Below are 56054 nucleotides of genomic sequence, written 5' to 3'. Positions count from 1 at the left end.
GAGCACCGTGCGCCCGAGCGCGATGGCACCCGAGGAGACGACGAGCACGTCGGCGCCGCGCCCGTGCAGTTCGGCGATGTCCTCGGCAAGCGCGGCGAGCCAGGCGTGCTTCAGCCGCCCGCGCGCCCTGTCGACGAGGAGGGACGAACCCACCTTGACGACGACGCGGCGGAACCGGTCGATCGTCGGGACGCCGGCCGTCGCGGAGGTCTCGGCAGTGGCGCTCAGGGATGCCACGAGCTCTCTCCCTCGCCGGCCCCTTCCTTGTTGGCCACCGCGTTGTGCGCGTGATCCTTCTCTTCGCCACGGGCGGCGTCGATCTCGGCGAGCAGCGCCCGCAGCGCCGTCTCCACCCCTTCGCCCGAGGCGGCGGAAAGCACGAGCGGCGTGCGACCCGCCGCGCGCTTGAGGCGGGCGAACTGCTCCTTGCGCGTCTCGGGATCGAGCGCGTCCGCCTTCGACAGCGCCACGATCTCCGGCTTCTCCGCCAGTCCGTGGCCGTAGGCCTCGAGTTCGCGGCGCACGACCTTGTAGGCCCTGCCGGCATGCTGGCTCGTGCCTTCGACGAGGTGCAGCAGCACGCGGCACCGCTCCACATGGCCGAGGAAGCGGTCACCGAGGCCGTGCCCTTCATGGGCGCCCTCGATGAGGCCGGGAATGTCGGCGAGCACGAATTCGCGCGCGTCAACGCGCACCACGCCGAGCCCCGGGTGCAGGGTCGTGAAGGGGTAGTCCGCGATCTTCGGTTTCGCCGCGCTCACGGCGGCGAGGAAGGTCGACTTGCCGGCATTCGGCAGGCCGACGAGCCCCGCGTCGGCGATGAGCTTCAGCCTCAGCCAGATCCACATCTCGGTGCCTTCCTGGCCCGGATTGGCCCGGCGCGGCGCCTGATTGGTGGATGTCTTGAAATAGGCGTTGCCGAAGCCGCCGTTGCCGCCGCGCGCCAGTACCACCCGCTGGCCGATCTCGGTGAGGTCGGCGATCAGCGTCTCGTTGTCCTCAGCAAAGATCTGTGTGCCCTGTGGCACCTTCAGCACCACGTCGGTGCCCCTGGCGCCGGTGCGATTCTTGCCCATTCCGTGCATGCCAGGCCGGGCCTTGAAATGCTGCTGGTAGCGATAGTCGATGAGCGTGTTGAGCCCTTCGACGCATTCGACGACGACGTCGCCGCCGCGCCCGCCGTCACCCCCGTCCGGGCCGCCGAACTCGATGAATTTCTCGCGGCGGAAGGAGACGCACCCCGCGCCCCCGTCGCCCGAGCGGACGTAGATCTTGGCCTGGTCGAGAAATTTCATGGCACCACACGGCTCCCGCATCCACGGCGGGGAGCGGTTTTCCTACAGGAGACGGACGCCCGCGGCAACGCATGGGCGTCGCCGCGGGCAGGCATCGATGGGTGGAGCCGGCGCTTCCGCGCTCACGCCGCCATCTGCTGACCGGTCCAGCGGGCCCGGCCGAGGATGGTGTCGTAGTGCGGCAGCATCCGGCCGTGCGCCCTGGCGGGCATCAGCCCTTCACCGACGACGACGAAGCCGAGCTTCTGCTGCACCTTGAGCGAGGCCTCGTTGCCGGCGAACAGGCCGGAGGAGATGTGAACCGCCCGGCTGTCGGCGAAATAGGCATCCACCACGGCGCCTGCTGCCTCCGGCATAAGGCCCTGGCCCCAGTGCTCCTCCCCCAGCCAGTAGCCGAGGTTCATGGCGCCGTTGCGCGGGGCGATGCCGACGAGGCCGATCGGTTCGCCTGCCTTCGTTACCGTATAGAGCGCCGCGCGGCCGGCGGCCCGCTCCTCGGCACTCTTCTCGATGTGGGCGGCGATGTCGTCCGCAGACACCGGCCATGGCACCTGCGACAGCCAGCGCACGACTGGCCAGGTCATCTGCCGGTGCAGGGCCGGCACGTCCTCGCGGCGCGGGGCACGCAGGGACAGGCGTTCGGTGCTGAGCGTATCCGGCATCATGGCTCTCCTCCGGACAGGGCGGGGGAAGGTTCTGCAGATGACACGAGGCAGGCTGCGTCAGCTGTGCGCTCGCGCACAGCAAGGCCGACGAAGAGCGGGTTGGTCCAGCCCTTGAGGCTCTCCCAGATGCGCCGCTCGAGCCTGAGGTGGTCGACCGGGAAGACGCCGCCGCGCGCGGGGAACGGCAGCAGGCCCGCCCCGTCGGCGTGGAAGCCGCACTTCTCGAGGACCCGCCGCGAGGCCGGGTTGACGACGCGCACGCTCGCGACGATGGCGCGTGCCTCGCTGTGCGTGAAGGCCGTGTCGACGAGCGCCCTGACCGCCTCCGTGGCGAAGCCGCAGCCCCAGAAGGGCGTGCCCAGCCAGTAGCCGATTTCCGGCTCGCCGGCAGCCGACCGGCGCAGGCTGATGGCGCCCATGAGCTCGCATCTCCTGCCGCGCGGCGCGAGGGCGAGCGTCAGCGCCTTGCCGTCGGCATTGGCGCGACGGGCCTCGTAGATGAAGCCTTCGGCCGTGCCTGGCGGATAGGGATGGGGGATTTGCGCCGTCATCTCCGCGACGGCTTTGTCACCCGCGAGGCGCTCGACAGCTCGGGCGTCGGCGAGACGCGGCCAGCGCAGCTCGAGCCGGGCGGTCTCGATCACGAAGGCGTCGTCGATGATCTCGCGGGTAAACATAGTCTCGCTCCGATCCTTGTGGCCCGTGCCGCCTCCCGCGGCCGGTGCCAGAAACGACGAAGGGGAGATGGCATCCCATCTCCCCTGTCGCATGGATCAGAAGCATTCGTCTGGAGCTTCGATCCGCCGGTTCGTGGGATGCCGGCGGTAGCTCCTTCGTCTCAGCTGCCGCCGTTTACTCTGCCGCCTCGATGGCGGGTACAACCGACACGTAAGCTCGGCCGAGTTTCGTGCCGAAAGCCACGCGACCGTCCGTGAGCGCAAAGAGGGTATGGTCCTTGCCCATGCCGACGTTCACGCCCGGATGGACGCGCGTGCCGCGTTGACGCACGATGATGTTGCCGGCAACGACGGACTGACCGCCGAACTTCTTCACGCCGAGACGGCGGCCGTCGGAATCGCGGCCGTTACGCGAGGAGCCGCCTGCCTTTTTGTGTGCCATGTCCGTTACTCCCGAATACTGTCAGAGGGGGGCAGCGATAGCCGCGCCGCGCCTCAGAGATCCTCGCCCGACTTCAGCTCGGCCTGATCGACCTTGGCGCGCGGGGGCTTGCCGGCGAGGAGCTCCTTCGCCTGCTCGATCCACTCGTCGCGCGCGATGCGGCCGCGCAGGTTGAGCTCTTCGTCATACTTCGCGACGTCCGCCTCGCTCCAGGCGGCGATCTGCTCCCAGGACGTGACGCCGGCGGCGCGCAGCTTCTTCTCGATCGTCGGGCCGACGCCCGCGATGAGCGACAGGTTGCTGCTGTCGCGCGCCCCGGTGGCGGCCGGGACAGCGGCTTCCTTGGCGGCCTTCGCCGGCTTGACAGCGGCCTTCTTGCCCGACGGCTTGGCGCCGCCGGTCAGAATCTCGGTGATGCGCACGACCGACAGGTCGTGCCGGTAGCCGCGCTTGCGCTTCGAATTCTGGCGGCGACGCTTCTTGAAGGCGATGACCTTGGGGCCGCGCGCCTGCTCGATGAGCTCGCCGGCGACCAGGGCGCCGGCAATCGACGGCGCACCTACTTCCACCTTGTCACCGTCGACGAGCATCAGCACGCTGTCGAAGGTCACGACATCGCCCGCCTCGGCGGCGAGCCTGTCGATCCTGATCACGTCGTTGGCGGCAACCTTGTACTGCTTGCCGCCGGTCTTGATGACTGCGAACATCTTTGTCCTCGTGTTCGTCTCCCGGCTCTCGGCGGCTACCCGCCCGGCCGGCTTCTTGTCAGCCTGCTCCGGCTTGTGACACGCACTCGAAATCACCGCCGTGCTAAGGGCGGTATCGAAAGAGAAGCGCGCGACTCGAAAAAGCGCGGACCAGCCGCGCCAGAGCGTTTCGATACATGCCGCGGCCGCGCCTGTCAATGAAAACGGGCGCTCGGCGGCATATTTCGGCGCTCGTCGAGTCGGAAGGAGGGCGCCGGGGGACCGGGGCGGCCACGGCCGCCGGTGCGCTCTGCAATCTTGTCGTGGTGCTGCACAGCGGCCACTTTCGTCCCATGGGGCTGCCGGCAGACGCGCTGCACATCCGCGACTGATCCGGCAGATAACGACGCGGCTCAGGGGGCGATTTCGCCCGGAGCGCCTGTAGAAGGCGTGGTAGCCGGCCCGCAGCCGAAGGCTTTGGCCGCAATTGTCCGCCCGTCACGGGGCGGAGGCGGATGGAAACGGTCGCGGGAAGACAATCCCGTTGATCGGGCGCTCCCATGCCGCACGCTGCTGCCTGCCATCCGCTGCGGCGTCCCCCGCGAGACGGGCCGCGGGGATCTTTATTCACAGGGCGACTTGATCTTGGCCCGGTTGCGCGTATATGAACGGCCCGCCATCAAGGAGAGGTGGCAGAGTGGTTGAATGCACCGCACTCGAAATGCGGCATAGGCGCAAGTCTATCGGGGGTTCGAATCCCTCCCTCTCCGCCAGTTCCCGTAAGCCAGAATGCTTGTTGCGCCTCAAATTTCGGCGCTCGCGTTGATCTCGCCGCCCGCCGTGTGTAACAAACGTGTGTAACACGCGTGTAGCAGCGATCTGTTTCGGACGGCCGGGGGCGGCATGGCGGGGCGGTTCCTTACAAAACGCGGCGGCACGTGGATCTATGTGCGGCGCGTCCCTGAAATCTACGCGGAACTCGACAAACGGGTTCTCGTGCGCATTTCGACGAAGGTGGCTGTCGCGGACGATCCCGCCGGCCGGCGAGCGGCGCGGATTGCCAGCCGACTCAATGCCGAAACCGAGACCTACTGGGAAACCCTGCATGCCGGGCGGGCGGACGAGGCCCGCCAACGCTACGAAGAGGCGAGGCGCAGGGCGCGCGCGATGGGTTTCGATTACGTCGATATGCTCTCTCTCGTAGCGCAGAAGTCGGCTGACGATCTGATGCAGCGAATTGAGGCGCTGGCAAAGGGGAGCAGGGCTGACGATCCATCAGCCGTCGCCGGTGTTCTGGGCGCAGAGGAACGCCCCGCGCTGAGCCTCGCCACGTTGTTCACGGAGTACGAAAGCCTCGAGAAGGCTTCGCTCGCCGGCATGTCGGAGAACCAGGTCCGAAAGTGGGGCAACCCGAAGAAGCGGGCCGTGGCGAATCTCGTCGGCGTGGTCGGCGACAAGCGTCTCGATGAGGTGACACGAGGCGATGCGTTAAAGTTCCGCGAATGGTGGCAGGATCGGGTTCTCACCGAGGGTCTCGACGTCGACACCGCCAACAAGGACTTCGGCCACATCAACCGCATGGTCCGCACGATCGACCGGCGGTATCATTTCGGTCTTCCGCCACTTTTTGCCGACATGCGCCTGAACGGCGCAGAGGAGAACCAGCGGGCCGCGTTCGCGGCGCAATTCGTCCAGGACAAGATCTTCGCCGCCGGCGCGCTGGCCGGGCTCAACAGCGAGGCACGGGCGGTTATCTACATAGTAGCGGAAACGGGGCTTAGGCTTTCGGAAGCGACCAATCTCACCCGTTCCACGATCCGCCTCGACGCCGCCGTGCCACACGTCCAGGTTCGGCCCGACGGACGCCGCATGAAGACGCCGCATTCCGCACGGGATATACCCCTCGTCGGCGTAGCTCTTGTGGTTGCCAAAGCCTTCCCGGACGGGTTTCCGCGGTATCGCGACAAGGCGGCGAGCCTGTCCGCCCTCATCAATAAGTACTTCTCGACCCACAATCTGCGACCGACCGACGAGCATTCAGCCTATTCGCTGCGGCACACTTTCGAGGACCGCCTTACGGCCGTCGAGGCGCCGGAAAAGGTCGTCGCGAGCCTGATGGGGCATAAGTGGATCCGGCCGAAGTATGGCGCCGGCCCTTCGCTCGAGCAGAAGCAGCAATGGCTCAAGCGGATCGCGTTCAAGCCACCGGCAGTGATTTAGCCCTAGCCCTTACGGCGACCGGCTACGGCGCCGCTCGATCAGCGTCTCCATCGCCCTGTCGATGCGCTCACCCAGCCGTTCGATAGCGGCCGCCATGCGCTCCTCGCTCGCAACGAGGCGCTTTTCGACGCGCGCCACGGCCTCTGCCGAAACGAACGTCTTGGCCGCCTCGAGCTTGTCGGCCGCGACCTCCTCCTTGAGCTTGTCGACCCGGCTGTGCAGGTCCCGGATCGACGACCGGCCATCACGCCAGACCCACACAATCGGCGCGGCCGCCGCGGTGAGGACGCCGGCGAGAAGCGCGATCTCCTGCCATTCGACCGTTGGTCCAAGCGCCATCATCGTCCCCCCATGACGCTCTTGAGCGTGTGACCGCCGCCGTAGATCGTCAGCCAGATGCCGCTGAAGGCGAGCAGGTGCTCGTAAGGAACGAGCGGGATCGGCACGGGCGCGAAGACGCTCGCGAGCGGCCCAAGCATCGCATTCCACAGCCACATGCCGATGAGCAGCCAGCTCATGGCGGGGCGCCAGCCGGAGTGCCACATACCCTTGGCGCCTTCGTCCGTGGCGAGCGCAGCTTGCGCCTTGCTCGCCTGAAGCATGTATTCGGCCCAGCGGTCGCCCTGTTCGGCTTCGACCTGGCGCACAGCGCCGCTTGCGCCCGGCTGGGCGAGCGCATCGGCTACAGCTTCCGGCGTCGCCTCGACGCCGAGGGCTTCCGCCACGGCCGTGCCGATGATGCCGCCGATCGTAGCGCCGGCCGGGCCGCCAAGTGCGGTGCCGAGGACCGGGGCGCCTGCCTTGATGAGGGTGCCAGCAAGATCTGCCCACTGCATGTTCAGCCCTCCATCGCCGGGGCGGAAAGCGCGCGGGCCCGCTGCGCTTGGATGTGCGAGCGCCACGCCAGCATGGCGATCGTCGCCGCGATCGCCAGCCCGAGGGCGATGAGCACGGCGACGGCGCTGGCGTCGAGCGATGAGGGATCGACCTGCGTGCCGGCCGCCCCACCGCCTGCTCCCGTCGCTGCTGCGCCGCCCGCGTTGCTCTTGGCCGACGTGGAGGCCTTGTTGCTCTCCGAGGCTAGGACCGCCTCGGGCTTCTTGCCGGCCGCTGCCGCTGCCCACGCGATCGCCTTGGCCTCGACGGCCGTGACGCGCCGCAACCAGCCCTTGCCGAACGTTCTCCATGTCGAGAGCGCCTGCAGGAAGCCGAGGCGCTTGGCGCACAGCTTCTTGACGACTGTGATCTTGTCGGGCGTCTGGACGGCGGCGGAGACGGTCTGGGGTCCCACTACCCCGTCCTGCGTGACGCCCAGGGCAGCCTGCAGCCATTTTGCGGCACGGGCGGGCCCCGAATTCACCGCCGGGTCGAAGGTCGCCAGATCGACGCCGTCGGGCAGCTGATCACATCGGACCTTGTTCCAGTAGCGGGTTCGGTAGATCTCGCCGGCCTCGGCCTTGGTGAGGTTCTTGATGTCGAGATGGGGGAACGAGTTGGCGGCGATGCCGTACTTCGTGCCTTTGAGCTCCCCGACCCCTACCTTGCCGCCGGTCCAGTTGCCCGGGTCGCTTCGGAGCGTGCTGTAGCCGCCCTCGAACTCGAAGATGACTTCCAGTGACAGAGGGAAGTTCTCGCGCATGACAGCGTCCTGCCGGATGGCACGTCATGCGCTCGTGGGTTGGTCCGCGCCAGAGCGCGGTGCACCTATGTACCCGCAGCGCGCCGTTCCAAGCAAGGCCCGCAGGCTGCCGGAGGCTTACGCCTGCTGAGTGGGGGGCACGACCGCCGAAATGATCCAGATCAATTGGGCGGATGCTCCCCTGTGCATGATTTGCTATAAGGCAGGCGGGGTAGGGGGAGATTCCTTGAAATGACTAAGCGGGAGCTGTTGCGGCTCGCGTGGGGAACGCTTGCGGTTATTTGCCTCATTATTGCAGTCAGCATTGCCTGGGACCGAAGCGGCAAAACTTGCACCCATCGCGACCCTGTTACTGGTCGGACGGTATCGTTGCCGACATGCCAGTGATGGTCGGGCGCTGCCCGTTGGCGGCGCCCGATGAGGAGAATCGGTCGTTGCGAACTGCGTGGATGGTGCCCAAGAGCGGTCTCGAGCTGGGCGCCGCCCTAGTGCCGGCTCGTCTTGCGCTCATGGCGCCCGACGCTCACAAGCAGGATCGGATGCCGCTCTTCACCAGATCCTGCCACTCGGGGCCAAGGGTCTCCTTGGCATCCAGCGCCTGCTCGTAGCCCGGGTCGCCCTTGTTGAACATGATGACCGTCAGCATGCGGTCATGGCTGCCATAGGTCACCGTCGTCGGCGTGTAGGTGGTGGTGCCGGCGAAGGTATTGCCCGAGATGGTGCCGAACGTGTTGGCCTGCATGCCGACGACGGCGGTGCGCACGTTGTTTCGCGACGAAGCGCCGGTGATGATGTAGCGCTCATAGCCGGCGCGGAGCGTTTCCACCGCCGCCGATTTCGCCGCCACGCGCGACGCACCCATGGCGCCGCAGGCCGGCGCAGCAGACGCATCGATGATGGCGGTGTTCGCCGATGTCCTTGTCGCTTGCGCTCCGGCACAGGCCGACAACAGCAATGCCGCCAGAACGGCGGTCACTCGTCCCTTCATCATTCCCCCAACCCCGATAGATGGCCGCCGCTAGGGCGGCCATCAAATGTGGGCGGGAGTGGAGCATGCGGTCAAGCGTCACGCCGGATCAGTGCATCCGCGCAGGTTGCAGGTCACGCAGATAGCGACCGAGCGCCTTGTTCTGGATCAGGACGCCATCTTCGCGTCGGCTCGCGTTGCGCTTCCGCGTCTGGATTGAGCGCTGAAGCGTTTCCTGGGTGATGCGCACTCCCTTGGCGTAGGGCCGCGCGTTCCACCGCCGGATCGCCGCGAGCGCCTCGCGCCGGCCCTCGTCGTCCCCCATGAGGCGCGCTGCTGCCCAGCGGTTGACGAGCTCGCGGCGCTCGTCAAGCACATGCCGCTCCGCGTTTTTGAGGCGCGCGTTGCGCTCATAGGTCTCGGCGATGCGCGCCGACGTGAACCCGATGGCCTTGGCAATGACGTCCCAGGCGCCCATCTGCCCGGGCTCCATGATCGCGTCGCCACGGCGCGTGGTCAGTCCATCGTTGGCATAGCGGTACGCCTGCATGGCGTCCCGGATGGCCTTGGGGGCCATCAGCTCAAGCCCTCGCATCGTCTTCCCCTGGCCGATCAGGGACAGGCCGTCGCCCATTTTGACGATGGTTGCGGGCACGACGCCGAGCGCCCCAATGATCGCGGCCATGTACCAGTCCCTTCCCTCGGCATTGTCGTCTGGAGCCCGGATGAAGAAATCCGGCATGCCAATGCGCGAGGTGAGGTCGATGTTGAGAAGGTGGCCCGGCACCCCCTTGAGGATCATGCCGCCGATGTCCGGTCCGAAGAGCTTGACGACGTTGCCCTCCATCTCGGCCTTGAAGTCTCGCGGGTCGTCCGGGTCGTCGAGCAGGGCACCAGCAAGCGCCATCAGGACATTGTAGCCGAACAGGCCCGTCACACCTCCCATCAGCGTCATCATGCCCATCACGCCCGCGAGCTGATAGCGCGCCTCGCGCCGAGCCTGCGGCGTCTCGCCCTTGAAGGCCTGATGGAAATCGCGGAAGAGGCGATACCACATGTTGAGCTGATAATTCTGGAAGACGGTGATCAGCTTCATGGCGTCGCCCTGCATGAAGCGGGCCCGGTTGCTGTTCGAGTAGTCGAAATGCGCCTTCCAGGTCAGCTCATGCGCCGTGTTCACGGCCGCGATTTGGTCTTGGCCGCGGGCTCGCGCCATCCGGTAGGCGGCGAGCGCCGTCACCTCACGGTTGGCGACTTCGGCCCGGTGGAACACCCACGAGATCGCGCCCATCACCTTCGCGCGCAGCGGGGAATATTCGACGCCGACGTCCCCCACACCGGCGAGCTCGTGCGACTGCGTGCGGTCGATCAGACCGCTGTCGTAGAATGCATCGAGCGCGCTGCGCTCCTCGGGGGAGAGGTTGGCCCGGCGCACATCGCCGGCGCCGGCAGCGAAATCCTTCGCCGCGCGCAGGATCGCCGCCGAGGCTTTGCCGGCACCGCCGAGCCGGGCGCCGAGGATCGGGATGCCGAGCATTGGCGTCTGCGTGAGGTTGACGATGGCCGCGGCCGGCGTTGCAGCGAGGTACCACGTGAACATCGTCGAGGTAACGGCCTGCACCGCCTTCGAGCCGGTCGGGTTCATGACCCACTTGTGGCGCTGGCGCAGCTCGTTCACGAGGGTCGTGCCGCGGGTCGGGTCGTCACTCGCACGTGCCTGCTCCGCCGCCTGGTTCACCGCCTCCTGCAGGCCGAGGCCATATTTCAGCCGCGCCATCTGATGGGCGGCATGGAACATGTGCGAGGCGAACACGCGCAGCGCATCCCGCTCGAAGCCGGGTGTGCCCTTGCGGTGGATTTGCCGCTTGCGCATGGACAGATCCGGCATGGTCTGGAGATAGCGCTGCCAGATCGCGTCCATCACCGCGTCGTCGACACCGGCGTTGCCGAGCAGGGTTTCGATCTGCGCAATGACCCGGGGGTCCATCGCCTGGCGCAGTTCCGACGTGTTGTCCAGCACCCCCGCCTCAACGGCCGCCCCGGGGAAGTCCCGGCCGGCCCGCGCGCGCAGGTCTTCCGCGGCACGGTCGCGGTCGGCGGCACGCTCAAAGCGGGAGAAGGACAGCACGGAACCGTCGACGTCCTTCACTGCCACGAAATAGCGGCCGAACCGCCCGAGCGGGAAATAGGGCGAGGGCACGCGCGAGCTCTCGAAGGCCTGCCGCAAGCGCGTGAGCCGCGCCTTCTTCGCCCATTCGGACTTGGTCGTTTCTGCGGCGCGGCGCTTCTTGGCCTCGTTGATCGCGTCGGCTTTCTCGATGTTGGAGAGCTTGCCGTCGCGCTTGATGCGATCCAGCTCGGCCCGGTAGCGCTTTTCGGCCTCGCGCGCCGCGATCTCCATCGACTGGCGGACGTTGTCCATGATGATCCGGTCGAGTTCCTCGGCCTGGGCCTTGTAGGCGTCCCGAACGGTCTCGAACAACTCACGCCCTTTGGGCGGAAGCGCGAGGAAGCGCTTGCGCAGAGGGCCGTAGGCTTCCGGCGGAGCGACATCGCCAAAATCCTGGGGCGAGCGCGATGGATCGACCCCGGCCAGCGTGGCCTCGTGCATCAGGTCCGCCAGTTCGGCGGCCTTGGCCTTGCCGTCCTTATCCAGCCCGAGGCGCGCGTAGCGGTACCAGTCCTGTGCCACCTTGTCGGCCGCGTCGTGCTTTCTGCCGCGGTAGGTGTCCATGGCGCGCTTGAGACGCAGATAGTCGTCCACGGCCGCCATGTTCGGCCGCTTCAGCTCGGAGAAGTAGTTGAGCGGCACCGCGGCGAGCACGGCAGGCTGCAGGTCGGTGAAGCGCCCCCTGAGCTCGCCGGCAAAGCGCTTCTGCACTGCGTCCCGCGCGGCTCGCGAAACGCCCTCCGCGCCCTCGGAGGCGATCGAGAATTTGGGCCCCGACCCGTCCTTGAACACATCGGCGGGCTTGAGTATCTTGCGGTGGGGTCGACGTTGGCTGGTCCCGTATGCCGCCTGACCGCGGTATACCACCTTGGGCAATTGGAGCCCTCTGGTCGAAGTCCAGCCGTCGACCCCTCTTTCATCCACATAGCGGAGCAGGCCGGCGTCGATCCACTGGCGAATGAAGCCTGCTCCTTCCTTGCCGTGGATGCTCGCGATCACGTTGGTGGTGATCCGGCCCGACTTGCGCCCGATGTGCACCGCCGCAACGATGGGGCGCCCCTTCCGGTCCGTGACGTCGACGAGCGCAACGAGGCTCCCCGGCGTCGTCGCCGAGTCAAAGACCATGAGAGGCGCATCCAGCCGCCGAATGGCCGACTTGATCTCCGTCGGCGTGAGCCCGTGCTTGTCGATCGCCTTCCAGATCGTGTCTTCCGAGATGGTCAGCGTGAGCTTTGGAGCGCCGAGCGCCTGGAATACCGCCGGCGTTTCGCCGATCGCGATTCCGCGTGGCATCTCACCGCCGCGAACCACGTGATCGACGAGCCGCTCGAAGCTGGGATCGATGGAATTGCGCGGCGCGGGGTCGGGGATGTGGGACGCGGGCGTTGTAGGGCCTGCGGCCTCGCGCATCGCCGCCAGTGCGAGCGCTCGAAGCTGTTCCGGCGTCACGGCGCCGACCTGACGCCCGAAGCGGCGCAGGAGCCACGCCTTGACCTGGCCGACGAGCTTGTCCACCCACCGCTTCATCGCCGGCGGGGCGGTCTCATAGTGCTCGACCAGATAGGCGCCGAATTCTTCGGCGCGCAGATCACCGGGCATATCCTGCCCGCGCGCCTCGGCGAGGTCGACTCGCGCCCGCGCGGCGGCGTGCAGTTCGCGCAGGCGCGCGCCGCCGCGCCTGGCTTGCGTGCGCAGGGCCTCGAGCTCGCGCATCAGGCCATTCCATGCCGGATCGCCAATCAGAGGTCGCACGCCGGCATGGAAGGCCTCGTGCAGGAACACGGCCGTCTCGGTACCGGGGCGGATCACGTCGGCGTTCATGCCGATCGTGCCGTCGTTCAGGGTCCAGGCCTGCGCGCCCGGCGCGCCACTCTCCGGCGGGCGGGCTTGCCCCGGCTGGTCATTGGTGACGATCACCAATCGTCCGGCGCGCTCCAGCGCCTCGATCAAGGGGCCCGCCGGGCCGGCGCGCAGCGCGTCCTTGAGCGCCTCGATTGACTGCCCCACCTGCGGGCCATCATCGCGCTCCGGCATCGACGGCTTGGCCGGGGCAGGAGCTTCCGGCTTCTTGGGTTGCAGCTCGGCGAGCACCGCGGCATGCCTCGCGCGGGCGTCCGCCAGTTCCTTTGATCCGGGCCAGTCTGCGAGCTGTCGCTCAAGCGCCGGCATTTGACGCTCGATCTCGGTGCGGCGGGCCCTGATCTGGTCGGGCTCCACCTGCATCCGGCGGAGCGCGTTCAGCACCCGCATGCCGAGACCTGCGGCATCAGCCGTCTCGACGTCCTCGACGTGGACGTCATGCTGCCGCTTCCCCTCGAGCACCACGTTGACCGACTTCGTGTGGACGTGCTCGAGCCGCGCCGGAAACGAGCCGATCGTGCCCAGCGCTGCTTGCTCGGCGCCGTTCGCGAGCAGCTCCCGCCCGGCCTTTACTATGGCCGCTCCGATGTCCTTCGGCTTCGCGAGCTGTTCGCCGCCGATCGTCGCGTCCAGGCCGCTCTCGGCCGCTGCGGCGGCTTTGGCGGCGTCGCGCTCCACGTCCGACAGGCGCTCGGACAGCGAGGCTGCCTCCTGCCGCAGATTCTGAATGCGATCGCGAAGACGGAACTGTTCGCGGTCGTGCTCTATCCGCGCGCCCTCCATGCGCCTGATCTTCTGGCGCAGATCCATCTCTTCGAGGATGAGCGGATTGCCTGACGCAGCGGCCTTCATTTCGGCCGCGTTCGCCGCCTCGCCGCCGATGTCCTCGATGACGCGTGCGCCCACATCGCCCTTGCGAAGTTGCTGGATGAAGCGAGCTTTCGTCTCGATGGTTTGCCATTGGCGGGCGTCGAGCGTGTTCTTGGTCGCGTAGCGCAGGATCTCGATTTCGAAGCCGTCCGGGTCCTCGGCATAGAGCTCGTTACCCTGACGGATGCCGCGGCCATCCCGCTGCTCGAGATCGGACGGGCGCCATGGCGCATCGAGATGGTGCAGGCCGACGAGCCTGTTCTGCACGTTGGTGCCGGCACCCATCTTGGCAGTGGAGCCAAACAGGAAGCGGACGCGGCCGGAGCGCACCTTGCCGAACAGCTCCTCCTTCTGGGCCTCCGTGTTGGCGTCGTGAATGAAAGCGATCTCGTCCGCCGGCACGCCGCGATCAATCAGCTTCTGCCTGAGATCGTCGTAAACCGAAAACTCGCCGTCGAGCGACAGAAACTCGTCCGGGCTCATCGCGTCGAGAGCCTGCTGTGCGGCCTCGTCGCCGTCTTCCGCACGCCGCATCAGCTCGCGAATGCGTGCCGCCTCCTTGGCGCGCGCCTTCTTCGGCGTGCTGAGATCGATGAAGACGAGCTGCGTCCCCCGCTTTTCGTTCCAAGCATCATAGATGCGCTTCATCTGGTCCGCGGCCGAATGGACTTTCGAGCCGGGAACGTCGCCGTGACCGGGCGAGAGCAGGCGCATGTCGAGCGCCGCCTTCCGCGCGTCCGACATGATCTTGAGCATGTTGTCGGCGCCGCGCTCCACCTTCTTGGGCAGATTCTCGGCGCGCCAGACCAACGACCCCTTCGGGTATTCGCCGGCGTCGTTCGGCTCGCCGATGAACCGCGCCTGCGCCGGCGACCGCTCGACCACGACATTCGTCGGCTTTCCGCCCTTCACGCGTGGGAGGGGCAGCGTTTTGCCCTCGGCGGCGAGCATCGCCCGGATGTCGTCGTTCGTGATGACGTCGGCGAACGAACGGTACCGCTGCATCAACTCCGGGATGTTCACGAACTTGGCGAAGCGCGAGTTGAGCTTGTACTTGCCGGACGGCGATAGCTCCCAGTCCGTCACCACCTCGCCGAAAACCCGGGCCCAGGCGTCGAAATGCGCGAGACCTTGGGCATTCAGCGCCGTCCCGTCGAGGTAGCGCATCATGGTGTACATCTCGGCCATTGTGTTGGAGATCGGTGTCCCCGTGGCGAAGATGATGTTGCGACCGCCCGTGCGCTGCAGAACGGACCGGGTTTTCATGTAGAGGTCGGCGGCCTTCTGGCTGCCTCCCGTATCGCCGAGGCCGGCCACCCGCTGCATCGATGTCGTGAAGCCAAGATTCTTGAACTCGTGCGCCTCGTCGACGAGGAGCGCGTCGACCCCGAGCTCCTCGAACGTCATGCCGGCGTCCTTACCGCCGGTGTCATGCAAGCGCTGCAGCTTGGCCTTGAGGTTGTCGCGCCATTTGGTGAGCTGCGCGACGTTGCGGGAACGCTCCCCCGTGGCGCGGCGCAACTCGGTGATGGAGTCCTCGAGATGCGACAACTGCTCCTCGATGAACTGCCGCTCGAACTCCTGCGAGACGCCGATCTTGCCGAACGAGGAATGCGCCACGATTACGGCATCCCAGTCGCCCGTGGCGACCCGCGCGAACAGGCGCTTGCGGTTCTCCGCCTCGAAATCCCGCTTTGTGGCCGCGAGCACCTTGGCGCCGGGATAGAGCTTGATGAAATCGGCGGCCCACTGCCCGACCAGGTGGTTCGGAACCACGATCATGGGCTTGCGCGCGAGGCCCGTCCGGCGCAACTCCATCGTGGCGCCGATGACGGCGAAGGTCTTCCCGGCTCCGACGGTATGGTCGGCGAGGGCCGTCCCGGACTGGAGCACGCGCCAGATGAAGTTCTTCTGGTGTGGGCGCAGCGCAATGATGTCGTCGCCGACCTTGCCGGGCAGCGTAAGATGTGAGCCGTCGAACCGACGCTCCACATCGGTGTTGAAGGTGTCGTTGTAGAGCCGCGCCAGGCGCTCGCGCCGGGTGTCGTCGGCCCAAACCCAGCGGCGCCATTCCGCTTTGACGCGCTCCACCTTCTCGTTGGCAGCGTCGGTCGCCGGCTGGTTCACGACGAACGTGCCGTCGCGGAGTTTGTCCCGGACCGTGAGCGTATGGCCGTTCAGCGCAGCATCCAGCACGGCCGCGACGGATGCCCGATCGGTGCCCCACAGCGACTGAGCGGCATCGCTCGGTCGGGCGGGGTCGACGTCCCACTTGGCGTTCGCACGAGAGTAGAACGCCTTCGCACCCGTTGCGTCCGCGATGTGGTTGGCGAAGTCGACGACGGTCTCGACAGGCAGCCATGGTGCGCCTGGCTTCACGTCGATGTCGATCGCCTCGATATCGGGCGGGATCACCTCGCGCAGGGCGGCGACATTGCGCCGGAGGGTCGGATCATGCTCCGCAGCACGCTCGGCCTCGGCCAGCTTGGCCTTCACGTTGCCGGACACGTACTGGTCGGCCGTCTGGTAGTCGCCGGCGGGCGTCCGGTAGAGGAGCGGGCCGAGCTCCTCGACGATCGCCGCCTCGGGCTTGCCGTAGAGGCGTGCCATCTCGACGAGATCGACGCGGCCATACTCGGACAGGACCGCGGCGAGGGCATCCTTGGCCGACGACGCGCTCTCCGGCCGGCGATAGGGCGACTGCGTGCGCTTCGAGAAGATTGCCGCCTTGCCGGCCGATGGCGCGCGCGGCGCCTCGCCGGTGCGCTTCGCGAGCTCCCGGCTGAGGCCCTTGTCGAAGTTCTCCTCGAGCGCGGCAATCTGCGGCCACGTCGGGTCATCACGAAAGAGCCGCTTGTTCGCGTCGGCGTTGATCGGGCCATGCTTGGCCACGAAGGAATCGTAGACCTTGTTCAGCCGTTCACGCAGACGGGCAATGCGGTCGTCGCTCGCACGCTCGTCGAGCTGGGCCTCGCGCAGTCGGGTGAAGGCGTCGCGGATCCGCACCATTCCGGTGACCCGCTCGCGCGCCCGCTCGTTCGGGAACTCGACGACGGCCGATCGCGCGTCGCCGAGAACGTCAGTCTCGCGCAGATGCACCGTCCCATCCGGCGCCAGAAACATCGATCCCACCGGGACGTCGGCAACAGCCGACGGCGCGGCAACCTTCTCCGGCGAAGCGGCGACGCCGAGCGGCGCGGCGATATCCTGCGGCAGGCGTTCAATCGCGCCGGCGAGCAATCGGGGCAGATCGTCACCGGGCCGAGCGACGAGCGCCGCGTCGCCAGGGCCGTACATCGTGCCGTAGGCGCCGAACTGGCCCAGCATCATGTCGGGATTGGCCGCGAAGTAGCTGTTGAGCGGGACGGTGCGCCCTTCCGGGTCGCGGAAATCCGTCGTTTCGACCCACGAGGCATCACCGACCGGCTCACCGTCCGCCCGCTTGCGAAGGAAAACGATATCGGTCGTCACCTCCGTTCCCGCGCCCTTGAGGAACGCGTTGTTCGGCAGGCGGATCGCACCGAGAAGGTCGGCCTTGCCCGCGATATAGCTACGTGCCGCCTTGGCATTGCCGTCGAGGAACCGGTTGGTCACGACCATGGCGAGAATGCCGCCCGGGCGCAGCGCGTCGATCGACTTGGCAAAGAAGAAATTGTGGATCGAGAACCGGTTCAGATGCCGGCGCGCCTTGTCGTAGAGCTTCTCTGAGCCGAACGGGGGGTTGCCAATGGCCAGATCGAAATGGCCGTCCGGCACGGCGATGTCCTGAAAACCAAGCGGGGCATGGATGTCCGCGGCGGGGTAGAGGTTGCGTGCGATCCCGCCGGTGATGTGGTCGAGCTCGACACCAGTGATCTTGGCCGCCTCACGCAGTTCGGCCGGCATGAAGCCGAGGAAGTTGCCGGCGCCGACGCTCGGCTCCAGCACAACGCCGCCGCGAACGCCCATGCGGCGCACGGCATCCCACATTGCCCGCACGACCTCGGGGCTCGTGTAGTGCGCGTTTCTGGTTGAGGATTCAGCGGCGCGATATTCCTCGGGCGAGAGAAGCTCGCGCAGCTCGGCGGCCTCCTTCTCCCAGCCCTTGGCGACAGATCCATCCTCGCGGGCAAAGGCCTCGCGCAGGCCGCCCCAGCCCACCCATTTCGCGAGCACGGACTGCTCATCGCGGGTTGCCGGGCGGTGTTCGGCATCCAGCCGGCGGAGCAGGCGGATGGCGGCGACGTTGTTGCGGAACTTGGTCTTTGCGCCTCCCGAGCCGAGTTCGTCGGCATCCGAGAGCACGTAATCGATCGGCCGCGCTCCTGCGGGGAGCGCGCCGTTGGCCGGCTGCTCTACGCCTCGGGCGGGTTCGGAATCTCGTAATCCGGATCGTCCAGGGCGCGCATCGCGTGGCTCTGCGCTTGCTGAAGCTCCCTCATCAAACTCAATGCCGGTCGGTCGGTCGGCTCGAGATCGTTCGTTTCGGGCGGAAGAAGGAGATGGTTCTGCCTCGCTGCCTGCCACGCCTCGTCCGGGCTCAGACCCTGCTCCTCGAGTGCGTTCACCTCGAGATAGGTCTGCTCCGCTGCGTTCCGCAGCGCCTCGTCCAGCGTCCCCGCCGCCTTCAATTCCGCGTACCGGGTCGGCAGGTGCTCCTTCCAGTGCTGCCGGCCGAGCCTGATCCAGTTCTCGAGGTTCATCTCGTCTCTCCAGCGCCGGCCGGGCCATCTCCGAGGGCGGAAGTCCCGTGCGCGCCTCTCGCGCAATCATATCAGCAAGATCGCCGGCCGACAGATCCACCGGCGCCCAGCGGTTCGCCCCATGCGCGGCGAAGGTGTCGCCCGCGTGCTCCGACGCCCGAAACATCACCGACACGCCGCTTGGCGTGGACGGTACGATGCCGCGCAGGGAAATGCCGCCAACCTGGGCGAAGACATTCGCCCCGGTATCGGGATGGAAGAGCACAAGCGACACGTCGCCGCTCACCGCTGGCCCCGCATTGTTGCGGCGCACCGGCTTCATCGGCCGGCCGCGACGGTCCATGGCCGGGGTGAAGCCGTGTTCTTGCAGCGCGTCCGCCACGGCGTTGAGGTAGGAGGACGCGTCCCGCAGGAACTGCTCCTTCACCGCCTCCCCATCGTCAGTGAAGCCGTCGACATGCTCGACGCCGAAGTCCTGCGTGAGAGTCCGATCTTGCGGCCGGCCGGTCTTCTTCGAGCGCTTCTTGGGCTTTGCCACCTCGGCGCCGAGGGCTGGCGCCGCTTCCGCGGGCAAGGCGCTGTTGAGCTCGGCATGGAGCCGGGCCGATTCCTCGGGGCTCGTCATGCCGGTTGTGTCGAGGCCGGGATATGCGCGCGCGCCCTCCCAGAACGAGAGCAGGTAGGGGCGGATGCCAGCGCCGAAATCGTCGGTCATCTGGCGCGCATAGTCCGCGAACGAGCGCACGCCCGCCTCGATGTAGGCCCCAGCGATGGTCATGCCGTCAACGAGGAGTTCGGGGTCGATACCCGAATTGACCTGGCCGATCTTCGACCTGATGCGGGCCCGTGCGGCCTCGACCTTGTCGGCGGTGAACAGCTTATTCCCCGCGAACGGGGAGGGCGCCTTTTCCGGCGCGGCGGACGCCTCGGCCGACTTCCCGGTCTTCTTTCGTGAGCGCTCCTTCGCCGGCTCGCTGCTGCGCGCCCGCGCCTCGGCGACCCGCTGCTGCGATGGCTCGTCCGCGGGCAAAACGACGGCGTCGACGATGCGGTTGACGTCGTACCAGGCGCCATGTCCGGTCGTGGAGACGAGGCGCGCGCTCTGTGTCATGCCTTGCGTGTGGATCGAAGCCACCCAGGCGGGTTTGCCGCGGAGTTCGACCCGATCGCCGATGCGCAATCCGGCGGGGTTTCTCTCCTCCGCCACCACCCCGTAGCGCGCGGGATTGGCGATTTGCTCGGCAATGCTCTCGCGCCAGATGGGCGTGCGGGAGAGCTCGGTCGGGGCCCGTTCGGCCTCTGCGGCCACTCGCGCGTAGACCTCGGCGGAGCGCCGCTCGAGGCCGCTCAGATCCTCTGGCACCGCCGGGAACTGACCGCCGCCGCCGGCGTGACGCGCGCCTCGCGCAAACGGCGTCTTCGTGTCGCCCTCGGCAAACCAGTGCTTCAGGTCGCCGACGGTCGTTCGCGTGATCTCGCCGAGCCCCTTCCACCCCTTTTCGTAATTCGCCAGATAGGCGGCGCGAGCCTCGGCCTCGGTGGCGAAGCCGAGCATCACCTTGTGCTCGTCGAAACGGCCTGTCTCCGGCGAAACCTGGTCCACGACGAAAACGGGTGCGTCATCCGACAACGTCTCGGTGCCGGGGCGCACGAAGGTGTCGATATGGTCCTTGTCGCGGCCGACCGTTCCTTTGAAGTAGCCATAATGGCTCTTCATCTCGACAGTCCACGGCTTGCCGCTGCGATCCGTTCCCCTGCGCGTCGAACCCGCCGGGTTCTCGATGGAGATGTCGAGGCCGCCGAGGCTGACGTGGCCGAGCTTGTAGTTGCCCGCTTCCTTCTGTGCCTGTGTCGGCTCGGGACGGTCGTTGCGCGGCGAAGTCGCGGCCTCGTGCGCGGCGGCTTCGAGCGCCGCCCCGGCTGCCGGTTCCTCGCGGGCGGCTTTCAGCTTGGCGCGGATCGGGGCGGGAAAATTCTGCCACAGCGTCTTATCGGAGCGCTTGATCCCGGCGCGAGCCATGACCTCCCGGCGCCCGGCGGGCGTAAGGTCCTTGTCCCACCAGGCTGACGCATCGCTTTCCGTGGTGGTTGTGGCAGGCCCAGCCGTGGACGCCGGTGCCTCTGCGACCTGCGAAGCGACGTCGGTTTCCGTCTTGCTGGTGGCGCGGCGGCTGTCTGCGGCGAGGCGCTTGCGGAGCGTCTCGTTGACCGGGTGGACCTTCACGGGCAACTGCGACTTCGCCTGCTTGGCCGCGCGCTCGACACGATAGCGATAATCGTCGGCGAGCTGGCCGAGCTCTCGTTCGCCCATGCCGAACGCCTCGGCGAGCGCACGCTGTTCGCCAGCAGATACCTCATCCATGTCGAGCCGGCCCCGGCCGCCGAGACGCACGGATTGGGTACGCAGGCGCCCGAGATCGTAGAGGCGGGCGTGCAGATCGTCCGGCAGCGCGACCTGCTTGCCGAGCACGCGACGGGCCAACGGCTCCTTGCCGACGACGGTTTCGCGCTCCGCGGGCGGGTTTCGCTCCGCCTCCTGGCGCTCGACCTGCTCGGGTGTGAGCTTCGAGACGTACATGTCCTTGACGGGCACCTGCGCTTCGGTGCCGTCATCACGGCGCACGAGGGCCTCGGCCGCGCCCTCCTCATAGCTCTGCACCGTCGCAGCAAAGCGCTCGATACCATCCGCGTCGACGATGACGCGGCTGCCCGGCTGTACGATGCGCTCGGTCGCGGGCAACTGCTCGGAGCGCGGCGGCAGTTCGGTGCGTTGCTCGGATCCCGGGGGCTCGGTGGCAGTGCTCAGCCCCTCGGGTCCGGCGGATGCGGCGTCGCCGGTGACCTGTTCGGCGGGTGCCGTGGGCGGGGCGGCCGTCGTTTCGGACGTCGAGGACGGCCGCCGCAAGGCCTCCATTGGCACCTGCAGCAACTCGCCGGTCACCGCATCGGCGATGATAGCCTCGCCGTCCTGGTAGCCCTCGACGCGCGCGGGAAAAGGGTCGATGCCGGGCGCCGCCACCTCGACTGTCTCGCCGACCGCCGGGGCATCTTCGGGCAGAGCGGCGATCGGGGTCGATTCCGTCGCACCACTGGGAGCCGCCGGCTCGGCCGCGGCAGCCGGCACGAGGAGTTGTTCGCCGACCATGGCCGCGCGGCCGTCGGGCAGAATGACGCGGCGCATCCCAGACGGCGCCCCGGACTGGTCCGGCGCAAAGCTGACCTCGACACCATTGAGCTCGCCCGGCCCGAGATCATCGATAGCCGGGTCATTCACGATGAAGCGCGGCTCCGAGGCTGCGGCGTCGGCGGCTCGTCGCTGCTCCTGGTCCGCGCCGTGGTTGAGAGCGGAGGCAAGGGGCCCTTGCTTGGGCTCCGGAGCGGGGGCCGCTTCAGGCGCGGGCGCTGCCGGCGCTTCGCCCGCGGCGTCCAAGGCAGGCTCCATCGTGCTCGGCTGGCTGGCTCCGCGGCGGATTGCTCCACCCGCACCGCCGATGGCGCCGCCGGCGAGGATACCGCCGACGGCGTTGTCGATGATCGAGATGGCCTTGTCCTGCGCGGTCTTATTCGACCCGAGCAGGTCCTGCACGGAAAGGGAAATGACCTCCTGCAGGGCTTCCGTGGAGCCTTCGGTGAGGGCACCCTCGGCGATGCCCTTGGCGATGCGGCGGACAATGGCGCCCTTGAGCGGCGCCGCCGCGACACCCGTGACCTTGGCCAGCGCCACGGTATCGAGGGCCGCCATCGGCACGCCCGCAACCGCCGCCCAGGCGGCGAGCTGCTTTTCCGTCACCTCGCCTGCAGCGAGGCGGGCCTTGATGCCCTCGTCCTCGCGCAGGGCCTGATAGACGTCGCCGAGGTTCTGGACATACGAGGGACCTGCGGCGCCGGCGATGAGGCCGACGAGGGGGTTCGCCGTGACGGCGGCCGTGCCGACGCCAGCCGCGACGCCGGGCGCCATCGAGCCGAAACCCTGCCCCAGGGCAAACGCTGCATAGTCGGTGACGTCGGAGACAAAGGCACCAATGCCATGCTCTGCCATGCCGCGGATCCCGGCGACACTGCCGACGCGCGGTGAACGCTGCCACGAACCCTTCTTGCCGTAGCCTTCGAGCGCGCCGCCCCACTCGCGAAAGGTCTCGATCCCCGTGAGGACGCCGAGCGCATCGAGCGCCGAGCCGAGCAATGCCGGATTTTGGTCGATCAGGGCGCCCTTGAGCCCCTTCATGAATTCGCTGGGCTGCTCCTTCTGCCATTGCTCACGCCATTTCGGCAGGTCCGCCTCGTCGACAGCCTGGTATCGTCCGGACTCCTCCTGCTCGAGGCGGGCGAGCATCGCGTCCAAGCCGCCCTCGTCTGGCTGCCCCTGCGGCGGTTCCTGCTGCGTCGCAGTCTCCGCGACGGGGGGCTTCCAGTCCCGCCACAGCCCCATCGGGTCCGACGGTGCGAACGAGGCATCGGCCACGACTGGTGCAGGCGCGTCCGGGCTCGTGTAGTCGCCCATGGTGCCGGTGGTGCCCTGGAGTGACCCCGGCGCCGCGGCACCGCGAGCGCCGGTGCCCTTGCGGGTCGCCCAGCCGCGAAAGTCGCCGGCCGTCATCTTGGCGAGGAACGGATTGGCGCGGATCACCTGTTCGCTGACAATATTGACCATCGGGGTTGATGGGTCGGCCTGGAAAGCATCCACGGCGCCGCCGGCCCCGAGGAAATGTGCGGCGTAAAGCGATCCGCCCTCGATCGGGATCCCGGCCCGGTTCAACACGGCGGCATTCTGCTGCGTGAACGGACGGATGGCTCGTTCCTGCTGGTCGGCGTCGAGCCGCCCATCCGGGGTGAGCCCAAGCTCGGGGTGCCGCCGGCGCAGACCATCCCATGTGCCGGACGTGAACTGGTAGAGACCCGTGGCGGTCGACTTCGGATTGCGTGCATCCGCACGGCCGCCCGATTCCGCCGCCTTGATGCTCGCGTAGTAGCTGTCCGGGATGACGTAACCGCTGCCGGCCTGTCCACCGCTCGCCGACGCTTTTTCGGCCGGCCTCTCCGCCGGTGCTGGCGCGCCGAGCTTGAAGAGCCCTAGCGGGTCGTCAGGCGACCAGTTGGCAGGATCAACGACGATCGGCTTCGTCTTGGAGATGTCCACGGGCAGGCTCCGGCGGCAGGAAGTTGTGCAGGCCCCAAGGGGCGGCCTCGATGGCCGCCATCTGGGCCGCATGGATCAGGGCGGCGATCAGGGGGAAGAGCGGCATGTCAGCGGATCGGGGTGCCCCAGGCTCCACGGGGTTTCCCGTCATCCTGCCGGCGCGGCACACCCCACGCGCCCACGGCGGCCGCGCCGGTAATGCCCGCTGGCGCCGGCGCGCCGGCCGGTCGGCGGGGCGGCTCTGGACGACTGGCCGGCGGAGCACCGGCTGAGGGGGCCGAGGCCCGCGAGGGTGGAGACTGGACCGGCTCGCCAGTGGCCGTGTCGACGATCACGCGCCTGCCGAGACCTGGCGCGGAGGATGCGCCGCCTGTGCCGATGCCAGGCCCCTCTTGCAGACGCATTTCCTTCTGGATCTCGTCTTCCTTCTCCTTTTCGGAGAGTTCGTCGAAGGTCTTGCCTTCCGGCCCGAATTCACGGCCCTTGCGCAGCGCCTTGATCGCGCTCGCCCGGTTTTTCCCAGCGCCGCCGTAGCGCTGATCGATCTGCTTCTTCTTCTCGTAGGTGTTGAGCTCGGTTTGCTGCTTGCGCTCCTCGGCCGCGCGTGCCTGATCGAACTGGTACACAGCCTCCGGGGACGCGATGCGGGCGAGCACCTCGGCTTCTCGCCCGAGGGGGATGTCCTGCGCGATGTCCTGTCCGTCAGGGCCTTTGACCGTGATGCGGGTGCCGATCGTATTGCCCTGCTGATCCGTGATTGGCGACACCGATCCGATCTGAAATTGATCGCCATAGCCCTTGAGCTGGGCGAGCTTCCCCGCCGTCTCGAAGCCCCCAGCCACGTCGCCACGCTGGAATTGCGACAAGGCGTTCGCGAAGAGCTTGGCTCCCTGCTTCGTTTCCGCCTTTTCGGAGAATTCGAGGTACTTGCGCGCGCCCTCGATGTCGCCGCTCTCGGCGAGTTGGGCCGCGCGGCGTTTCATCATGTAGGCGTAGGCGTCGTCGTTCAGCACGTCGCCGAATTGGTCTTTCGCCTCCTTGGCCGCGGCCTGCATGTCTCGCTTCTGCTGGCCCTCGTCCCAGGCCTGCCGGAGCTGTCGACCGATCCCGATGCCGCGGCCGAAGCCGTCCATGAAGGCACCAAGTCCCGTTCCCATCGCCATTTATGCGGCCTCCTTCGTCTTGCGGGTGCGCGCGAGACCCGGCATCACGTCGGCAGACCGGCCACCGGTCTTATTGGCCGCGGGGGGCTTCTTGCTCGAGCGAATGCCGACGGCGGTGGCGATGCGATCGACCTTGCGGTCCAGGTCCTCGATCGCCTTGTGGTGCAGTCCGAGCATGTCCTGGACGGCAATGGTCTTGCCGTCGCCCTTGCCCGTCGCCGCCGCGACGTCCTGCGCATAGGGCCCGATGTGGCGGCCCTCGTCGGCGACCCCGGGCTTGTAGTCCCATGCTTCGGCGGGCGAGGCCCGCACGGCGTCGAGCGCTTCTCCCTCTGGGATCTCTTCCTTGTTCGTCTTGGCCTTCTCGTCGGACGCGAAGATGCCAGCGACGCCGCCGACCAGCGAGCCGATGCCGCTCCACAAGCCGCTCGACGCCTGCGCGTTGGCGGCTTGCTGCGCCTTCCAGGCATCGACCTGCGTGGCGTACTGGCGATTGAGGGTGTCGCCCATGCCGGCATAACCGGCCATGGCGCCCTTGTAGCCCTGGCCCATGATGCCGGTTGAGGCGAGATACTGCTGGTTGGCATTGCCATAGAGGCCGGCGGCGCTGCTCCCCGCGCTCAGTCCGAGCGATGCGGCCTGCGCCGATTGCGTCGGGAGCCCGCGACCGAGGTTGGCGACGTCGGCCTTAAGGGCCAGGCCTTTGTCGCGCACGGCCGTGCGGGCCGCGTTGGCTGCTCCCGCTGCGCCTAGCGCCGTGCCCAGTTCGCCTGCCCGCTCGATCCCGGCGTAGCGGCCGCTGGTCGGACTGATGCCGAGCGACATGGCCTCCCGCCGCGCCGCGTCACGCTCGGCGCCGGCCGCGGAGAGCACATCGGCACGGGCCTCGGCGGCAGCGGCCGCCTGGCGCTCGGGCGTCGCATAGTCCGACGCCTCCTTGATGAACTCGTCCTCGAGCGGCTTGAAAACCTGCTCGTAGCGCTCGCGGTCGGATTTCGCCCACGCGAATTGCTGCTCGCCCTGCGCGATCTGCTGATCCGCGATGCGCTTGGTGATCTCGTCGAGTTCCTTCTGCCGCTCCTGAGAAACGGCGAAGGCTTCCTTGGAGAAGTCGAGCCACTGCTGGCCGGTCTCGGCCTGCTTGAGCGCTGCGGCTCCGATGTTCGGATCAGGCGCCGGAGCGGAGGCGCCCCCCTTCTTGCCCATGACGTGCATCTCCCGTGAGGGTGAAGCGAGCACGTCATGCGCAGCGCTAGTGTCTATTTATCATCGGACCGTCCCGCGGGAAACAGGCGCCGGCCGTGCTCGGGGAGCCATCGGCACTCCTCCCGCAGCAGGCCGAACAGCAGCTCGTCCTCGCCGTGCTCGCCGGCCTTGCGCATGCGGCCCTCCTCAACGAACCCGAACTTGCGTGTGATCCGGAGAGATTCCGCGTTGTGCTCGGAGATGATGGCGGTGATGCGCGGCAGGCCGCACTGCAGGAAGGGATAGGCCATCGCTCGGATCGCGAGCTCACGGCTGAACCACCGGCCATTGCCGCTGCTTGCCACATGCAGGAGGCAGTCGGTCGCGGAGAACCGGTCAAAGACGACAACGGCTCGCAGATCGCCGCCGACGACGCGTGCAATGACCTTGGCATCGTCGCGGAAGGTGATGCCGATGCACTTTTCGGCCCAATCGAGTAGCGCGTGGTGCTCGGTGGTATCGGGCGCAGGGTAGAGGTACCCGTCCTTGCTCGCGCGCGCCGACGGGCATGTCGCCGCCTCGCTCACGGCTTCGAGCGGTCCTGCAAGGCCATCGATTGGGCAGCGAGGAAGGTCCAGATCTTGTGCACATCGTCCACGAGCGCGTCGAACTCAGCCTTGGTCGGGCTGGCGCCGCCGGCTTTGGCGGACTTGGGGTTGGCGGGGAACTGAAGGAGCGGCTGCACGTCCTCGATGCGCACGGCGCGCAGGCCGGCAGCTGTCTTGGACGAGGCGCCTGACAGCGCGTCGATGCGCTCTTTCATCAAGCTGAACTCGTATCCCATCATTCTCGCCACCTCGTCATCCGGGCGGAGCGCCCTTGAGCTCGTCGATCGTCGTTGCCAGCGTGATCTTCTCGATGCGCGCATTGCTGCTCACTGCCACTTCCCACGTGTTGGCGAGAAAGCCGGCCGGCAGCCGCATGGGCGTGTTGGTGACCGGCGTGCTCGCCACCTGCTTGCCGTCGGCATAGATGATGGTCGCTGTCGCGGATGGCAGCGGCGGCACGTGCTGCAGCGCGTCGCCTGTCAATGCGCGCCCGTTGAGCGGCCCCGCGTTCATATCGCCGAGGACGCGCCGGCTCGCGATGATGGCCGCGTTGCTCGCCCGAACCGCCTCCTGCCGGGCTCGACGGCGCGCCGCCTCGGCCGCGCTCACGGTCGCGTCTGCCTCGACGAGCAGAGCCCCGAAATTCTGTGGCATCGGCAGGATGAACGGCTTCGAGCGCCAGTAGAGCGTGTCGCGCGAGCCCTCGGGCGGATCAATGCGCATGATGCGCCGCGAGCCGGCGAGCTGCACATAGAGGCCGCCTGTGGTCACGTCGAAGAAGGCGGCACTGGCCACGGTCGCAAACCGCGTCATGTGCGTGGCGGCGATGTCGATCATCACGGCCCCGGCCATGACTTCGTCATCGGCGCTGGTGGACCGGTAGAATGCGACGTAGCGGCCGGCGAGCTGGGCCGCCACCATGTGCTCCGGATCGATCTCCAGCCACGATTCGCGTGTGAACAGCGTTCCCGATACGATCGCGGCCGACCCGTCGCCGCGCACGGCTACGAGGCCCTCGTGACTTGGGTAGGCGATGGCAAACCCCATGTCGACGATGGCACGGGCGTTGATGCACGGCAGGTTCGCCTCGAGCTTGAGCATCTGCATCGTCGAGGGATGCGTGCCCGTGGCGAGATAGGGCTGCGCCTCCGTGAGGATGACGAGCGTGGAGCCCAGGGCACCGAGGCCGACGATCTGGGAATCGACCGTCAGCACGTATTTCTCAGGCCATGCGTGCGGGCGATACGGCTCGCAGAAGTAGACCCGCTTGCCCACGAAGGCCGCCATCATGCCGTTCGGCATCGGAATGATGCCGGTGAGATCGTCGGGCGGGGCGTTCCAGTCGACCGAGGGAATCGGATCCTGAAATGCCGTCGGCGCAATTGTATCGGTGAAATCGGCGCTCGAGGCGTCGCGCTCGGCAATGAAATAGAGCCCGGTGCCGGAACTGCCCGTCTGGGATCGATAGAACCGCTGGCGTGTCACTCCGCGCCCTGCCGGCGGCGCTTCAATCCCCGAGAGGGTGACGTTATTGCCCGGCTGCCAGTCCACGGCATTGCTCGCTGGCGTCGGCTCCGTCTCCTCGCCGAATTGCGTGACCCACGTGTAGACGTAGACGCGGCTTGTCACGTCGCCGGATCCTGTCCCGATTAGGGTCGCCGTGGGCGCGGCCGCCGGACGCGGCACGGCAAGCGGATAAGCTGTCCCGTCCGCCGTGCGCATCTTGGGCACGCCGTCGCCCGTGTAATAGAGGCGGTCCTCGGCCACGGGTGCCGGTGCTACGTCGACGCGGCCGGGCCACGAGAGCCAGGCTCCCTTGTGCCGATAGATGGTGCCGCGATCGAGATCGCTGACCTCGCCGTCTTCCAGCGCCACGCGCATGGGCGTCAGGCCGCCGTCCTCGAGCCTCGTATTGATCGCGTCCTGCGCACCGGTTGCGGGCAGCAGGCGCGGCAGCAGGCGGGGCTGTTCACCTGTGAAGCCCGTGATGACGATGACGGCCATGCGCGATCTCCTACGGCTTGTCCCGTCAGCTCCAGGTGATCAGGACGCGGCCGTCGCCGCCGCGGCCGGACTGTTCCCAGCCATCCGTTACCGGCGCGCCACCGGCGCCAACGACCACGGTCAGGATCTCACCCGGGACAGGCGCGCCGGGCGTGCTCGGCGTTACCGACACATCCGAATAGCCCCCGCCTCCGCCGCCTCCACCCGCCGCTTGGCCGAAACCGACGACGCCGCCCGATCCTCCACCAGGATAGCCGCCCGGCTGGGACCAGACGCCTTGTCCGGAGGTCCCGGGCGTGCCGGCGCCTCCATGGGGGGCGTATCCGCCGTGCCCCCCCGTATATGCCCAACCGGCCGTGCCGGCGCCGCCGTTCTCTGTGGTGCCCACCCCACCGGCACCGCCAGCTCCATAGCCGCTGTCATAGCGGCGGCCACCTTGTCCCCCGCCTGCCGAAACGCTGCCGCAGGACGATGCGCCTCCATTGGCGCCATGGTAGCTGCTGCCGGACCAGGTCGCACTGCCCGAGCCGCCCGCACCCCAGACACGGCGGCGGAGCGAGTTATAGAGCGGAACCTGAAACTGATAGGTGCCCGGCGTGGTGTATTCGGCCTCGCCCGCCGTCACGCCGCCGAGCAGTCCATCCATGCCCGGCAGCATCACAGCGTCCTCCAGTTGTTGAGGATCACGGCGTAGTGGTTTCCGTCCCGGTCGATCTTGTAGTTGATCATGAAGGTTCCGGTGAGCGGCGGGACCACGCCGTTCATGAAGCGCCATGACGAGTGGAAGCCGAAATTGAACGAGCCTTTGACGATGCGGATCGTCCCTGTTCGCTGCTTGGCGTTGGCGATCAGGTTCAGGGTGGCATTGCCGGTGAGCGTGCCGGCCCAGTTGATGCCGGCGTTGTGGTCTAGGGTGATGGCGCCCACGGTCTGAGGAAGATCCACCTCATTGGCGGCCTCCTGCACCTCGGTTCCGAGGTATCGACCCTCGGCCTTCTTGAAGAAGTCGGCGACCGACGATCGAATGCCGCTGTGCATGACTGTTCGTTTTTCGGTGCCAATCACGTAACCGAGAAGCGTTTCCTCGAGCACCAATTCGCCGGCCAGCGCGGACCCGTCGGCAGCGTAGCGAGTCAGACGGATGGTGTTGTCGCTACGGCTCCAGCGCAGCCGTGCGCGCGTGCCGCCGGCTTCGTCATAGAGCCAGAGGTCGGGATCGTCGTTCGCGTCCTTGGCCTTGACGCCGCCCTTGTCCGTGACGACGAGCGAGCCGCCCATCGTGAATTCGCCCTCAGTCTGTACGACCTTGGCAGGATCGAGCACGCCCGAGTGCAGCACGTCACTCCAGGTCGGCGTCACGACGGCCCCGGCCGTCACGGGGCCTGTGAACTCGGCGTACTGAAGCTGCTTGCCGGCGTCACCTGAGGCGATGAGGCGGATCGCCCGATAACCCGATGTGGACGACTGCGCGACACGCAGTTGGCCGGAATCACGGTCGACATAGACGTTGCTGCCGAAGTAGGCGATGCCGCCCACTGCGCCGGAAACGTCCGCCCATTGCCCGGCCGCGAGCTGCCGGCCTGTCGGCGGGTTGGCGTGCACCATTCCCGCGAGGGTGCCGCCGGCGCTCTGCAGGAAGCTGTCCATCACCCCTTTCGTCAGCCGGAGATCTACGTTGGCACCGGGGGCGAACGACTGTGCCGGGGTTCCCTCTTGGGCGCGTGTGACCGTGATGATGGCGCCGCTGCGCGCCGTGGCGCGCATGATTTCCATATTCCCGGCCTCGTCGACGACGGTTAGCGGGAACCACTGATCCGCGCCCGGCACGGGGAACAGTTCGGCATCACCCGAAGCCACCGTGATCTGTGTCGACGACGGCGTGATGGAGGCCTGCAATGTGCTGGTGGCGTTGTTGGCGAAGAGGATCGTCATCGGTCAGAACCCCGCGAACGCGGCATCGATCTGCTCGGTGGTGGTGATGGTGCCCGCCGCGATGCCGGCGAGGATCTCGGCTTCGATGCCGAAGGAGGCTACGACGTGGTTTCGGGCCGCCTGCGCCATGTCGATCACGTCGGCGTTCGACAGCGGACGAAACTGCCCGTCCGCGAATTTCCACGGGGCTGGCTCCTCCCGCAGTCCGGCGAGCGCGGCAAAAGCCTCCGACGTGATCTTGCTCTGGCTGCCGCGGTCCGTGTGAATCGGCCAGCCAGACCAGGTCGTGCCGCCGATTTCGACCTGCCACCGGCGCCTGGCGGCATACTCGGCGAGCGTCGGCGGCTCCGGTTGCGGCGCGTCCTCGAGCTCAAAGCTCTCGCGCGGTATGCCGTCGTCGTCCACGAGGGACGGCTCGCCGACTGCCACTTTGCCTGGCGGGATGATCGCCGGCTGGATGACCGCCAGCCCCGCATCCGCCAACTCGGCGGAGGACCAGCAGTGCTCCACGGCCATGATGTTGTGCTGGACCTGGTCGAGCCAGCCGTCCCATCGCTTCCAGACGCCGTTCTTCAGAAGTGCAAGGGCCATCGGATCAACTCCAGTCGATCAGCACGCGGCCATGTCCGCCCCAGCCGGACTGCTCCCAGCCGTCTGACACCGGCGCACCGCCGGTCCCGACGACGACCGTCAAGGTCGTGCCCGGAGCGGGAGCACCGGCTGCTCCCGCGGCGATCGACACATCGGAGTAACCTCCGGCGCCGCCGCCTCCACCGGCCGCGGCGCCATAGCCGACGACGCCGCCGGATCCGCCGCCGGGGAAACCGCCGTTGGCTGACCATGCCCCCTGGCCCGATGTGCCCGGGGAACCGGCGCCGCCTTGGGGTGAGCTCCCGCCTGGACCACCCGTGTAGGCCGAGCCGCTGCCGCCGGCGCCGCCATTGGCCGTGGTGCCCGCCCCGCCGGCCCCACCGGCGCCGAAACCGCCCGCATAGCGACGTCCGCCTTGTCCCCCGCCGGCGGAGACAGTCCCGCACGAGGAGGGCCCGCCGTTGGCGCCGTCATAGCTCGTGCCCGCCCATGTGGCACTGCCCGAGCCGCCAGCACCCCAGACGCGGCGGCGCAGCGTGTTGTACGCCGGCACCGTGAAGGAGTAGGAGCCCGGCGAGTTGAAGGCGGCGGACCCGGGCGTCACGCCACCGCCGCCGAATAGCGCGTTGACGTTGCCGACGATCATGGCAGCCCCGCGAGGACGGACGCCATCACGTAGCCCTGTGCCAGCACTGCGTAAGCGATGACGTTGCTCCGGCTGGCCACCGTGCTCATCGGCGGCACCGTGTTGTTGGCGAACTTCCAGTCCGCGCCGAAGGCAACCGTGCGGCCGCCGGTGGCGTCCTGCCGCAGCACAATGACGCCGGACTGTCCGGGCTTGGCATTGACCGGATTGGCGAGTGTGATGTTGCCGCCGAGGAAGTTATAGAAGTTGATCCCCGCGGCGAAGTCCGGCGCATAGGTGCCAGCGGCCAGGGTCGAGCCGGCATCGCCGGACAAGCCGGCATAGCCCGCCGCCGCCCAGACGTTGTCAGCTGTCAGAAGGCGATTCTGAACGTTCCCGCGGTATTGCTCGGCCGTCGCCTTGTGGTTGAGGTTCCAGACCGTGAAGCCGTTGAACGTCAGCCCGCTCCCCGCGGTGATGACCAGCTCCCCCTCAACGCCGACGCCGTTCTCGGCGTATCGCCGCAAGTGAACCGTGTCCGTTGCACGGTTCCAGAAGAGCAGGCCCTGGGGGACATCCTGATCGTCTCGCAGCCAGAAATGAGCGTTCCCAGCGGCAGAGGCGGTGGCGTAGAAGGACGAGCCGCCCAACAGATAGCCATTGACCGTGAAGTTGTTGGTGACGCGCAGGTTCCCGTCGACGTTCCCGCCCGCAGTCTGCAGCAGCGCCAGCAGCATGGCCGCGGTAACCCGCAGGTCGACCCGCGCGCCCGCAGGGAACGCACGGGCGGTCGTGCCTTCCTGTCCGCGCGTAACCGTGATCACCGCTCCGCTGCGCGCCGTGGCTCGTACCAGTTCGACATTCCCGGCGGCGTCAACGAGGGCCAGCGGGAACCACTGGTTCGCGCCGGGAGCGGGGAAGCGGCTCGCATCCGCCGAGGCGACGGTGATGCTCGTCGCCGCGGCGGTGATGGCCGACTGCAGTGTCGTGGTGGCGAAATTCGCGAACAGGACGGTCACGGCGCCGTGCTCCTGATCCGCAGGCGAAACGAGACGTCCTTGACGCGGCCCTGCTCGGTCGTGGCGCGAACGGTCACGATCTGATCCGTCCCGCTGGTCCCCCCGCTCACCCACACCCGAACAGTCGTGTCGGTGGGCTCCGTCGCCGTGATGAACGCGGATCCGTCCGAGATTAGCGACACGGCGCTGACGATCACGTCGCCCTCGGGCAGCCAGCGCGCCAGATCGACGTCGTAGTCGAGCACATCGTCGGGATCCTTGAAGAAGGTCGCGATCGGCATCATGGCGCGACCTCCCTGGCGTCCCCGAGCACTGGCATGGCGGGGTCAGGCGGCACGACCATCGCCCGCTTCGTCGGCTCCACGCGGACCTGCCGCGGCTCGATCGGAACCGCGCAGCGACGGACGGCCGGCAGGAGGATACGCTCGCGCCACCACAGCGCCGCTGAGGCCAACAGGGCAGTGCGCCCAGTGCCGGATGCGACCGCGCGCCTCGTCGCCACGGCCTGCGGTGTCACACCCACGATCGCCGCGCCTGATGTTGGCGAGCGGCGTCGACCGATGGCGGCCGCGGTCAGCGCCATCGCGCTCGCGCCACCAACCGCGGTCCGGCGAACGGCGGAGGCTGTGGCCGAGAAGGAGGCGGCGACGGCTGCGGCAGCGAGCGACACAATGGTCGACAGCCTTGCCGACGGCGCGAGCACCATCCCGCCGCTGGCCGAGGCGCCGATGATGAAGCTCCCGCCGGCAAGTTCCGGTCCGGTGCCCATGGTGCTGCCGGCGATCGAGCCACGGCTCTCCAGCATCGATCAGTCCACCGACACGTCGAGTTCGGTCGCGCGGATCACGACCTCATCGCTCGGATTGATCGTCTTGGACTCGCTGAGGGCACCGGTCAGCAGGCACGTCCCGCCCGTGGCGGCAGTCCAGATCCCGAAATGCGTGACGGTGACGGGGTTCGCGCCGTTGTTGGCCGGAAACAGGATCAGTTGGCTGTTTTCGGTGGCCTTGTTCGCCGCGGCGGTGAAGCCGCTGCCCACGGCGCCGCCGCCTGCCGGATCCTGCCGCGCATAGGCCGGCCAAACCGTCGTCTGCACCTCGTTGGCGGTGCCGTTGGCGCCGGGATTGCCGGTGTGGAGCGAGACATAGACGCGCGACGGCGGCGTGATCGCGACGCCGCGCAGGTAGCAGTTGAGGATGGCGTTGCCGGTGGAGGTTGTCGCGGGCATGACGGATCGCTCTGAGGATCGAGCACGTCATGCGCTTCGGGCTGCTCGGAATGTACCGCACGCTCCGGTGCCCCGCAACGTCAGCGCTGGCCTGTAGTGTCCCAGCTCAATTTGCGGCGGCGTGCCTTGCGACCCGTGTGCGGATCGCAGTACCCATCACGTCGGCTGGGCCTGCGCCAGTCGCCATTCCGCCGCCTCTCGAACCTTCGAAGAGAACTCGGCGGGAAACTTCCGCGCGATCGTCGCTTCCATGGTGTAGTCGACCAGCCCAAGGTCGCAGAGTCGCTGAAAGCCGCTCTGAATGGTGCCGCTTTGCACGAGACGAGCCGCCGCCTCTATGGTTCCGTAGCGCTCCCGCATCGCAATGAAGGCGGTCGGATTGTAGCCGCGCTCACGCGAGCGCCTGACTGACTCGTCAACGTACTTTTCCAGCTCGGCGCTCGCCCTTTTCACACTGTCGCCTCCCGTGTGTTCCGGTCAGCATATGGGAGTGCGAGCTGGCAGGCGATAGCGTTGCACGTCGACGCGCAGCGTCAGACACTACCGCTCGCCGTTAGAAGAAACGGGCGCGGGTCCGCCGAGGTGCGTTCATCTGCGGTCGGGCGGCGCTCGCCGCGATGCGCGACACTTCAGCGTCGAATTGCGTGAGAAGCGCGCCCGCGAGATCGGGGTTGTAGACCTCCGGGTTCGGGACCGAGAGGACCAATCCGGCGGCGCCAGTGCCGATTACCTCGCCATAGTCCTCGACGAGGAAGTCCGGGAGCATGAGCGCGTTCCGCGACGGAACGAGGACCGTGCGCAGCTTGAGAGCGCCCGTCGCCTTCGGCACCACAGTGATCACGTTGGGCTGAAGCTGCGTGATGAACCTGGGCCGCTCCGAATCGGCGGTATAGTCGCGCCAGCGGGGATCGTTCATGTCGAGCCAGCCGACGTCGCGGAACGTGAGCGGGTAGCCGAGCATTTCGGCCCACTCGATGCGGTGGATACGGGCGTTCTGCGAGGCGTAGAGGGCTTCGCACTCGGGTGACACAACGACGAGCTCGTCCTCCTCCCGCCACAGCTTCGCCCGCCGGCACAACGTCTTGGCCGCTTCACGGATTTTCGCCAGCGCCTCGAGGTGGGGAGCCGACGGCGCCCGCGTGAGCACCTCGGGAAGCAACTCCTCGATGTCGACCATGTTTGTCATGGCTTACCCGTTCCGCCTGGTGCTCGGTGATGCGCGGCCTTCGGCGTCCGCGCCGATCCCAAGGGCGGTCGAAAACGCCTGGAAATGGGTGGCCGCTCGGCCGGGATTGGCGCCGGTGTCGTCCTTGCTCTGGGCCCGATACAGCACATAGTCGAGGATCGGCGTGGCGTAGACGTCCTTGAGGCCGACCGCTGCGTTCCACGATGAGAGCAGGTTGGTGTCGCCCGCCGCCATGAGTGGTGCCGGCAGCACTGACACGATCGCCTCAACGAGGCCGCCCCCGTCATTGCCGGGGTAGACCCAGAAGCGCAGCGGATCCTCGACGTCCACGAAGAACTGCTTCACCTCGCGCCGCCGCTGGACGACACGCTCGTCGTGCCAGTTCGGCTCGCGTGCATCGAGGGCCGCCCGACTGGTTGGGCCGATCGCGCGGCCGGCGAGCCGGGGAGATTCCGCGGAGCGCAAGTTGCGCGTGATCGATATGAGCTGCTGCGGGGCCGGCGTGCCGTCCGTTGGCACGTTCTGCAGGGTTCCAGCCTGAAGGTGGATGACGATGTCCCTCGTCGAGGCCGACGGCTTGGCGATCACAATGGCCCGCACGGCGTCGTTGATCCACTCGGCCAGCTCGAGGAGCGTCCAGCGCACGTGGTCCTCGTCCAGCAGGAGGATGCCGGCGCGCCGCATGATGTCGGAGCCGATGATCGCCATTCCGCGCTCCCGCCGCCGGCTTTACTTGAGTTCGCCTGCGTCGCCCGTGGCCGCGCCCGTCGGCTGCGGTGTCGGCCCGGCAGCATCGGCGCCGCCGCCCGGAGCAGCTCCATCGGCCCCGCTCGCCGCAGCCTTGGGCTTCCGCCCGCGACGCGACACGGGCTTGGGCGTATCGGTCTGGCTTGCCGTCCCCGTGGCAGCCGGTCCATCTGGTATGCCGGTCTGCGCCTCGGCGCCTGGGGCATCACGAGCATTCGGTTCCGACCCGCCGATGGTCACTGTGACGACGGAGACATTATCGCCGCTGCCGCCACCGCCTCTGCCCGCCATTGCTTCACCAGCGGGCGGCTGGGGTGCGCCGGTCTGGTGTGTCGCTGGGGCCGCCGGTTTTGGGGAGCTGGGCGCGGGCTCCGACTTCGCCCCGCGCGGCGGGGCAATTCGGTAGTGGACGACCGACAGCAGGCAGTGCAGATGCGCCGGGTTCTCGACGAGCGCCACGTAGCGGCCCTCGTCATCCCGGGAGAAGATGTACATGTGCCCGGCGATGGTCGTTTCGGCATAGCCGGCGGTGCATTCGATCAGCGGCATGGAGAGCTCCTGTCATAAAGCTGCGCCCGCGATCGGGGGAACGCCGATCGCGGGCGCGCACCGTGGCCGGGGCGACCGGCTCAGCCGACCACGGTGAGCGTGATTCCGATCACCCCCTCACCCGGCGTGGCGGGCGGATTCACGATCTTGATGCCGATTGAGCGCGCCGTCGGGGCGAAGCCCGTGCGATACGCCGTCGCGCTCGTGGGTCTGGCGACACCTCCCGTGCCGGCGATGGCGGATGCGGCGAAGAACTCGTTGCCACAGGTCCGCGTATCGTCCTGCTCCTGCCATTGGCCGGACATGAGCCCGATATCGATGGCGAGGGTGGGAGTGCCGTCGGTGTCGAGCTGGTCGGCATCAACGACCATGTCGACCGCCCGGGCGTCCGGCGGGATGACGGCTGCCTCGATGATGTCGCCGGCCTGCACGGTCGCGGGTACCCGGACGGCAAAGCGATGGACGATCGCGACGCCGCCGGTGTGCTGCATCGGCGAGTTGAGGATGCCCTTGGCGTAGTCGGACTGGATTAGGGCCACGGTGGCCTCCGTGATGACTGTGCTGCCTGGTGGGAGGGCGGCCGCCAGCGACGGCCGCCCGGCTGTCGTCACGCCGATCAGGCGGCGTTCGGATCCTTGCAGTAGGTGTCGATGCTGAAGAGGCCGAAGTCCTGCCCCTGGAAGCGCGTCTTCTTCACACCGCAGATGGTGCCCGATCCGATGCTGAGGATCCGCTTGTAGTCGGTCAGCTGCTCCTTCCAGTCGAAGCGCATGCCGGACGTGGAGCCATAGGCGACGACGCCAGCTTGCCGGCCGAGGAACAGGGCACGGCCCGCGGGCAAGTTGCTGCTCGCTCCATAGTCGCCGAAGCGGATCGCCGACTTGTGGCTGTGCAGCACGACATTGTTGATCATGCCGAGGGAGCCCTTGAAGATCGGGTTGTTGCGACCTTCGGAGGCCGCCGCGGCCTTCTGGATGTCGAGCCAGCCGCCGGAACCCGTGTCCGTTCGCAGATCGTGCTCCTGAAACGGGTTCATGAGGCAGACGTAATGCGCCTCGCCGTTGATCTCGAGCGGCACGATCTCGGAGACCGTCGGGTTGACCTCCCGCATCATCTCCGCCTTGGTCTTGGCCCGCTCGATGAGGTTGCGGGACATCGTGTCGTTGGCGGTGATGGCGGCCTTGGACGCGGCCGTGCCAGCGAACATGAGGTGCCCGTCGTCCGGTGCGGTGATCGGATTGCCGGCGATGCCGGCCCAGGTCACGGGGGTGTTGAAGCCCTCGTTGATGCCGCGCGAGCCCGAGAGGTAGATGAAATACATCTCGTCGACGAAGCGGGCCCAGTAGTCCGACATGCGATTGCGCGCGATCGGCCGCAGCTTGTGCACGGTGCGCTTGCGCGTCATCACGCCACCGGCGTTGACCGGATAGAACATCTGGTCAATCGAGATGGTGTCGGTCGCGAACTTGAGGTTGCGCTCCTTGCCCTCGGCGCGGGCGTCGCCGTAGACGGGCTCGCCGGTCAGGAGGAGGGCAAGGTCGAACGAGATGGTATCGCCCGCCTCGTTCTCGAGCTCGGTGAGGCGCTGGATGCAGTGGTTGTCGGACTCGCCGACGAACTTGCGATCCCAGTAGCTCTTTTTGGAGCTCTCGACGAAGAGGGAGGCGGACCAGCGCTTTACGGCTTTGGGATCGCCAACGGCGATCGTGGTAGCACCCGGCATGATGTGCCCCTGTCACGAGTGGTGAGAGACGAGCACGTCATGCGCTTCTGGTAGCCCTGCTTATACGGCAGGACGGCGGGTTTCTCAACTGTCGCCGGCGGGCGGCAGGGCCTCTGCGCCCGTCGGCAACGTCTGCGCCGCTGGGCTTGGCTCAAGGGCATCGGCGCGTCCGCGGAGCGGGGCGACGCCTTTGATCTTGTCGCCGTCCAGCACCAGCATGACGCGCCGGCTGTCCTTCGACTTCTTGACCTTGAGCCATCCGAGGTCGCCGATGGCGACGACCTCGTCGAACTTCACCGTGAGCACCAGCGGCATCGGCCTCTCCGGTCACTGCATCAGGTAGCGTTCGCGCTGTGCCTCGGGCATGCGCGCCAACGCTTCCTCGAGGGCCGTGCCGTCGAGGCGGTCCAGATGGGCGAATTCTCCCTCGCCGGCATCCTCGACATCGGCCGCGGGCAGATGCGCCAGCGTCGGGGGCAACTCGCGCTTCTGGCGTTCTCCCTTCGCCTGTTTGGCCGGCGGCTGCGCCTGGGCAGACCCGATCACCTTGGCAAGGTTCTCGTGAGCCTGCTTGAGGATCCGCGGATCGAACTGGTTATCCGCACTGGCCTGCAGATGCCGCACCTCGGCGTCGAGCAGGCGGAAGAGCTGGCTACCGGGCTCGTACTGCTTGTGCTCGGAGAGGAACGCCTCGACACCCGTCTCCCAGGCCACCCGCGTTGCTTCGGCGCTCAGGGAGGCCTTAAGCACGGCCTCTCGCAGCTCCCGCTCCTCGGACTGGATGGTGCGGCTCTGCTCGCGATACTCTCGCGCGGTCAGTTCGCCAGCGTCGAACTTGTCGGCGAGCTCGTCGAGGCGCGTCTCGAATTCCTTGAGCTTCGACTCGGCATCGGCCGGCGCCTCGAACTGCGGAAACTGCGACGGCGCGGGCTGCTTGGCCTCCGGCACAGCATCGCCGCCTGCAGCGGCCTTATCGACCCCGGAGGCGTCGGCCTCGGCGCTGCTATTTGCCTGGTCGTCGGCGTCTTCACCAGGTGCGTCCTCTTCGGCCTCGCCGGCCTCGGCTCCGGCCTCGCCACCATCATCCTCCTCGTCGCCTTCGCCCTCGTCGCCTTCGTCGTCGGCGTCCTCCTCATCGAGGAGCGCGGCACGCTCCTCGTCGGTAAGCATGGCGAGGTCTTCTTCGGTGGGTTTGTCCGTCACGGCAGTCCTCCTGCTTGCTGCGGTTCAACGCCGCCCGGTGCTGGTGGGGGCGGCTGCTCGGTTTGCTGCGCGGCCGCGGCCTCTGCTGCGGCCGCCATGGCGTCCTTGTCGGACTGCGCCTTGAAGCCGGACTCGGCGAGGATGTGATCGGCGACGTCGGCAGAGGCCGGCACTGCGATCGCTTCCCGGGCGGCGGCCAAGGCTTTCTGCTGGGAGCCGACATTGGCGCCGACCAGGTCGGCCCGGAGCTTCTCGGCCTGCGCCAGCGTGCGCTCTGCCTCGGCCTTGACCTTCTGGAGGCTGGCAATGGCAGTCTCCATCTGGAGCTGCTGGGCCATGGCCTCGGCCTGTTGCTTCTGCTGCATTTCCGGCGACGGCTCGTCGGCGTCCGGATCCGACTGCCCAGTGATGGCGCGGATGCGCTTCACGAGCTCCTCGCGGCTGGGCACGTCCATGTTCTCGACGACGAGGTCGAGCATGGCCATGACGAGCGCCGGTGCCGTCGGCGCCAGCTTCGACATGAGGTCGAGGAGCTCGTCGACGGCAGCCTGACGGATCGTGGCCCGCCAGTCGGACTCGGAGATGACGAAATCGGCCTTGGTGCGAACGATGTCGTTCTCGGGCAGTCCGTCGTTGACCGTGATGTATTCCGGCGTACCCCGCATGTTTGTGATGCGGAACGCCTTTTCCTCGGTCATGAACTGCTCGACGTTGACGAGGATCTTCTCGCCGCGCACCTGCTGCGCAAAGCGCAGGTTGTCGAACAGGCCGGCGGTCGCCATGGCGCCTTGGTCCTGCCGGCTGATGATCGCCTTGCCGGAGGAGGCATTGGTGCGGCGGCCGAGGAGCTCGTCCGTCACGCCGGACGCCTGCTGGATCATGGCGATCGAGCGCGACATGAGCTCGAGGTGGTACTGCGGCAGCTCGCGTTCGACGTCGATCCGGACCGCACCCAGCTTGCCGGCCTTGACCACCATGACGCCATCGGGCCGCTGTGCCTCCTCGACGAGCTCGTCGAGATCGTCGGCGGCGCCTTCCTCGACCAGCATCTTGTTGGTGCTCAGGATGTAGAGCGCCTTGCTGGCGCGCTTGTTGATGTCCTCCTGGATGTCGCGAAGGCGCCGGATCATCCCGTAGGGCAGGTTGTCGCGCCCGCGGCGGTAGGCCCAGATCGGCGTCAGCGGGAAGCGATTGTGCCGGTACGGGCTCGGCCCGAGATAGAGAAGGCCAGATGTCGTCATGATAGCGACGTGGACGCGCATCGTGACCTTCTCGGCGATCTCCGCGACGCCCGATTCAGTCTCCTCGATGTGGCCCGGAGACTGCGGGTCAAAAACCTCGCCCGCGAACGAGCCACCGGCGATCTTCTGCGTCTTCACCGGCATTCGAAACCAGATCTCGATGAGGCGCACACGCTCGCGATAGGCTGCATCGAGGTCTTCCGGCCCGAAGCGGCCGACGTTGTCCAGCGAGAACTCGGGATCGTCCATGGCTTCGTCGCCATAGAGCGAGAGGCCGCGGAACTCGTCGGCGCGCTCGGCGGCCTTGCGGATCACCGCGCGCCGCTTCGGGAACATCGCCGACGCAACATCGAGGTCCGCCCATTTCGTGCGGATCACATACCGTCCATCGTACAGGTCGGGCTCGGTGGCGGCAGAATCGTGCAGCACGTTGCGCCACGACTCGTAGCGCGAGTAGAGCGGCTCCTCCTCGTCATCGCCCTGTACGCCGTCTTCCATCCAGCCGACGCCAACCTTGATCGCATCCTCGAAGGCGCGGGAGACATGGAACGGAGTTCGATTGCAGTCCGAGAGGTACTTGAGGATCTGCGTCTTGCGCTCGGCGGGCTTGGCGTCGTCCTTGCGTCGGGGAAGCACCTTGAAGTCCGTCCTCGCGCGCTTCTCGGTGCCTATGACCCAGTCCACGGTCGTGGCGATGACGTTGTAGACGAGGGGCTTCTGGCCGCGCCCCTCGAGCTCGGCCGCATCCGCTTCAGACCACTGCAGGCCGTCGTAGAAGTCCTGATCGAGCGCCATCTGCGCCCGGTTCAGTCCCTGCCGGTCGAGCTCGCGCAGGTAATAGCCCATGAGCCGTCGGTGCAGGGCCTGCATTGCGCCCGTATCCAGCGCGTTGCCGGTCTTCGGCCGCATCTCGGCCAATGCCCGGCCGTTCTGGTCGAGCGAGGCGCTCTTGCGCTTGGTCGTGCCCTCGGTGGACAGGTCGAACACCGGCGCCTCCCTATCGGCCGACCCGCGCGGCCGGCACGACCGGCGTCGCTGGGCGTCGATCGAGCATGCCGTTCGGCCTGGCCGCCGGCGCGGTCCCAGCAACTTCCGGCCGCCGGAAGACGGGTGGCACGGTGACGAGAAGACAGTGGCGCGGGCCGCCGTGCAGGGAAGGCGCGACCAGGTGGGGGGCCGGCTCCTTGAGCCCCTTCACGTGCTTCAGCCCCTTCTGCATGGGGACGCGCAGGATGTAGCGCTCGCCGCGCTGGGTCTTGAAAGCCTCGAAGGGGCCCGTCTCGGCCCCGACGATGCGCATCTGGAAAGTCTTCGGGTTCCACGCCACCCGGAAGCGCGGCCAGCCTTCCAACTGGGCCAGGAGCTCCTGCGTGAAGGAGAGCGTGATCCGCTCCGCCCCGCCGCGCAGCTCGGTGGTGGAGATCGTCAGCGCGCACTGCTTGGGCGCCACCTTGCCCTCTGGCAGGATCTCGACGAAATCGTCGTAGCCGTTGTCGTCTTCGCCGATCATGCCACGCCTCCCACGGGTCTGCCGGTGTTGGGGATCACCTGCACGCAGCGGTCGTCCCAAAGCTCGACCATGCCGAGGTCCTTGACGCAGGTGATGTCGAGGCGGGGGAGGCCGTGCTGCACGAGCCAATCGTGGATGACGCGCACCACCTCGGAGCGCTCCGGCTCGGCGCAGGCGACTCGGGCGGTGAAGATCCGCACGGTCTTGCCGCCGGCGATCCATGCGCGCACACGCTCGAGCATCGCGGGCACGGGCGCGCCAATGTGCTCGATGCCCTTCCATCCGTCGTAGTGGGCAAGGGTCCCGTCGAGGTCGACACCGATCCAGCCGGCCATAGTCAGTTTCCCCTGATCCCGCCCGCCCGAGCGGCAGCGAGGTTGCGCAATCGGCGGCGTTGGCGCTTGGTCTCGGCCGCCGTCAGGGCTTCGGTCACGCGCGGGCAGGGATCCCGATGCCGTGGGAGCGGCCAGGACGGCGCTGGGGCTTCCGACTCTCGCAGCTCGGCCCGGCTCATGACGCGGGGCGCCGGCAGGCCGGCGGCGGCGAGCGGAGCCATGACGGCGAGCGCAAGCGTTCCAACCATCCCAAGGCGCGTCATTCGTGCACCTCGATGGCGTGCTGCTCGCCTGTCTCGCGATTGGTGATGACCATCTCGCCGATGGCGGGGCCGGTCTCCTCCGCGCCCGGCGGCAGCGGCGCCATCTTCACCAGGTCGTCGAGATGGTCGTGGATGAGGCTGGCAATGCGGATGAGGACCCGCATGTCGTGCTCGTTCAGCCGCAGGGCTTTCGCGAACTGGTGTGCTGTGCGCGCTGCGACGACCGGATTGCCGATGTCCTCGTACCAGACCCATGCCGAATCCATCGGCACGATGCAGGGCAGGGTGGTGTCGGCGTACTCCTCACCGGCCCGGACCAGAACGAGGGCCGGGCGCCACTGGCCTTCCGGATTGCGGAGCCATGTGCCGACGAGGGTGATGCCGTGGAGCGTGCGCGACCAGGCGCGCTTTGTCAGGTCGAGGGCGAGCGTCATGCCGGCGCGATTCGATGCGTCGGGCCAGCGCTTCCGCGCGGCCGTCCGCCCCCATTACTTCCTCCCTAGCACGCGTTCGTGCGCAAATCCATCGATCCATGCACAGACCGTGCGCAATAGCGGATCAACACGCGCGAAGAATGCATATGCACGCCCCATGCCCGGCACGGCACGAAGCGATCACAGAATGGAAGGGAGGTATTGCGCGATTCGCCGTTCAGCACTAGCGTCAGTAATCGGCGGCCGAAAGTGGTCTGCGCATCAGAAATGCGAGTATTATAATGAGGATTTGTATATCATTAAAAAGAAACACGTTTCAACTATATGTCGAGATGCATGCGCGTGCACCCGATATAACGCTACATCCCATCGATGTGATAGCGGCGCTGCTCTTTATGCAGATTGCCGAGCGTATGGTAGGCTAGACGCCTTACGCTGTATCGCGACCCTGCAGCCCGACGGTGCACCCGCCGGCCTGCCTCCCTCGCCGGCGCCCCGCGGCGCCTCGTTGGCCCAACCTTGCTGTGGTGTCACCGTGGAGCGACGTGACCTGGACGCCATCGCCGCCCGCCTCTCGGCCGAAGCGCCGGGCGTCGTCATCCACCGGCCCGATTTCGGCTGGTCTCTGCATTGTCGGCACCCCGTCCGCGACGAGGCGATGATCGTCTACCAAGCGCCGCGCGATGATATCGACCAGCCTGAGCTGCGAGCCGATCTGGCGGCCGTCGAGCGCTGGCTGTCGTCGTAGCCCTCTGGCACATTCCACGTGAACAATTGTGAATTAGAGGCGTCGCCTACACGCCCATCGCGCCGGTCTTCCTCTTTCGCTTCCACCCGCTGCTGGCGCGCAGGATGTGCGCGATCTGCGCCTTCTGGCGCAAAGCGTCGGCTGCGTGCTGGTGGCCGTTCTTGGCGATCTGCGGCGACCAGGCTTCAAGCCGGCCATTCCAGACCTTCGAGAAGCCGTCGAGATGCGCGATACCGGCCTTGCACGCTTCCTCGTCGAGCCAATAGTTCGTGAAGTCCTCGCGGAGTTGGTCGATTGCCTGCGTCACGTCCGGCGTGCGGGCCACGATCTCGATGTTGCGCAGGCCGAGGTCGTTCAGCTGGTCCGCATAGGTCTTCAGGTGCTCGCCGCCCGGCAAACGCCTGTCAGCGTCGTGGGGCAGGTAGTGAGTGCCAAAGGACGCACCGCGGTTGCCTGCCCACTCATTGAGCTGGCGCACATAGTACGACGGCGGCTCGCTTGCTCCCTCAATGAAGCCGACCCAGTGGTCTCGTGGCCCGACCTGCTGGTGCAGCCAGATCGCCGTGTCGTCGTCCGTGCCGATGTCCCAGAAGGTGTTGACGGGCAGGCCGGCATTGATGGGCACCCGCGTAATGCGGCCCTCACGCCGGGCGCGTGCCAGTTGCTCGGCGAGCCACAAGCCATCGGTGGCGACCTGGAATGCCTCTTCGAGCGTTGTCGGGTACTGGCGCCACATTTTTTCGTTGGCGCCGCCGTATTCGGAATCGCGTTTGGCGACATACCAAGCCCGCTTGCGCGGGCCAATCTCGCGCCCGATCGTCGTTTCCATGCGGGAGAAGTAAGCGTGATCCTGCGGAGAAATGGCCACGAGCTCCGGGTCGATCTCGTATTCGGCTGCATCCCACCACGACGCGAAGTGCAGGCGGAAGTCGAGCCTCGACAGCTTGCGCCCGCTCAGCTCCTGCGCCTGCGCTTGGCGGACCATGTCGGCGAAGATGCCGTAGTTGGATTCGACCGTGCTCTCGACGACGATGATCCCCTTCTCGGCCGCCGGAAATGACCCCTCCTGGATCTCGCGTGCGCCTTCGGGGTCGCGCAGGCATTTGATGCCGTACTCGGACACGTGCAGGAAATCGAGCGTTCCGCCACGAGCCGACGCCGACACCGTCATCACCGAGCCGTTGTCCCATCGAAGCTCGGTGACGTTGTCGACGACAAGAGGCACCATCTCGTGCCGGATCACGGGTGGAAGTCGGTCGTAAGCGAATTTGATCTTGCTGTTGCGGATCTTTTTGGCGGTGTCCTTGTCCTGGGCGATGACGGCGGTGTCGCTCAACGGGACGAACAAGCAGCGGTCCAGCATGATGATCTGGACGGCCGTCGAGAATCCGCGCTGCCGCGCTTTCGGGACGAGGTTGCGATACCAGAGCCGATCGATGAACCTGTCCTGCACCTCGTTCGGCTTGAAAGTGACGGTGTCGCCATCCTTGTCCTTAATCTTGTAGAGGTTGCGAAGGCGCCAGTGGGGGTCCTTCAGGGCCTCCTCAAGCTGGACCTCGGTCATCTCATGCAGCGGCGGATACCGTCCTTCCTGCACCACGCGGCTCAGCCCTCCTCGCGCGGGCCGATGGCCCGCGGCCGGTCGACGGCAGGCGTGTCGCTGTCCTGTGGCCCGATCGAGCGCCCTGCGATCTGCTCGAACAGCTTGCGCATCGGCGGCGTCGTGTCGTGCTCCACGCGCTCCTTGAATGCCTGCACGTCGACGTGCCGACCGATGAGCTCGAGGCGCTTTGCCCGGTCGGCGATTTTCACCTTGCGCAGCACTCCGATCTGCTGGCGCTCTTCGCCGCGGCCCTCCCAGAGCTCCTCAACCTCGATGCCGGCCACGAGTCCCTTGCGCCAGGCGACCGGCCATTCGTGCACCGGCTTCAGGTTGCCATCCTCGCCGTACAGGTCCTTCAGGTCGGCGTCGGCTTCGTCGGCGAGGCGCTGGAGCAGCCAGTCGGCGTTGATCTTGGTGCGCTCGCTGCGCGCCTCCTTGCCCTGGGCGATCAACTCCGCGACCCGGGGGCGTCGAAGAAGATCATAGCCCATCTTCTCGGCGCCGCTCTTGGCGTAGCCCGCTCGGATCGCCGCCTGGGTGGCGTTGAGGTCGATGAGGTATTCCTCCGCGAACCGCTTCTCACGATCGCTGAGCTTGCTCTTCCGGCCCGGGCGGCCGGGTTCCTTTTTCTGCTCTGCCATCTGCCTATTCCATGCCGAGCGCCTGCATGTACAGATCGAGGATCGCTCGTTCCTCCTCGCGCTCCTCCGGCGGCTTCTTCCGCAGACGCAGGATCGTGCGCACGGCGCCGGGATCGAAGCCCCGCGCCTTCAACTCGCCGAACACCTCCTTCACGTCGCCGGCTACGGCCGCCTTCTCCTCCTCGAGCCGCTCGATCCGCTCGATGAACTGCTTGAGCTCCGCAGCGGCCACGCCATCGGCCGCCGCCTCACCGGTCTCCTCCTTGCTGAACATCTCCGCGGTGGTGCGGCAGCGCTCCGTCTCGTTTCGCCTGCGCAGCACCTTCAGCGCGGCGCCAACCATGTCCATGGGCACGTCGCCCGTGTCGATCTCGCCCGTCTTGATGCGGATCGTGGAGCCATCCATCCGCTTCTCCCTTCTCGTCATTGCCGCGCCGCCGTGGGCGCGCCGTGGTGGATAGCTGCGAGGCCGGCCAACAGGGCTTGGCTTTCGCCCTCTGCCTCGCAAAGCCTCAGCAGTTCCCCCAGCAGCCACGGCCACCCGCTTCCACGTCTCGAAGCCTCCCGCTCCGTTGCCCCGTCGCAGAGATCGGGCCGCTCGCCGAGAAGGGACACGCAGGCGTCGGCATGCTCGATATGCGCCGATAAAGCCGTCCACATGTCCCGCTCCCAGCGAGTGCGGCTGTCTGAGCGAAGGGGGGTAAGGGGGGATTTAATTCTGGATTCTGGAATATGGGCGATAGGCACCCTACTAGGTGGCCTATTGAATGACCTATTAGGTCGCGAGGAAAATTCTTTGCTGTCAGGTACTTGTGCAGGGGGCTCCGTGCCTGTTCCCCGCTTCTCTGCGGCCCACCGCTTCTCGATGACTGCCTTGCGGCACTTCGCGGATTTCTCCTGATCACGGACCATGCGGCGTGAGAAGACGACGCCCTCGCGCGTCATGTCGAAAACCCCCGCCTCACGAAGCTCAGCCATGAGCGACCGAACCTCATCGGCGGAAATGCCGACCATGCGCGCTAATGCGTCGTCTCCTACGCGGCGCCCATTGACCAACAGATGGCCGTAGGGGCGTGCCTCGTGCATGATGCAGAGGCACTCCATCCACAGGCCGCGCGCCGCGAGGCTGACGACCCGTAGAGCTTGATCCCCCCGCCAGTCGCGGGGGAAGAACTTCATCCAGGGCTTTGCGGCGCTGCTCATAGCCCGCACCCCGCGTCGATCGGCTCGGAGCGGTCACTCACGTGGCGCCTCCCGCCCTTGCTGGGCGTCGACACGCTGCACCGCGTGTATCACCGTGGTGTGGTCGCGCAGGAAGAGGCGTCCAATCTGGGGCAGAGACAGGTGCGTCTCGTATCGCGCCCGCCACATCGCGTACTGCCGCGCCTCGGCAACCCGCTTCTGGCGGCGCTCCGACAGGATATCGTCGCGGGGTACGCCGTAGGCTTCGGCGACCTCGCGCTGGATCCGGCGGACGTGGGCGACGTCTCTCGCGTGCTGCGATAGCCTCGCCGCCTCGATGTCGCGTGCAGTCGGCGTCATATCGGCGACGAGCCGATACTTCTGGCCCGCGGCGACAGCCGCAATCTTCATGCGGCCGAGCACTTCCCGTCGGACTTCCTCGGGCGGCGGCGCTGATGGCGCAGGGGGCGGCAATGCCCTCCCGACGCGTTGGGCAGGGACCACCGGGTGCGGAGGCCGAAGGCGCCGGCGTATCGCGTCATAGCGCTGCATCATTTCTGCTGGGTTATCAGGCTCCTGCGTGCTCATTCGCGCTACCTCGTCCCAGGCATCGGCCGTGCCACGGCCTCTTCGATCGTTCGGCGGATGCTATGGCGTGCCTGGCGGGCAGCTTCGTCGTAGTTCCTCGGCGTGCAGGGCAGGGTGATCGCCAGCCGGCCGGGCCCCCACGGCCAGAAGACACGCAAATGGGTGGTCTTGTAGATCTGCACATCCTTGATCCCGAGACTCGCGAGCAGGTCGAGCGCCGCCACGACATGGGAGCCCAGGCGGCGCGGGTTCTTGATCGGCTCGCGAGTCCTCATCGCCGGGCATCCCGATTGGCTGTGGCTTCCCCCGTGTGGGCCCCGGCGCGCGCGAATGGGGGCTGGGAGCGCGCGCCGGGGCTTTCACGTCTCCCGCAGGCGCTCGGGCGACGTGACTGGTTCCGGCAGCGGCTGCAGGCCATCGCCGGTGTTGACGCGAAGGATGTGGTTCATCGGCAGCGGCGTCCGGCTGCCGGCCGAAAGTGCGGTCATGTCGGACGTCGACCACTGATGGCCGTCGCAAAACGCGTCCTCGGGACGAGGAGGCGGGGCGATGTGGGTAGGGTCGGCGCCCACATCGAGGCGCCGCGCGGCGGCGGCGCGAATGGCCTCGGCGTTGTTCGCCAGCCAGCGGAGGGTGGTGAGGGCGGCGGCGAGATGCTCGCGGAAGAGTTCCGCTTGCGAGCGGCCAAGGCCGGCCTCGCCCCCGATTGCGCGGGCATGGCTCACCGCCTTCTCGAGGGCGCTGACCTGCGACATGAGCGATATCCGGCGTCCGGTCATGGGCGCCTCGGCACGATTCGGGTGCTCATAGGCCCCTCCGCGTCTCGGCTCCGGCGGGTCGTTCGCCCCGCTCGACTGCCTGCTGGATTTCGAGATCGAGCCCGCTCGTCATCGCGCATCCCCGCCGGTCGCAGCGTGCCGCGGCATGGCTCGCTCCGGGTCATCGAGACCCCATAGCGCTGCGGGCGCCGATGCATGCTGCTTTTCGAGCGCGCGGCTGAGCACGAGGAACGTCTTGGCCGGGAATCGCCCCTGGGCCCGCCAGTTCGTGACAGCCTGCATGGAGCGCCCGAGGAGACTGGCCGTTGCCTTGGTCCCCCCGAGAGCGTCGATGACGTCGGATACGGTGCGCAGTTGCGTGTCCATGCGCCACATTTAATACAAGATTTGTGTATCTAGCAATGCTTTATCGACTACACAAAACATGTACCCGAGAATGATGGCGACCCATGCAACTCGCAGCGATCGAAATTCGGATGGCCCGAACGACAACCGTCAGTCCCGTGGATGTAGGGGAGCGCGTGCGCCTCCTCATCGATGCGATGGGCATGTCGGCGACGGATTTTGCCCGGCTCTGCGGCCTCACGCCGCAGCACATCAACAACTACACCTCGGGCCGGGCCATGCTCAGCGTGACGGCCGCGGCGGCAATCGCCGCCGCAACCGGGGTGACCTTCGACTACCTCTATCGAGGGGACAGGTCGTCCCTGCCTCTGAGGCTGGTCACATTGCTTTCGGACGAAGAGCGCCGCCGCAGCGCCAGTTGATCCTCGGCGTCGAGAACCCAGTCCAGCTGCTCGCGCGCGAGCCTCAGCACCGTCAGGGCGTCATCACGCTTGTCGGGTAGCTGCATAAGGATTTGGATCGCCAATCTCTTGAGATTAATCACCTGTTGCCTCCAGCCTCGGTAATAACGAGCGGGGGCATCGGAAGGCGGCGCCTGTCTCCGCCGCCTGACAACGGGGGGTTCGTTGCAAATGTGCGCGAGTCGCGACCTGGACGTGCATTCAGCGCGACAATGACGTCGGCCTAGTTCCGGTTGAGGTTAATGCCGGGTTGCCGCCCGCGCGCGTCGATCGCGTGGGCGATCGATATCCTTTGTTCCTGTTTCCTCTGCGGGCTGCTGGCCATGCGCCGTTCACGTCCGTGATACAAGATTTGTGTATTTTATCTCTTGCATTACAAGATTTGTGTATTAGCATCCTCTCCCAGGGCGTGGGGGCTGTGCCGCGCTCGTTTTTCCCTGGAGGGTGCCATGCATTTCTACCAGTGCGCGGCCTGCGAGACCTTCGAGCGCCTGCGCTATGTGCCGGATGCCTGTTCCGTCTGCGGCGGGGCAATGTACCGGGCGGATGAGCCCGACACCGTCGAACAAGACGAGGGCTACGCTGCCGAGGCGGCTGAGGTCGGCTTCGCCGACGACCCGCCGCCGGCCGCTCCCGTCGGGGAACGCGCGGCCATCTGGTGGCTCGCGCTCGGGGCAGGGGCCGCCCTCATCATCTCGTCCGGCGTCGACGACGGGCTTGAGCGCTGCCTGGAGCGCTACAGCACCGCCACCTGCGTTCACTCCCTCTATCGGTGATGCCATGGACCGCGTCGCCCGTGCCGAGCGCTGTCTGATGGTCGCCGCTTACATCGTATTGCGGCACGGCCAGCGCTACGCGCCGGTGATGGAGCGGCTTGAGCAGGAGCTGGCCGAGGCCCGGCTGGCCGAGAGCGCGCTGGATCGCGCGAGACGAATTCTGGCTTCCGGTGCCGTCGAAGCGCGGTCCGGCGCCAACCTCCCACACCAACTTCCAGCAAGCGGAGCCGGACATGGCCCCCATCATGCCGAATGTCTACCAGCGCTCGCACCGTCGTCTCGTGGCCGCGCCGACCGGCGACACGGAGCAAGCGCCTGACCCTCGCCACGCCCGGATCGTGGGGTCTGCCCACCTCGTCGACGCTCGCCGAGCCCTGAATGAGGCGATCGCCGTTCTGGAGCGCGGCTCCACGGTCGGCGTGGCCCACCTGGTCGAGGCGGCGCGCGGCAGCGTCGGCCGCGCGGCGCAACTCTTCTCAGCACTTCCCAAGCCGCGACGCTGAGCGACGCATCAACCCGGAAAGGACCGACCCAATGTCCCTGCGTGACGTCATGCAGCGCGTCTCCGCCTCGGAAAACGAGGACGACGCCAAGATGCTCGCCACCATCATCAATGCCGACGTGTCGGTGCGCACCACTTTGACCGGTCGTGGCCACTTCGAGCCGACGGATGTCTTACGCCTCGGTACCGTCGTCGCCCTCTACAAAGGCTTGAACCCGCTCGGCACCGAGTTCGACCGCTACGCGCGGGCGGGGTCGACCCCGAAAGGCGAGGGGCGTCCGACCATCCAGGCACATGTCCCGGCGCCGCAGGGGGGCACCCTCTGATGAGCCGGAGCGACATTCTCATACGCGTGGCCGCTTCGGGCGAACCCTGCCCGTGGGTCTTCATTGACCCCGTCTCGTCGGCCGCCCGCCAATGGTGCATCGACTGCCTTCCAGATGAGGCCGTCTCGTCGCCGGCCGGCGTCTACGTCCTGCCCGAGAGGGCAGTGACGGCGTGCATCGCCGCAGCGCGCGCGGAGGGCTTGCGCGTTTCGGCCCATGCCCCGCAGCCGCAGGGGAGCGCCGCATGAGGCACGTCCACATCGATCTTGCGGCGCTTGAGCAGGCGCCACGCAAGTCCTTCGCGGGCATCCTTGAGGACGGGAAGGCGGCGGCCAGGCACGACAATGACCGCTTCGTCATGGACATGCAGCATGAATGCGTCGACGTCGTCGTAGCTCTGGCGCTGACGGTGGCGCGTTGGCGCAACGATGGCCGCGCACTTCCTCTCATCTCCCAGGCTGTCGCCTCGGCGATCGCGAACATCATCTCGGCTACCACCTCGACCATTGGCCATCCGAGTGCCGTGCCAGTCGTGCTGAACCTGCTGTTCGAGAACCTCGGGAAACTGCTGACGGAGGCGCCCGGTGTGCATGGGGAGATGCGCACCACCCAGGTGCACGTCCCGGTCCAGCGGGGAGGGACGGCCTGATGACCACCTTTCATGCCCCGACGCTGCATGTCGTGTTCTGGTGTCCTTATCGGGACGACAAGTACGAGATTTACGAGACCGTCGCGGCCCCGGGGTCAGCGCTCAAGACCGCCGCGGGCTTGAGCGACTGCGGCTATCCCGCCGAGGCCGTCGAGTATCGCCCCCTCCTTGCCGGCGCCCGCGTGGCCAGCGTCGGGACGATCGCCGCGATGTTCTTCGCGAGCGTCGGCTTCCTTCTGGGCCTTCTGGTCTGAGGGATGCCCATGCCGCGTGGCGCCCGCTTCGTCGACCGATTTGATGACTTCCACAACCGCTTGCGGGTGCTGCTCAACATTGAACGCGCCGACCTCGTCGATGCCGGCGTGATCCGCCCCACTGATCACAACGCATGGGGCACGTTCCACCGAGATCCCTTCCGTTTCTTCATTCGCGCCGACGATGCCACCGCCCTGAAGCTGTGGGCCATCGTCGAGCGCCGCGCCACCGGGAGCATCACATGACCGTCGACGAGATCACTTCCGCGCCACCGTCCGCCCCCGCGGCGGCGGACGGCGACGGATGGGAATGGGCCGTTGTCGAGCTGTTCGGGCACCGGCGGCTCTCCGGGCGCGTCCGTGAGGAGGAGCGGTTCGGCGCCAAGATGCTGCGCATCGACATTCCCGTGAAAGGCGAACCCGCCGTCAACGGCTGGACGACGCAGTTCTACGGCGGCGCGGCCATCTTCTCCGTCACCTTCACGGACGAGGCCGCCGTGATGCGGATCAATCGCCCTTACGAGCCGTACCGGGCGCAACTGGCGGTACGCGATGACTTCGCCGATCCGGACGACGAAATGAGCGTCGCCGGCGACGACGAACTCTGAGGTCCGCTATGCCGCTTCCCCGCCGTCACCAGCGCAGCCGCGCCAAGGGCGCCCGACTTCCCGAGGGCGTCGTCTATGTCGGAAGGCCCTCGAAATGGGGCAGCCCGTTCGACATCCGCTCGCCCGCGGTCACCGCCATGCTCCATCACGCCATCGAGCGGACGAAGGAGCAGTACCGAAGCGCGCCGCGCCAGTGGCGCCGGTGGATGCCGCGGACGGCCAAGAACCGCCAGTGGGCGGCCAAGGAGCTCTATCGCAGTTGGCTGCTCGGCACGCTCGACGAACTGCCGGAGCCGGTCCGCACCGCCCTGCCGGCGCAACTGCCGGTGCCGCCCTCGATCGAGGAGATCGCGGCCGAGCTCGGAGGGCGGGAAATCGCCTGCTGGTGCTCCGTTGACGCACCGTGCCACGGCGACGTGCTGCGGCTCGGGGCGAAGGCCGGCCGTCTCGCGATCACCATCAACTCGCCGCCGCCAGACATCTACGGCACGACGCCGGCCGACCTGAAGCCGCGGCGCACGCCGATGTTCATCGGGATGTAGGCATGGCCGAGCTCCTCCCGCCCGGTCACGTCTTCGCCGGCCTGCGTGCCGCAGGATACCGGACGATTTACATCGATCCGCCGTGGAAATTTTCGTCGGGCCCCAGCCGAAACCCGCGCCGCCACTACCCGACGATGAGCGTCGAGGACATCAAGGCGTTGCCCGTGTCCGACCTGGCGCATCCAGACGGCTGCCGCCTGCTCATGTGGATCACGGTGCCGCTGTTGCACCGCATGCGTGAGGTGCTGGACGCCTACGGCTTCCGCTACTCGTCGGCGCGCGTCTGGGCGAAGCTCTGGCCGTCGGAAGACGAGATGTTCATCTACCCGAATTCGCTGGCCCGGGGCACGGGCTACGAGGTCATCGGCAATTGCGAGCTCCTCGTCATCGGAAAGCGCCGTCGCCCGAAGCGGCTCGGCAACATAAAGCCCGCTTCGCTCTTCTTCGCCCGCCGGCGCGAGCACAGCCGCAAGCCCGACGTTGTCCGCGACGAGATCGCGCGCCTCTACGAAGGCCCGCGGGTCGAGATCTTCGCGCGCACGCAGCACCCGGGCTTCGACGTGTGGGGCAACGAGACGTCGAAGTTCGCACCGCAAATGGTCGGAGCGGACCAGTGACATCGCCTGCTCGCCCCGCGTTGCGCTGGTACGGCGGTAAGTGGCGTCTTGCGCCGTGGATTATCCGCCATTTTCCGCCGCATCGGATCTATGTCGAGCCGTTCGGTGGGGCCGCCAGCGTCCTGCTCCGGAAGCCTCGTGCATATGCGGAGGTCTACAACGATCTCGACGAAGAAGTCGTGGGCTTGTTCCGCGTCCTGCGGTCCCCGGACTCTGCCGCCCGGCTGCGCGCGCAACTTGCCCTGACGCCTTTTGCCCGCGCTGAGTTCGAGCGGTCCTACGAGCCTGCCCAAGATGAGGTCGAGGCTGCTCGCCGCCTCGTCGTGCGCTCGTTCATGGGGTTCGGCGCGAACGCTCATGCAACCGACAGCTCGGGCCATCGCCAGACAGGCTTTCGCGGCAACTCTTCCCGGTCTGGGACGACCCCAGCGACGGATTGGCGAAATTACCCGGATGTTCTGCCTACGATTGTCGACCGTTTGCGCGGCGTGACCATCGAAAGACGCGACGCGCGGCTCGTCATGGAGCAGCATGACGGGCCGGAGACGCTGCACTACGTCGATCCCCCGTACCTGCAAGAGCTGCGCTCGCCAGGCAATCCCTACGACCTGAAGCGCCGACTGTATCGGCATGAGCTCGATGACGTCGGACATGTCGAGCTGCTGACCTCCCTGCGTCAGCTGAAGGGGATGGTCGTTCTCTCCGGCTATCCGAGCCCCCTGTATGACGACGCTCTGAGCGACTGGGAGCGTGTCACCACCGTCGCTTTCGCGGATGGCGCTCGGAAGCGGACGGAAGTGCTCTGGCTAAACCCAGCTTGCGCGCGCCGAAGCCGGACGATCAGCCTTTTCGACGTTGCCGAGGAGCGATCATGCGCAAGCGGAGCATCGCCGGCAGCAGCCACTCCTAATCCCGAGACGATTACACCATGACGGCGTTGACTATCGAGCGCGAATATCGCGTCGCCCATATGTGCTGCAGCATCGGCGGCGGCGCCAAGGGCTTCCGCAAGGGCAGTGCCCGCGTCGGCAGCATGCGGGCGAAGTTCCGCAACATCGGCGGCATCGACGTCGTGCCGTCGGCGCTCGCCGATTTCGAGCACATGGCTGGGTGCAAAGGGACGCTGCTCGACCTGTTCTCGCTCGACCAGTATCGCGCGTTCCACGGGAAGGAGCCGCCGCCGGGCTGGCGCGAGGCGACGCCGGCGGACATTCACCGCGCCTTCGGCTACGAGCGGCCGCACATCGTCTTCATGTCGATGCCCTGCAAGGGCTTCTCCGGACTGCTCGCCGAGAAGGTTTCCCTCAGCCCGAAATACCAGGCGCTCAACGGCCTGACGCTCCGCGGCGTGTGGCTCTTGCTGGAAGCCTACAAGGACGATCCGCCGGAATTCCTTCTCTTCGAGAACGTCCCGCGGATCGCCACCCGCGGCCGCTGGCTGCTCGATCAGATCCAGGCGATCTACGACGCCTACCGCTATGCCTGGGCCGAGACGACGCACGACTGCGGCGAGCTCGGCGGCCTCGGGCAGTCGCGCAAGCGCTTCCTGATGGTGGCGCGCCACCGCGAGAAGGTGCCGCCGTTCCTCTATGAACCGCCCAAGCGCCGGCTCCGCGGCGTCGGCGAGGTGCTCGAGAAGCTGCCGCTGCCGGGCGATCCCGCCGCCGGCCCGATGCATCGCATGCCGTCGCTGCAGTGGAAGACGTGGGTGCGTCTCGCCTTCGTCGAGGCGGGCAGCGACTGGCGCAGCCTCAACCACCTTCGGGTCGAGAATGGCGCGCTCGCGGACTACGGGATCGCGCCCGAAGGCGACTGCCAGTCGAGCGTCCTCGGCGTGCGAAAATGGGAGGAGCCGAGCGGCACGGTCGCCGGGCGGTCGAGCCCGACGAACGGCTCGTACAGTGTCGCCGACCCGCGCTATGGCAACTGGCACGATGGCGCCTCCAGCGCGAAGCTCCGCGTCACGGACTGGAACGGCTCCTCGTTCTGCGTCACCGGCGCGCAGCAAGTCGCGTCCGGGGCTCTGTCCGTCGCTGACCCCAGGATCGATGGGCACGCGAAATCGGTACAGATGGGCGTTCGGCAGTGGGCCGAGCCCGCCGGCGTCGTGACCGGCAAGATGTTCGTGGGCGGAGGCCCCAACTCTGTGGCCGATCCCCGCATTCCCGGCCCCCCTCGCTTCAACAACGTGTTCCGCATCGTGCCATGGGGCGGCACGTCGCCGGCCATAGCCGGCCCGGGCGGTCCGGCCGGCGGCCTCGCGGTCGCCGACCCTCGCGCGGATGCCGGGTTCGGCGGCAAGGGCAAGTATCGCGTCACCGCGTTCGGCGAGGCCGCGGGCACCGTCATCGGCGCCAGCACGACGGGACAGGGTGCCTTCGCGGTTGCGGACCCGCGTCCCGACTGCCTGCCGGCCGACCGGGAGACGTACCGGACCCAAGGCCATTATGGCGTGCGGCGCTGGACGGAGCCGACGGGCGCTGTGCCGGCCTATGCCAAGTACGACCGGGGCGCTTGGGCTGTCGCCGATCCGCGCGAGCCGCAGGCGCTCGGAGACGCGGCCGCGTTACCGGCGCC

General features: G+C 67.4%; 58 protein-coding genes and 1 tRNA gene (1 of these 59 running past the window's edge). 15 read left to right on the top strand and 44 right to left on the bottom strand.

Features of this window, described 5'->3' with window-relative positions; genetic code table 11:
* The 6 genes from proB to P2T65_RS16980 all read right to left on the bottom strand — a co-directional run.
* Window positions 1-237: the beginning of a glutamate 5-kinase gene (gene proB / locus P2T65_RS17005; RefSeq protein WP_186438022.1), read on the bottom strand. The gene continues 927 nt to the left of window position 1, outside the view; 237 of the gene's 1164 nt are visible here — the first part of the coding sequence; the start codon lies at window positions 235-237; the stop codon falls past the left edge of the window.
* On the bottom strand, window positions 225-1295 hold the full coding sequence (gene obgE, locus P2T65_RS17000) for a GTPase ObgE (protein ID WP_063187516.1): 1071 nt from the start codon (window positions 1293-1295) through the stop codon (window positions 225-227). Before obgE ends, proB begins: the two co-directional genes overlap by 13 nt.
* 122 nt (window positions 1296-1417) lie before the next feature.
* Window positions 1418-1957 (bottom strand): GNAT family N-acetyltransferase, encoded by a 540-nt coding sequence (locus tag P2T65_RS16995; RefSeq protein WP_276200293.1) that lies wholly within the window; start codon window positions 1955-1957, stop codon window positions 1418-1420.
* Window positions 1957-2637, bottom strand: a complete 681-nt coding sequence (locus tag P2T65_RS16990; protein WP_063187519.1) for a GNAT family N-acetyltransferase — start codon at window positions 2635-2637, stop codon at window positions 1957-1959. Before P2T65_RS16990 ends, P2T65_RS16995 begins: the two co-directional genes overlap by 1 nt.
* A gap of 175 nt (window positions 2638-2812) precedes the next feature.
* Window positions 2813-3079: a 50S ribosomal protein L27 gene (gene rpmA / locus P2T65_RS16985; protein WP_055460396.1), complete on the bottom strand. Its 267-nt coding sequence runs from the start codon at window positions 3077-3079 to the stop codon at window positions 2813-2815.
* 53 nt (window positions 3080-3132) lie between these two features.
* Window positions 3133-3786 carry a 50S ribosomal protein L21 gene (locus P2T65_RS16980; protein ID WP_055460397.1) on the bottom strand — a complete coding sequence of 218 codons (654 nt, stop codon included), beginning with the start codon at window positions 3784-3786 and terminating at the stop codon, window positions 3133-3135.
* Window positions 3787-4448: 662 nt separating this feature from the next.
* On the opposite strand from P2T65_RS16980, the gene P2T65_RS16975 reads away from it, so the two are divergent.
* Both P2T65_RS16975 and P2T65_RS16970 read left to right on the top strand, forming a co-directional pair.
* Window positions 4449-4538 (top strand) — tRNA-Ser (locus P2T65_RS16975).
* A 130-nt stretch (window positions 4539-4668) separates the two neighbouring features.
* On the top strand, window positions 4669-5985 hold the full coding sequence (locus P2T65_RS16970; protein ID WP_276200292.1) for a tyrosine-type recombinase/integrase: 1317 nt from the start codon (window positions 4669-4671) through the stop codon (window positions 5983-5985).
* Between the two features lie 9 nt (window positions 5986-5994).
* On the opposite strand, the gene P2T65_RS16965 is transcribed toward P2T65_RS16970, so the two are convergent.
* From P2T65_RS16965 to P2T65_RS16815, 31 genes are all read right to left on the bottom strand, one after another.
* Window positions 5995-6324 carry a hypothetical protein gene (locus P2T65_RS16965; protein WP_183315893.1) on the bottom strand — a complete coding sequence of 110 codons (330 nt, stop codon included), beginning with the start codon at window positions 6322-6324 and terminating at the stop codon, window positions 5995-5997.
* Window positions 6324-6821: a 3TM-type holin gene (locus P2T65_RS16960; protein ID WP_276200291.1), complete on the bottom strand. Its 498-nt coding sequence runs from the start codon at window positions 6819-6821 to the stop codon at window positions 6324-6326. Before P2T65_RS16960 ends, P2T65_RS16965 begins: the two co-directional genes overlap by 1 nt.
* Before the next feature lie 2 nt (window positions 6822-6823).
* Window positions 6824-7624: a glycosyl hydrolase 108 family protein gene (locus P2T65_RS16955; protein WP_276200290.1), complete on the bottom strand. Its 801-nt coding sequence runs from the start codon at window positions 7622-7624 to the stop codon at window positions 6824-6826.
* A gap of 523 nt (window positions 7625-8147) precedes the next feature.
* Window positions 8148-8600, bottom strand: a complete 453-nt coding sequence (locus P2T65_RS16950; protein WP_276200289.1) for a hypothetical protein — start codon at window positions 8598-8600, stop codon at window positions 8148-8150.
* A gap of 100 nt (window positions 8601-8700) precedes the next feature.
* Window positions 8701-23310 (bottom strand): PLxRFG domain-containing protein, encoded by a 14610-nt coding sequence (locus tag P2T65_RS16945; protein WP_276200288.1) that lies wholly within the window; start codon window positions 23308-23310, stop codon window positions 8701-8703.
* Window positions 23276-23416: a hypothetical protein gene (locus P2T65_RS16940; RefSeq protein WP_276200287.1), complete on the bottom strand. Its 141-nt coding sequence runs from the start codon at window positions 23414-23416 to the stop codon at window positions 23276-23278. Before P2T65_RS16940 ends, P2T65_RS16945 begins: the two co-directional genes overlap by 35 nt.
* 1 nt (window position 23417) lies before the next feature.
* Entirely contained in the window at window positions 23418-24473 is a 1056-nt protein-coding gene (locus P2T65_RS16935) for a hypothetical protein (protein WP_276200286.1), read from the bottom strand.
* Complete coding sequence (locus P2T65_RS16930) at window positions 24474-25679, bottom strand: tail fiber domain-containing protein (RefSeq protein ID WP_276200285.1); 1206 nt, start codon at window positions 25677-25679, stop codon at window positions 24474-24476. It lies immediately after the preceding gene.
* 53 nt (window positions 25680-25732) lie between these two features.
* Window positions 25733-26245, bottom strand: coding sequence for a GNAT family protein (locus P2T65_RS16925; protein ID WP_276200284.1), 513 nt, complete (start codon window positions 26243-26245; stop codon window positions 25733-25735).
* Window positions 26242-26481 carry a hypothetical protein gene (locus tag P2T65_RS16920; protein ID WP_276200283.1) on the bottom strand — a complete coding sequence of 80 codons (240 nt, stop codon included), beginning with the start codon at window positions 26479-26481 and terminating at the stop codon, window positions 26242-26244. Before P2T65_RS16920 ends, P2T65_RS16925 begins: the two co-directional genes overlap by 4 nt.
* A gap of 37 nt (window positions 26482-26518) precedes the next feature.
* Complete coding sequence (locus tag P2T65_RS16915) at window positions 26519-28270, bottom strand: hypothetical protein (protein ID WP_276200282.1); 1752 nt, start codon at window positions 28268-28270, stop codon at window positions 26519-26521.
* Window positions 28271-28295: 25 nt separating this feature from the next.
* Window positions 28296-28916 carry a hypothetical protein gene (locus tag P2T65_RS16910; RefSeq protein ID WP_276200281.1) on the bottom strand — a complete coding sequence of 207 codons (621 nt, stop codon included), beginning with the start codon at window positions 28914-28916 and terminating at the stop codon, window positions 28296-28298.
* Between the two features lie 11 nt (window positions 28917-28927).
* On the bottom strand, window positions 28928-30202 hold the full coding sequence (locus tag P2T65_RS16905; protein WP_276200280.1) for a hypothetical protein: 1275 nt from the start codon (window positions 30200-30202) through the stop codon (window positions 28928-28930).
* Window positions 30203-30205: 3 nt separating this feature from the next.
* Window positions 30206-30793: a DUF4376 domain-containing protein gene (locus tag P2T65_RS16900; protein WP_276200279.1), complete on the bottom strand. Its 588-nt coding sequence runs from the start codon at window positions 30791-30793 to the stop codon at window positions 30206-30208.
* Window positions 30794-30797: 4 nt separating this feature from the next.
* Entirely contained in the window at window positions 30798-31397 is a 600-nt protein-coding gene (locus tag P2T65_RS16895) for a hypothetical protein (protein ID WP_276200278.1), read from the bottom strand.
* Window positions 31398-31435: 38 nt separating this feature from the next.
* Window positions 31436-32437, bottom strand: a complete 1002-nt coding sequence (locus P2T65_RS16890; protein WP_276200277.1) for a hypothetical protein — start codon at window positions 32435-32437, stop codon at window positions 31436-31438.
* A complete protein-coding gene (locus P2T65_RS16885) occupies window positions 32434-32721 on the bottom strand; it encodes a hypothetical protein (RefSeq protein ID WP_276200276.1) in 288 nt (95 codons plus the stop codon). The genes P2T65_RS16890 and P2T65_RS16885 overlap by 4 nt, the downstream gene beginning before the upstream one ends.
* Complete coding sequence (locus tag P2T65_RS16880) at window positions 32718-33242, bottom strand: hypothetical protein (protein WP_276200275.1); 525 nt, start codon at window positions 33240-33242, stop codon at window positions 32718-32720. Before P2T65_RS16880 ends, P2T65_RS16885 begins: the two co-directional genes overlap by 4 nt.
* A 3-nt stretch (window positions 33243-33245) precedes the next feature.
* Window positions 33246-33665 carry a hypothetical protein gene (locus P2T65_RS16875; RefSeq protein WP_276200274.1) on the bottom strand — a complete coding sequence of 140 codons (420 nt, stop codon included), beginning with the start codon at window positions 33663-33665 and terminating at the stop codon, window positions 33246-33248.
* Between the two features lie 156 nt (window positions 33666-33821).
* A complete protein-coding gene (locus P2T65_RS16870; RefSeq protein ID WP_276200273.1) occupies window positions 33822-34118 on the bottom strand; it encodes a hypothetical protein in 297 nt (98 codons plus the stop codon).
* 100 nt (window positions 34119-34218) lie between these two features.
* Window positions 34219-34842 (bottom strand): hypothetical protein, encoded by a 624-nt coding sequence (locus P2T65_RS16865; protein WP_276200272.1) that lies wholly within the window; start codon window positions 34840-34842, stop codon window positions 34219-34221.
* A 12-nt stretch (window positions 34843-34854) separates the two neighbouring features.
* Window positions 34855-35559 carry a DUF6682 family protein gene (locus P2T65_RS16860; protein ID WP_276200271.1) on the bottom strand — a complete coding sequence of 235 codons (705 nt, stop codon included), beginning with the start codon at window positions 35557-35559 and terminating at the stop codon, window positions 34855-34857.
* Between the two features lie 21 nt (window positions 35560-35580).
* Entirely contained in the window at window positions 35581-36147 is a 567-nt protein-coding gene (locus P2T65_RS16855; RefSeq protein WP_276200270.1) for a hypothetical protein, read from the bottom strand.
* 80 nt (window positions 36148-36227) lie between these two features.
* Window positions 36228-36686, bottom strand: coding sequence for a hypothetical protein (locus P2T65_RS16850; RefSeq protein WP_276200269.1), 459 nt, complete (start codon window positions 36684-36686; stop codon window positions 36228-36230).
* Between the two features lie 77 nt (window positions 36687-36763).
* Window positions 36764-37870, bottom strand: coding sequence for a N4-gp56 family major capsid protein (locus P2T65_RS16845; RefSeq protein ID WP_276200268.1), 1107 nt, complete (start codon window positions 37868-37870; stop codon window positions 36764-36766).
* 84 nt (window positions 37871-37954) lie between these two features.
* On the bottom strand, window positions 37955-38185 hold the full coding sequence (locus P2T65_RS16840; RefSeq protein WP_276200267.1) for a hypothetical protein: 231 nt from the start codon (window positions 38183-38185) through the stop codon (window positions 37955-37957).
* Between the two features lie 12 nt (window positions 38186-38197).
* Window positions 38198-39073, bottom strand: a complete 876-nt coding sequence (locus P2T65_RS16835; protein ID WP_276200266.1) for a hypothetical protein — start codon at window positions 39071-39073, stop codon at window positions 38198-38200.
* Window positions 39070-41301: a hypothetical protein gene (locus P2T65_RS16830; protein WP_276200265.1), complete on the bottom strand. Its 2232-nt coding sequence runs from the start codon at window positions 41299-41301 to the stop codon at window positions 39070-39072. Before P2T65_RS16830 ends, P2T65_RS16835 begins: the two co-directional genes overlap by 4 nt.
* 10 nt (window positions 41302-41311) lie before the next feature.
* Complete coding sequence (locus P2T65_RS16825) at window positions 41312-41824, bottom strand: hypothetical protein (RefSeq protein ID WP_276200264.1); 513 nt, start codon at window positions 41822-41824, stop codon at window positions 41312-41314.
* Complete coding sequence (locus tag P2T65_RS16820) at window positions 41821-42159, bottom strand: hypothetical protein (RefSeq protein ID WP_276200263.1); 339 nt, start codon at window positions 42157-42159, stop codon at window positions 41821-41823. Before P2T65_RS16820 ends, P2T65_RS16825 begins: the two co-directional genes overlap by 4 nt.
* 259 nt (window positions 42160-42418) lie before the next feature.
* A complete protein-coding gene (locus tag P2T65_RS16815) occupies window positions 42419-42856 on the bottom strand; it encodes a hypothetical protein (RefSeq protein WP_276200262.1) in 438 nt (145 codons plus the stop codon).
* A gap of 535 nt (window positions 42857-43391) precedes the next feature.
* Between P2T65_RS16815 and P2T65_RS16810 the strand changes: the two genes are divergently transcribed.
* Window positions 43392-43604: a hypothetical protein gene (locus P2T65_RS16810; RefSeq protein ID WP_276200261.1), complete on the top strand. Its 213-nt coding sequence runs from the start codon at window positions 43392-43394 to the stop codon at window positions 43602-43604.
* A gap of 46 nt (window positions 43605-43650) precedes the next feature.
* On the opposite strand, the gene P2T65_RS16805 is transcribed toward P2T65_RS16810, so the two are convergent.
* The 7 genes from P2T65_RS16805 to P2T65_RS16775 all read right to left on the bottom strand — a co-directional run bounded on the left by P2T65_RS16805 (window position 43651) and on the right by P2T65_RS16775 (window position 48763).
* Window positions 43651-45204, bottom strand: a complete 1554-nt coding sequence (locus P2T65_RS16805; protein ID WP_276200260.1) for a hypothetical protein — start codon at window positions 45202-45204, stop codon at window positions 43651-43653.
* A 5-nt stretch (window positions 45205-45209) separates the two neighbouring features.
* Window positions 45210-45848 carry a terminase small subunit gene (locus P2T65_RS16800; protein ID WP_276200259.1) on the bottom strand — a complete coding sequence of 213 codons (639 nt, stop codon included), beginning with the start codon at window positions 45846-45848 and terminating at the stop codon, window positions 45210-45212.
* 4 nt (window positions 45849-45852) lie between these two features.
* Complete coding sequence (locus tag P2T65_RS16795; protein ID WP_276200258.1) at window positions 45853-46254, bottom strand: GapR family DNA-binding domain-containing protein; 402 nt, start codon at window positions 46252-46254, stop codon at window positions 45853-45855.
* An 830-nt stretch (window positions 46255-47084) separates the two neighbouring features.
* Window positions 47085-47441 (bottom strand): helix-turn-helix domain-containing protein, encoded by a 357-nt coding sequence (locus P2T65_RS16790; RefSeq protein WP_276200257.1) that lies wholly within the window; start codon window positions 47439-47441, stop codon window positions 47085-47087.
* A 182-nt stretch (window positions 47442-47623) separates the two neighbouring features.
* On the bottom strand, window positions 47624-47893 hold the full coding sequence (locus P2T65_RS16785) for a hypothetical protein (protein ID WP_276200256.1): 270 nt from the start codon (window positions 47891-47893) through the stop codon (window positions 47624-47626).
* An 84-nt stretch (window positions 47894-47977) separates the two neighbouring features.
* Complete coding sequence (locus tag P2T65_RS16780; protein WP_276200255.1) at window positions 47978-48373, bottom strand: hypothetical protein; 396 nt, start codon at window positions 48371-48373, stop codon at window positions 47978-47980.
* Between the two features lie 132 nt (window positions 48374-48505).
* Window positions 48506-48763, bottom strand: a complete 258-nt coding sequence (locus P2T65_RS16775) for a hypothetical protein (RefSeq protein ID WP_276200254.1) — start codon at window positions 48761-48763, stop codon at window positions 48506-48508.
* Between the two features lie 110 nt (window positions 48764-48873).
* Here P2T65_RS16775 and P2T65_RS16770 point away from each other — a divergent pair, with 110 nt between their 5' ends.
* From P2T65_RS16770 to P2T65_RS16715, 12 genes are all read left to right on the top strand, one after another.
* A complete protein-coding gene (locus P2T65_RS16770; RefSeq protein ID WP_276200253.1) occupies window positions 48874-49164 on the top strand; it encodes a helix-turn-helix transcriptional regulator in 291 nt (96 codons plus the stop codon).
* 488 nt (window positions 49165-49652) lie between these two features.
* Window positions 49653-49979 carry a hypothetical protein gene (locus P2T65_RS16765; protein WP_276200252.1) on the top strand — a complete coding sequence of 109 codons (327 nt, stop codon included), beginning with the start codon at window positions 49653-49655 and terminating at the stop codon, window positions 49977-49979.
* 233 nt (window positions 49980-50212) lie between these two features.
* Window positions 50213-50482 carry a hypothetical protein gene (locus tag P2T65_RS16760; RefSeq protein ID WP_276200251.1) on the top strand — a complete coding sequence of 90 codons (270 nt, stop codon included), beginning with the start codon at window positions 50213-50215 and terminating at the stop codon, window positions 50480-50482.
* Window positions 50483-50513: 31 nt separating this feature from the next.
* Window positions 50514-50807 carry a hypothetical protein gene (locus tag P2T65_RS16755; RefSeq protein WP_276200250.1) on the top strand — a complete coding sequence of 98 codons (294 nt, stop codon included), beginning with the start codon at window positions 50514-50516 and terminating at the stop codon, window positions 50805-50807.
* A gap of 244 nt (window positions 50808-51051) precedes the next feature.
* Window positions 51052-51456 carry a hypothetical protein gene (locus P2T65_RS16750; protein WP_276200249.1) on the top strand — a complete coding sequence of 135 codons (405 nt, stop codon included), beginning with the start codon at window positions 51052-51054 and terminating at the stop codon, window positions 51454-51456.
* On the top strand, window positions 51456-51710 hold the full coding sequence (locus tag P2T65_RS16745) for a hypothetical protein (protein ID WP_276200248.1): 255 nt from the start codon (window positions 51456-51458) through the stop codon (window positions 51708-51710). The genes P2T65_RS16750 and P2T65_RS16745 overlap by 1 nt, the downstream gene beginning before the upstream one ends.
* 9 nt (window positions 51711-51719) lie before the next feature.
* Window positions 51720-51956 carry a hypothetical protein gene (locus P2T65_RS16740; RefSeq protein ID WP_276200247.1) on the top strand — a complete coding sequence of 79 codons (237 nt, stop codon included), beginning with the start codon at window positions 51720-51722 and terminating at the stop codon, window positions 51954-51956.
* The gene (locus P2T65_RS16735) at window positions 51953-52318 is read left to right on the top strand and encodes a hypothetical protein (protein ID WP_276200246.1); all 366 of its coding nucleotides are present in this window, start codon (window positions 51953-51955) and stop codon (window positions 52316-52318) included. Before P2T65_RS16740 ends, P2T65_RS16735 begins: the two co-directional genes overlap by 4 nt.
* 8 nt (window positions 52319-52326) lie before the next feature.
* Window positions 52327-52860 carry a DUF4326 domain-containing protein gene (locus tag P2T65_RS16730; protein ID WP_276200245.1) on the top strand — a complete coding sequence of 178 codons (534 nt, stop codon included), beginning with the start codon at window positions 52327-52329 and terminating at the stop codon, window positions 52858-52860.
* A gap of 2 nt (window positions 52861-52862) precedes the next feature.
* Window positions 52863-53477 carry an MT-A70 family methyltransferase gene (locus P2T65_RS16725; protein WP_276200244.1) on the top strand — a complete coding sequence of 205 codons (615 nt, stop codon included), beginning with the start codon at window positions 52863-52865 and terminating at the stop codon, window positions 53475-53477.
* A complete protein-coding gene (locus P2T65_RS16720) occupies window positions 53474-54409 on the top strand; it encodes a DNA adenine methylase (RefSeq protein ID WP_276200243.1) in 936 nt (311 codons plus the stop codon). Before P2T65_RS16725 ends, P2T65_RS16720 begins: the two co-directional genes overlap by 4 nt.
* On the top strand, window positions 54406-56054 hold a 1649-nt coding region (locus P2T65_RS16715; RefSeq protein WP_276200242.1), incomplete at its 3' end, for a hypothetical protein. The genes P2T65_RS16720 and P2T65_RS16715, both read left to right, overlap by 4 nt.

The organism is Chelatococcus sp. XZ-Ab1 (assembly GCF_029309855.1).
GTDB classification, from domain to species: domain Bacteria; phylum Pseudomonadota; class Alphaproteobacteria; order Rhizobiales; family Beijerinckiaceae; genus Chelatococcus_A; species Chelatococcus_A sambhunathii.
The sequence above is the reverse complement of the archived record's forward strand: the minus strand, read 5'-3'. Positions and strand labels throughout refer to the sequence as shown.

Bases quoted from the DNA above. Each gene is read 5' to 3' on its own strand.
- P2T65_RS16795 (WP_276200258.1), bottom strand. From the start codon at position 46,254: ATGGATGGCTCCACGATCCGCATCAAGACGGGCGAGATCGACACGGGC.
- P2T65_RS16775 (WP_276200254.1), bottom strand. From the start codon at position 48,763: ATGGACACGCAACTGCGCACCGTATCCGACGTCATCGACGCTCTCGGG.
- P2T65_RS16760 (WP_276200251.1), top strand. From the start codon at position 50,213: ATGGCCCCCATCATGCCGAATGTCTACCAGCGCTCGCACCGTCGTCTC.
- P2T65_RS16820 (WP_276200263.1), bottom strand. From the start codon at position 42,159: ATGGCCGGCTGGATCGGTGTCGACCTCGACGGGACCCTTGCCCACTAC.
- obgE (WP_063187516.1), bottom strand. From the start codon at position 1,295: ATGAAATTTCTCGACCAGGCCAAGATCTACGTCCGCTCGGGCGACGGG.
- P2T65_RS16845 (WP_276200268.1), bottom strand. From the start codon at position 37,870: ATGCCGGGTGCTACCACGATCGCCGTTGGCGATCCCAAAGCCGTAAAG.
- P2T65_RS16980 (WP_055460397.1), bottom strand. From the start codon at position 3,786: ATGTTCGCAGTCATCAAGACCGGCGGCAAGCAGTACAAGGTTGCCGCC.
- P2T65_RS16955 (WP_276200290.1), bottom strand. From the start codon at position 7,624: ATGCGCGAGAACTTCCCTCTGTCACTGGAAGTCATCTTCGAGTTCGAG.
- rpmA (WP_055460396.1), bottom strand. From the start codon at position 3,079: ATGGCACACAAAAAGGCAGGCGGCTCCTCGCGTAACGGCCGCGATTCC.
- P2T65_RS16965 (WP_183315893.1), bottom strand. From the start codon at position 6,324: ATGGCGCTTGGACCAACGGTCGAATGGCAGGAGATCGCGCTTCTCGCC.
- P2T65_RS16735 (WP_276200246.1), top strand. From the start codon at position 51,953: ATGACCGTCGACGAGATCACTTCCGCGCCACCGTCCGCCCCCGCGGCG.
- P2T65_RS16995 (WP_276200293.1), bottom strand. From the start codon at position 1,957: ATGCCGGATACGCTCAGCACCGAACGCCTGTCCCTGCGTGCCCCGCGC.
- P2T65_RS16860 (WP_276200271.1), bottom strand. From the start codon at position 35,559: ATGGCGATCATCGGCTCCGACATCATGCGGCGCGCCGGCATCCTCCTG.
- P2T65_RS16840 (WP_276200267.1), bottom strand. From the start codon at position 38,185: ATGCCGCTGGTGCTCACGGTGAAGTTCGACGAGGTCGTCGCCATCGGC.
- P2T65_RS16875 (WP_276200274.1), bottom strand. From the start codon at position 33,665: ATGCCCGCGACAACCTCCACCGGCAACGCCATCCTCAACTGCTACCTG.
- P2T65_RS16935 (WP_276200286.1), bottom strand. From the start codon at position 24,473: ATGGCGATGGGAACGGGACTTGGTGCCTTCATGGACGGCTTCGGCCGC.
- P2T65_RS16825 (WP_276200264.1), bottom strand. From the start codon at position 41,824: ATGATCGGCGAAGACGACAACGGCTACGACGATTTCGTCGAGATCCTG.
- P2T65_RS16750 (WP_276200249.1), top strand. From the start codon at position 51,052: ATGAGGCACGTCCACATCGATCTTGCGGCGCTTGAGCAGGCGCCACGC.
- P2T65_RS16725 (WP_276200244.1), top strand. From the start codon at position 52,863: ATGGCCGAGCTCCTCCCGCCCGGTCACGTCTTCGCCGGCCTGCGTGCC.
- P2T65_RS16780 (WP_276200255.1), bottom strand. From the start codon at position 48,373: ATGTCGCAGGTCAGCGCCCTCGAGAAGGCGGTGAGCCATGCCCGCGCA.
- P2T65_RS16940 (WP_276200287.1), bottom strand. From the start codon at position 23,416: ATGCCGCTCTTCCCCCTGATCGCCGCCCTGATCCATGCGGCCCAGATG.
- P2T65_RS16740 (WP_276200247.1), top strand. From the start codon at position 51,720: ATGCCGCGTGGCGCCCGCTTCGTCGACCGATTTGATGACTTCCACAAC.
- P2T65_RS16765 (WP_276200252.1), top strand. From the start codon at position 49,653: ATGCATTTCTACCAGTGCGCGGCCTGCGAGACCTTCGAGCGCCTGCGC.
- P2T65_RS16730 (WP_276200245.1), top strand. From the start codon at position 52,327: ATGCCGCTTCCCCGCCGTCACCAGCGCAGCCGCGCCAAGGGCGCCCGA.
- P2T65_RS16885 (WP_276200276.1), bottom strand. From the start codon at position 32,721: ATGATGCCGATCGCGACCTTCTTCAAGGATCCCGACGATGTGCTCGAC.
- P2T65_RS16915 (WP_276200282.1), bottom strand. From the start codon at position 28,270: ATGGCCGTCATCGTCATCACGGGCTTCACAGGTGAACAGCCCCGCCTG.
- P2T65_RS16905 (WP_276200280.1), bottom strand. From the start codon at position 30,202: ATGACGATCCTCTTCGCCAACAACGCCACCAGCACATTGCAGGCCTCC.
- P2T65_RS16880 (WP_276200275.1), bottom strand. From the start codon at position 33,242: ATGCTGGAGAGCCGTGGCTCGATCGCCGGCAGCACCATGGGCACCGGA.
- P2T65_RS16960 (WP_276200291.1), bottom strand. From the start codon at position 6,821: ATGCAGTGGGCAGATCTTGCTGGCACCCTCATCAAGGCAGGCGCCCCG.
- P2T65_RS16855 (WP_276200270.1), bottom strand. From the start codon at position 36,147: ATGCCGCTGATCGAATGCACCGCCGGCTATGCCGAAACGACCATCGCC.
- P2T65_RS16865 (WP_276200272.1), bottom strand. From the start codon at position 34,842: ATGGTCGACATCGAGGAGTTGCTTCCCGAGGTGCTCACGCGGGCGCCG.
- P2T65_RS16930 (WP_276200285.1), bottom strand. From the start codon at position 25,679: ATGGGCAAGAAGGGGGGCGCCTCCGCTCCGGCGCCTGATCCGAACATC.
- P2T65_RS16815 (WP_276200262.1), bottom strand. From the start codon at position 42,856: ATGACGCTCGCCCTCGACCTGACAAAGCGCGCCTGGTCGCGCACGCTC.
- P2T65_RS16790 (WP_276200257.1), bottom strand. From the start codon at position 47,441: ATGAAGATTGCGGCTGTCGCCGCGGGCCAGAAGTATCGGCTCGTCGCC.
- P2T65_RS16970 (WP_276200292.1), top strand. From the start codon at position 4,669: ATGGCGGGGCGGTTCCTTACAAAACGCGGCGGCACGTGGATCTATGTG.
- P2T65_RS16900 (WP_276200279.1), bottom strand. From the start codon at position 30,793: ATGGCCCTTGCACTTCTGAAGAACGGCGTCTGGAAGCGATGGGACGGC.
- P2T65_RS16785 (WP_276200256.1), bottom strand. From the start codon at position 47,893: ATGAGGACTCGCGAGCCGATCAAGAACCCGCGCCGCCTGGGCTCCCAT.
- P2T65_RS16990 (WP_063187519.1), bottom strand. From the start codon at position 2,637: ATGTTTACCCGCGAGATCATCGACGACGCCTTCGTGATCGAGACCGCC.
- P2T65_RS16745 (WP_276200248.1), top strand. From the start codon at position 51,456: ATGACCACCTTTCATGCCCCGACGCTGCATGTCGTGTTCTGGTGTCCT.
- P2T65_RS16920 (WP_276200283.1), bottom strand. From the start codon at position 26,481: ATGAAAGAGCGCATCGACGCGCTGTCAGGCGCCTCGTCCAAGACAGCT.
- P2T65_RS16800 (WP_276200259.1), bottom strand. From the start codon at position 45,848: ATGGCAGAGCAGAAAAAGGAACCCGGCCGCCCGGGCCGGAAGAGCAAG.
- P2T65_RS16910 (WP_276200281.1), bottom strand. From the start codon at position 28,916: ATGGATGGACTGCTCGGCGGCGTGACGGCGGGCGAGGCCGAATACACC.
- P2T65_RS16755 (WP_276200250.1), top strand. From the start codon at position 50,514: ATGTCCCTGCGTGACGTCATGCAGCGCGTCTCCGCCTCGGAAAACGAG.
- P2T65_RS16770 (WP_276200253.1), top strand. From the start codon at position 48,874: ATGGCCCGAACGACAACCGTCAGTCCCGTGGATGTAGGGGAGCGCGTG.